The organism is Nocardioides flavus (ex Wang et al. 2016) (assembly GCF_014653115.1).
Lineage (GTDB): Bacteria > Actinomycetota > Actinomycetes > Propionibacteriales > Nocardioidaceae > Nocardioides > Nocardioides flavus.
On the sequence record NZ_BNAD01000008.1, the window covers coordinates 1 to 54174 of the forward strand.

The following is a 54174-nucleotide window of genomic DNA, read 5'->3' on the forward strand; positions in this document are numbered from 1 at the left end:
TCGCGTTCGGCTTCCACTCACCCCAACCCCTCATCGCGCTCGCGATGCTCAGCCGCGGCCCCTACAGACCAGCCCTCCCAAGCCGAGCATGACCCACACATCAGTCAGGAGAGCCGGTCAACCGGTGGTCGGTGAACTTCTCACCCGTTGCAAAGGGCAAGAAGTTCATGAACCACCGGTTGACCGGTGATCACGACGGGCGGCCGTCAGAGGGTGACGTCCTCCAGCATCTCGGTCACCAGCGCCGCGACCGGCGAACGCTCGGAGCGGTTGAGGGTCACGTGGGCGAAGAGCGGGTGGCCCTTGAGCTTCTCCACCACCGCGACGATGCCGTCGTGGCGGCCCACCCGGAGGTTGTCGCGCTGGGCGACGTCGTGGGTGAGCACGACCTTGGAGTTGGCGCCGATGCGCGAGAGGACCGTCAGGAGCACGTTGCGCTCCAGCGACTGCGCCTCGTCGACGATCACGAAGGAGTCGTGGAGCGAGCGGCCGCGGATGTGGGTGAGCGGCAGCACCTCGAGCATGCCGCGGTCCATCACCTCGTCGATGACGTCCTTGCCGGTCAGGGCACCGAGGGTGTCGAAGACCGCCTGGGCCCACGGCGACATCTTCTCGTTCTCCGAGCCGGGGAGGTAGCCGAGCTCCTGGCCGCCGACGGCGAAGAGGGGCCGGAAGACCACCACCTTCTTGTGCTGGCGGCGTTCCATCACGGCCTCGAGGCCCGCGCACAGCGCCATCGCCGACTTGCCGGTGCCGGCACGACCGCCGAGGGAGACGATGCCGACCTCGGGGTCGAGGAGCATCTCCAGCGCGACCCGCTGCTCCGCGGAGCGGCCGTGCACGCCGAAGGCGTCGCGGTCCCCGCGCACGAGGTGCACCCGCTTGTCCGCGCCGACCCGTCCCAGCGCCGTGCCGCGGTCGGAGATCAGGACGAGGCCGTTGTGGCACGGCAGGTCGCGAGCCTCGGCGAGGTCGACCACCCCGTCCTCGTAGAGCTCGTCGAGGTCGGAGGCAGGCACCTCCAGCTCGGTCATGCCCGTGTAGCCGGAGTCGCTGATCGCCTCCGCGCGGTACTCCTGGGCGTCGAGGCCGACCGCGGAGGCCTTGATCCGCAGCGGGAGGTCCTTGGAGACCAGGGTGACCGTGTGGCCCTCGTTGGCCAGGTTGCGGGCGACGGCGAGGATCCGCGTGTCGTTGTCGCCGAGGCGGAAGCCCGATGGCAGGGACTCGGCGTCGGTGTGGTTGAGCTCGACGCGCAGCGTGCCGCCCTCCGTGCCGATGCCCACCGGCTCGTCGAGGCGACCGTGGACGACGCGGAGGTCGTCGAGCGCGCGCAGCGCGGTGCGGGCGAAGTAGCCCAGCTCGGGGTGGTGCCGCTTGCCCTCGAGCTCGGTGATCACCACCACGGGCAGGACGACCTCGTGCTCGGCGAAGCGGGTCAGCGCACCCGGGTCGGCGAGGAGGACGCTGGTGTCCAGGACGTACGTGCGACGGGCGGTGCTGAGCGGAGCGGTGCTGGCCACGACTAACCCCTTGCTGCGGGTCGGCGCGCGCACTCCTCGCCCGGCCCGATGTCATTCAACGGACCGAGGAGCTCCCATCTGAGTGCTCAAGGCTGCCTCCCGGTTCAGCAGGCTTCCCCACCTGCCGATACGGGCGAACGTACGCCCGCCACCACGACGATCCGGGGCGACACGCCCGAACGCGAGGTGACGGCCGGGTGACGTCTGGCGAGGCGTCGGGGCGGACCGCTCAGCCGCCGAACCGGCGCTCGCGCTCGGCGTACGCCCGGATCGCGCGCAGGAAGTCGACCCGGCGGAAGTCGGGCCACAGGGCCTCGCAGAAGTAGAACTCCGAGTTGGCCGACTGCCACAGCAGGAAGCCGCCGAGTCGCTGCTCCCCCGACGTACGGATCACGAGGTCGGGGTCGGGCTGGCCCTTGGTGTAGAGGTGCTCGGCGATGTGCTCGACGTCGATGATGTCGGCCAGCTCCTCGAGCGAGGTGCCCCTGGCGGCGTGGTCGGCCAGCAGCGCGCGCACGGCGTCGGCGATCTCGCGGCGACCGCCGTAGCCGACCGCGACGTTGACCAGGATGCCGTCGATGTCGCGGGTGGCCTCCTCGGCGGCCTTGAGCCGCTCGGCCGTCCGGGTGGGCAACAGGTCGAGCGCGCCCACGGGGTGGATGCGCCAGCGGCCCGCCTCGGCGAGCGACTCCACGGCACCCTCGATGATCGCCAGCAGCCCGGTCAGCTGCTCGGGCGGCCGGTTGGTGAGGTTGTCGCTGGACAGCAGCCACAGGGTGACCACCTCGACGCCGACCTCCTCGCACCAGCCGAGGAGCGGGCGGATGTTGTCGGCGCCGGCCTGGTAGCCCTCGGCGGTGTTGAGCCCGACCGCCTTGGCCCAGCGGCGGTTGCCGTCGAGCATCACTCCCACGTGCTGGGGGATCTGGTCGTGGGGCAGGCGCTTCACCACCCGGGACTCGTAGGCCGGGTAGAGCACCCGTCGTACGGCGTCCTTCACGTTGACCATCGAACGATCGTAACGCCGGTGTGACCGGTCACTCGGTGTCGCCGACTGCGCGTCCCACACCCGTCCGGGTAATTTGGGCGACATGGAGAGCGGCTCGTGACCCCTCGCGACCGGGTCGAGCACGCCGTCGAGCGTGCCGGCGAGGTGATGGCCGACAAGATGGCGGAGGTCAAGCCGCACCTGCGCGGCTGGCTGCACGCCGGCACCGCGCCGCTGGCGCTCGCTGCCGGCATCGTGCTGGTGGCGCTCTCGCCGACCCCGTCCACCCGGATCGGCTCGGCGGCCTTCGCGCTGTCCGCTCTCCTGGTCTTCACCGTCTCCGCGATCTACCACCGCGGCACCTGGTCGCCGCGCACGTGGGCGTTCCTGCGGCGCTTCGACCACGCCAACATCTTCGTCCTGATCGCCGGCACCTACACGCCCTACGCGCTGCTCTTCCTCGACGGCACCGCGCGTACGACGCTCCTGCTCGTCGTGTGGGGCGCCGCCATCGCCGGCGTCTTCTTCCGCGTCTTCTGGACCGACGCGCCCCGCTGGCTCTACACCCCGATGTACATCGCCCTCGGCTGGGCGGCGGTGTTCTTCATCCCGCAGTTCATGGAGGGCGCCGACCGCTTCAGCAGCGGCGTCGCGGTCGCCACGCTCGTCCTCGTCGCGACCGGCGGCATCCTCTACACCCTCGGCGGCGTGGTCTACGGCCTCAAGCGACCCAACCCGTCGCCGCGGTGGTTCGGCTTCCACGAGGTCTTCCACTCGTTCACGGTGCTCGCCTTCGCCGCGCACTACGTCGGCGTCTCGCTCGCGACGTACTCCCTGCGCTGAGCCCGGCCCCCGGCGTCCCCGCCTCTCCCCCACCCCGCCTCTCCCCCACCCCGCCTCTCCCCCACCCCGCCTCTCCCCCACCCCGGTAGTCAGGGACGTTCTGGTAGGCGATCCGCCCGTTCTTCCGACCAGAACGTCCCTGACTACCCGGGCACGGCCGGGTGAGGTCGCTCACGACCGGAAACGATCGGCGGAGCCGGCGCGTCGTGCAGGGGAAGTCCTGTCCCCGACCCCCGCGACGAGATGCCTGACCCAGACACCGACACCGACCGCCAGCCGCTCCTCGACCTCAGCGTCCCGCAGCTGGTCGCCGGCGCCACCGCCGCCGCGACCTCGGCGGTCCTCATCAGCCGCCTCGACCTGCTCGGCACCGTCATCGGCGCCGCGTTCGCCAGCGTCGTCTCGGCGGTCGTGACGTCCGGCCTCATCGGCGGCTGGCACCGGGTCCGTACGGTCCCGAGCCGGTTCCCACGCAACGTGAACGGCATGGTGGTGACCGCCCTCGCCCTCGGCCTGGTCGTCCTCGCCGGTCAGGCGGGCGTCGAGCTCGTCACCCAGGACCTCCCGCGTGACACCTTCGCGGCGCGCTGGCTGGCGGAGGTGGGCCTCAGCCGAGGCTGAGCGCGGCGAAGAGGACCAGCGAGCCGACCACGACGACGGCCGCGAGCGCCCACGCCGCGAGCGACGACCGCCGGGCCAGCCGCTCGAGCAGGACGTACGTCGCGGCGATGAGCGCCAGCCCGACCGTGACGTGCAGCAGCACGGCCAGCATCACCCCCGCGATCGCCCCCGCGGTCCGCAGCCGGCCCCACAGCAGGCTCAGGGCCAGCGGGAGCACGACGGCGCCCGCGAAGCCGCCGGCCACCTCGGCCCACCACGGGCGCTCGCCCATCCACGGCACGTCGACCGCACCCGCCCAGGACCGGTCGAACAGGTCGCTGGTCGCGCTGTAGCCGAGGTAGACGATCGAGGCGATCGTCACCGCGGCCGCCACGCGGTAGGACCAGTGCCTCGCACGCGACCACGGCACCGACCGGCCGACGACGATCGTCGCGACGGTGACCGCCGTCCAGACGATCCACCGCCGCACCACTCCGGTGCCCGTGTCGGCCATCGCGTCGCGGAACACCCGGTCGGCCTCGACCCGGTCGACCACGAGCCCCTCGGTCGAGACGTACGAGGTGGGGTCGCCGCGGCCGGCCACCAGCGCGTCGTGCAGGAGCGCGGCGGGCAGGTGCGCCCCGGTCTTGGGCACCAGCCAGGTGAACAGGGCGGGCACGGACGTCAGGTCGGTGCGGAAGTCGGCGCGCGCGGGCACCAGGAGCTCGCCGAGGTGCCGGTCGAGGTAGGCCAGCCGGCGAGCCAGCGCGAACGTCTCCACGCCCTCCTCGGAGTGGCGCTCGAGCACGATGCGCGGGTCGGTCGCAGGGTCGGGCGGCTCGCCCGGCCCGTCCCCGGTCGGCAGCGTCCCTCCGTCGTAGAAGCGGCGCGGCTGCTGCACCACCTGGGTCATGTGCTCCCGAGCGTCCATGCCCACAGTCTGGCGCCGCGGTCCGACACCGCGCGAGCACGAGCCGCCGGATCCGTACGCTGGGCGCACCATGCGACTCCTCGTCACGTTCGTCGGCGGCCTCGGTCACCTGGCTCCGCTGCTCCCGCTGGCGCGTGCCGCCCGCGATGCCGGGCACGACGTCGCCCTCGCCGGCTCCGGAGGACTCGTGCCGCACATCGAGCAGGCCGGGTTCACCGCCTTCGCGACGAGCCCGCCGCCCCACCACGCCCAGGCGCCGGACCGCCAGCCGCGCACGCCGCTGGAGGTGATGGACGCCCACGCGGCCGAGGTCGAGTTCGCCGACAACTTCGCCGACCGCGGCGCGCGTCGGATGGCCGGCGCGGTCCCCGCGATCCTGCGCGACTTCCGCCCCGACCTGGTGCTGCGCGACGAGACCGACCTCGGCACGACGATCGCCGCGGAGCTCCACGGAACGCCGGTCGCGACGCACCTCGTGCTCGCCTCGGGCATGATCGTCCGACCCGACCTGGTGGCGCCGCGCCTCGACGTCGTCCGCGCCGAGCACGGCCTGCCAGCCGACCCGGACCTGACCCGCCTGACCTCGGGCCCCGTCCTGTCGGCGGCAGCGCCGTCGTTCCGCAGCCCGGACGCGCCGCTGCGCGTGACTGATCCCGTCCACTACCGGGCCGGGGCCACCCCGGTCACGCGCAAGCGCCCCGGGCGCACCTGCGTCTACGCGACCCTCGGGACCATCTTCAACAAGGGCTCCGGCGACCTCTTCGAGCGCCTCGCGAGCGGGCTGGGCGCACTCGACGCCGACGTGCTGCTGACGGTCGGTCGTGACGTCGACCCCGCGGACCTGGGCCCGGTGCCCGCGCGCGTACGGGTGGAGCGGTTCGTGCCGCACGAGGAGGCGGTGGCCGCGGCCGACGTCGTGGTCCACCACGGAGGATCGGGGAGCCTCATGGCGGCCCTGGCCCACGGCCTGCCCTCCGTGCTCCTGCCACTCGGTGCCGACCAGCCCCACAACGCGCGTCGCGCACACGAACTCGGCCTCGCCGCGACGCTCGACGCGGCGACGGCCACGCCGGCCGAGGTCGGCCGGGCGGTGGATCGCGCCCTGGCAGACGCATCCATGCGGTCCCGCTGCGAGGCGGTCGCGGCGGAGCTCCGCGCACTCCCGGACGCGGAGTCCGCCGTGGCCACCCTGTGCACCGCAGCGGCGTAGGCCCGCTCAGCCGCAGGCCCGCCTGGCGACCGTGTGGCCGATCAGGTAGGCGTCGTCCATGGCGTCGCGGAAGTGGATGCCACCCCAGATGCGTGACATGAACGCGTCCTGCTCGAGCGTGGCCAGGCTGGCGTACGTCCGGGGTGCCCCGGCGCCGTTCAGCGTCAGCGAGACGTCACCGAGGTGGCACCGCACCGTCTCGGCGAACGCCGCGGTCAGGGTCCCGTGTCCGCTCGGGTACTCCGGGTACGGCGGCACGGGCAGCACCGGCGTCCACCCGGGCACCGTCTCGGTCAGCGGATCCCCGTCGTCGGTGGTGAGGGCGGCGCTGGGTCGCCAGAAGCCCTCGACGAACTTGTGCCGCCACGTCTGCCGCACGCCCTCGGCGGTGGCACGGTCGAGGTCGGCGAACAGGTCCGTCACCTCGGCGAGACCGAGCGGCTGGGTGCGCAGGTGCGCGATCAGCGCGTTGCGGTAGAGCGCGAACGCCGGCACGTTGAAGAACGTCGCCGTCGCGGCCTTCTCCGCGTCGGCCATCGAGCGGCCGTCGTCGCGGACCTCGGCGAGGTCGGCGCGGTAGGCAGGGCTGCCGACCGGGTCGGGGCCGTCGACGACGACCGGGCGTCCGCCGTCGACCCGGTCGACGAAGCCGTACCAGGGCGTCGCCATGGGTCGCGCGTCGGTCCAGACGCCGACGCCCGGCTGCGCCTCGTAGACGATCGAGGCGTCGCCGCGACCGTCGTCGACCCGGGACTCGATGACCCCCTCGGCCGCCTCGGCACCGATCGCGGAGCCGCGCGCCTCGGCGGGACCGTCCGGCACCTGGGCCAGGCTGGCCTCGAGCCGAGTGGCCAGGGTGCCCGCCGAGCCGGGGAAGTACTCCACGAGCACGTCGTGCGCTGCTCGCGCGACGGCGGCGACCTCCGAGGAGCCCGCCGTCTTGAGGCTCTTGCGTGCCGCCCGGTCGACCGCCGTGCTCGCGAACGACAGGTACAGCCCCTGCGCCGGCGAGAAGGGGACGGTCGCCAGGGCGGTGCCCTGCCAGTCGAGTGCCACCTCGGCGGAGGTGGGCGTGTCGGCGACGGCACCGGGCACGCCCGGAGCGGCGACGAGCCCGGCGGCGACAGCCGCCGTGGTGAGTCCCGAGAGACAACGATGGATGCGATTCATGTGCCTGACTCCTCTGGTGTTGGTTGTGCCCGAGAGAAGGTCCCGAGAGGTGCCCGAGAGCGAGAGCTCGTGTGGTGGCCGGGGCCGCCTAGGGGGTGGGCAGCGCGACCGCGCCGCGGGTGTCGACCTCGACGCAGGTCCGCGTGGCGGGCGTGCAGCTCGTGAGGGTCCATGACCCTTCGGGGACGCGGCGGTTGACGAGCATGACCGCGACGTCGCCGTAGGCCCAGGAGAAGAAGGCGTAGGTGTCCTCCTCGAACGGCTTCCACGTCTCGCCCGAGCTGAGCTCGGTGAAGGCGACACCGTGCGTCCCGTCCGCGATCTCGGCCGTGAGCAGCCACGTCCCGTCGGGGCTCAGACGGCCGGGGTACTCGAGCGTGGCCCCGACGGTCCTCGTCCGTGCGGACCCCGCCCGGTCGTAGACGTACGTGCCGCGGCCCGCGTGCTCCTGGCCGCCCACCCAGACCGCGCTGCGGCTGCTCACGTCGACGAACGACACGCCCGACCCGGCCTCCGTGCCGGACGCGGGCCGCGGCTGCCACGGCACCTCGGACGTCCCGGTGACCAGGTCGCGTCGGGCGAGATCGTGTCCTTCCTGTCCCTCGTAGCGCCACACCACCTGGCTCGAGGACACGTGGACCCAGCCGTTCCCGTGCCCCACGTGCTCGGCGTACTCCGCCGACGGCGAGACAGCGACGGCCTCCTGGCTGCGGGAGACCACCTCGTCGCGCGCCGTGTCGTAGACGACGAGGTCCCGCCCGTCGAACCACACTGCGACGTCGCCCTCCGGGTCCCCGCCCGGACCGGCGACGGTGCTGCGGCCGATCACGTGCGGGGTGTCGTCCCAGGGGTGGAACCACACCTGGCCGGTACGCGCGTCGCGGTACACCGCTCCCGTCCTGACCAGGGCGAGCCGCCGGACGGCGAGGCCGCCGATGGCGTCCGCCTCGGGGTGGACCGACGTCTCCGCGACGACGTCGCCGCGGTGCAGGCCGTCGGCGTCCCACCACACCGGCGCCGCACGACCGAGGTCGACCTGCGCGGGAGTCGATCCCGGCGTGTTCGTCGCGGACCGGGGCGGCTGCCCCGCGGGATCGCCGCCGCAGCCTGTCATCGCGAGGCCCAGCACGACCCAGGCGACCAGTCGTCCACGCGTCATCGCCAGTCCTCCAGTCTCGTCCAGGTCGCTCCCGCGTCGTCCGAGATCGCCGCGACGCCCTCGCCGCTCGCGAGCACGCGCCCGCCCACGGTCCGGACGTCGGCGATGCCGATCGAGGACGGCGACCCCGGCGCCGAGAACACCTGCCGGAAGGCGTCGTCCGAAGGCGAGGCGCGCCACACCGTCGTCCCGCGCTCGCTGTCGACCGCCAGGAACGACCCGTCGGGTGCGCACCGCACCTTCCACCACTGGTCCGCGGTCGGCGCGGCGTACGACGTCGTCTGCCAGCTGTCGCCGCCGTCACTGCTCGTGTGGATGTCCACGCCGGCGCCGGGGGCGGCGACGGACCACAGCGCCATCACGTCGGGGGGACAGTCCAGGACGTAGTCGCCGAACTGGGCAGTGGCGAGGGTGCGCACCTCTCGCTCGCCGCCGCTGCCCCACCAGACCTCCAGCCTCCCGGTCCCTCCCACGGAGCGCGGCTCGGGGTTGGCGCCCCACGGCGTGACCCCGCGTCCCGGAGGCACGGCGGAGCCGTCCCAGGCATCCGGCCAGACGTACGCCGTGCCGGACTCGGGGTCGAGGGCGCACCAGGTCGACCGCCAGCCTCCGCCGACAGCGCACTGGAACCACAGGCGCTCGTCCCGGGCGGCCACCTCGCCGCGGACCCGGTCGACCCTCCGCACCACGCCGTCCGCGCCGACCAGCCACTCGTCGGTGTGGTTGACGTGGGAGAGGAGGAACAGGTCGTCGCGCGGGCTGAGGACCTGGTAGGCGTCCACCTGCAGTCGCGGGACCGGGACGTAGGTCGTGCTCCGGTAGGCGTCCGTGGTGGCCGCGACCCCGGTGCGCCCGTCGGCCGCCCAGATCGCCAGCCGGGTGTCGGGGTCCCCGGCCGCGATCCCGGTGGCGCTCGCCCTCGCACGCTGGTCGAGCACCACGTCCCGCACGGACACCACCTCCGGGCTCCAGGTCGGTTCCACGTCGTCGGTCGGGGTGGGGGCCGGCGTGCTGGTCGGCGTCGGCACGGGAAGGACGGGCTGCGGGGAGCTGTCGGGCCTGCCGTCCACCAGGAAGGCGCCGGTGGTGACGACGGCGAGCGTCACGGCGGCCGCGACCGCCGCCTGCGCACGACGGCGCCGGGCCCGCGCGCCGCGGTGCACGGCACCGAGGTCCACCTCGGGCGGTGAGAGCTCCGCCGTGAGCCCGCGCGCGGCGTCACCCAGGACCTGGTCGAGGCTCATGGCGTCGCCCCCTCGCTGGGAAGGACGGGTTCGCCGAGGACGTGCACGAGGCGGCGGTGGGCGGCATGGCTGTGGCTCTTCACGGTGCCGGGCGACACTCCGAGGGTCTCTGCGATCTGTGCCTCGGTCAGGTCCTCGTAGTAACGCAGCACCACGACCGCGCGCTGCCGTGGCGGCAGGGCCAGCACCGCCTGCCAGACCCGCTGGTGCTCCACGACCTCGTCGAGGTGACCGCCCCAGGCAGGATCGTGGTGCAGCACCATGGGGGTCTCCCGCGACGACTTCGTGCGCCACCACGACGCCGCCCGGTTCACCACGACCTTGCGGGCATAGGCGAGCGGCGAGGCCATCTGGTCGATGCGCGACCAGCGCTGGCAGATCCGCACCAGCGACTCCTGCAGGACGTCCTCGGCGCGCTGGTAGTCGCCGGTCATCAGGTAGGCGGTGCGGAACAGCGCGGCGCTGTGCGCACGCACGAAGTCGGCGAAGCGCTCCTCCTCGTCGGGTCGCATCTCGCCTCCCTCCGACCGACCGCTGTCCTTCTCCACTCCTTGAATGCACCTGCGCGCGAAGAGGGTTGGGTCGGCACGACGACCGGCTCCTCGATTCTCCGCCCGCCCGCCTGCACGAGCGCCCGGCCGGCACGGCAGAGCCGCCGAGGTCTAGACCTGCCGCCGACCACGGACGCCCTAGGGTGCGCCCATGACCACCGCGCGCACCGTGCCCGTCACCACGGAGATGGACGGTGACGAGCTCGACGCGCTGGACGCCTGGCACCTCGCGCGCGAGCACGGCCTGAAGAAGATCGCCGTGGAGTCGTTCGTGCGGTTCCGCTACGGCGACGGCTTCACCAACTCCCGCGCGCTCGCGCTGCAGGCCTGCCTCGCGGTCGTCCCGTTCCTGCTCGCGCTGACCGGGCTCGCCTCCGACATCGACGAGGAGCGTCCGGCCGCGGTCGTCGCGCACGTGGTCGACTCGCTCTCGCCCGGCTCCGGGAACGGCGACGCGCTCGCCTCGGCGGTCGGCGACTCCGACACCTCCGAGCTCGCCGGGGAGGTCGCGCTCGTCCTCGGCCTGGGCTTCGCGCTCGTCTCGATGACGACCGCCATGGCGCAGGTGGAGCGCGGCGCCAACCGCATCTACGGCATCCGCCGCGACCGCAAGGCGCTGCACAAGTACGGCCGCGCCGCAGTCCTGACGGCGGTGCTCGCGGTGCCTGTGGGCGTCGGCTTCGTGATGATCGTCGGCGGGCTCGCCCTCGGCGAGGCGATGGCCGAGAACTACGGCTGGTCCGACCGCTCGGTCCTCTGGTGGAACGTGCTGCGCTGGCCGCTCGGGCTGGGGCTGCTGGTGTTCGCCATCGCGGTGCTGCTCGACCACGCACCGCGGCGTCGCCAGCCCGCCCTGTCGTGGCTCGCTCTGGGCTCGGGCATCGCCGTCGTCCTCAACGCCGTCGCGACCGCCGGGCTGGCGGCGTACGTCTCGTTCAGCGGGTCCTTCGGCAGCGTGTACGGCCCGCTCGCCGGCGTCTTCGTCCTGCTGCTCTGGGCCCTGCTGTCGTCGATCGCGTTCTTCTACGGCACCGCGGTGTGCGCGCAGCTCGAGGCGCTGCGAGCCGGCGAGGTCTCTCCCGCGCTCGAGGACCCGGGGCGCCCCCACGCGCGCACCGTCGGCGACCAGGTCGCCCCGCGGTGATCCTCGCCGCCGCGCGGGTGGTGACCCCGGCACAGGTCCTCGAGCCGGGGTGGCTGCTGGTCGACGGCGACCGCGTCGTGGAGGTCGGCCACGGGCAGCCGCCGCGGCCCGCCGACACCGACCTCGGCGCCGCCACGGTGGTCCCGGGCTTCGTCGACCTCCACGTGCACGGCGGCGGCGGGGCGTCCTTCGACACCGGCACGGTGGAGGCGGCCGAGGTCGCGATCGCCACGCACCTCGCTCGCGGCACCACGTCGATGGCCGCGAGCCTCGTCACCGACTCCCCCGACAACACGGCCGCGGCCGTGCGGGGGCTGGCGCCGCTGGTCGGCGACGGCCGCCTCGCCGGCATCCACCTCGAAGGACCGTGGCTGAGCCCGCGACGCGCCGGCGCGCACCGGACGGACCTGCTGTCGCACCCCGACCCCGCCTCCGTCGAGGAGGTGCTGGCGGCCGGGGACCCTTCGACAGGCTCAGGACGGCGCGGCGCGGTGCGGATGGTCACGCTCGCCCCCGAGCTGCCGGGCGGGATCGATGCCGTGCGCCGGCTCGCCGACGCCGGGGTCCTGGTCGCGATCGGCCACACCGACGCGACGTACGACGAGGCCCGTGCAGCCATCGACGCCGGCGCGCGTCTCGGCACCCACCTCTTCAACGCGATGCGTCCGCTGCACCACCGCGACCCGGGCGCCGTGGGTGCCCTCCTCGACGCACCGGTCGACGTCGAGCTGGTCGCCGACGGCGTCCACCTGCACCCCGCCGTGCTCCGCACGGTCTTCGCGGCCAAGCCGGGCCGGTGCATCCTGGTGACCGACGCGACCGCTGCGGCCGGCGGCCCCGACGGCGAGCACCGCCTCGGGCCGATGGCGATCGTGGTCCGCGACGGCGTCGCCCGGCTCGCGGACGGCAGCCGGGACGGGGTGATCGCCGGGTCGACACTGACGATGGACGCGGCGGTCCGCTTCGCCGTACGCACCGCGGGGCTGCCGCTGCGCGACGTCGTGCACGCCGCCAGCACCGCACCCGCCGCGGCCTGGGGCCTGGCCGACGTCGGCGCGATCGAAGCGGGCCGCCGCGCCGACTTGGTCGTGCTCGACGACCACCTCGAGGTGGTCGGCGTGATGCGCGCCGGCGCCTGGGGGCGGCACTAGCCGTATCCGGTGGCCGGATGGCTCCCCGCCGATCGGCCGCCCCACCCAACCTGCTCGAGTCGGAGACCAACCGCGCGATGATCGAGCGGTCACGGCGCCTGATCGTCTGCGCCGACTCCAGCAAGTGGGGCGTCGTCGGCCTGAGCAGCATGGCGGGGTTGTCCGAGGCCGCGGTGCTCGTCACCGACTCCGGCCTGTCCGCCCACGCCAGTGGCGCGCTGGCCGACCACGTCGGCGAGCTGGTCGTCGTCGACCCGGTCGACGACGACGAGGACGAGCTCGGCCTGGCGGACGACGCATGAGTAGCGCCCCTGTCCACCTCACCCGGGGAGGCGTCAGCGTCGTGCTCGGCCGCGACGACCACGGCATCCCCGTCCTGCTGCACTGGGGCGCGGCCCTCGGCGACCTCGACGACGCCGGCCTCGACGCCCTGGCGACCGCCCGCCGGCCGGGCGCCTCGCGCTCGGCGTACGACGGCCCCCGCAGCACCGGGCTCGTGCCGGACGGCACTCGCGGCTACTCCGGCACTCCTGCGCTCGAGGGGCACCGCGTCGGCGGCGAGGCCACGGCCGCGGCCCCCAGCCTCGTCGACTGGGAGGTCCTCGCCGGGGACGCCGCGATCACCGCCAGGTCGGAGGACGTCGAGGCCGGGTGGTCGGTGGGAGTCCAGATCGGGCTCGACGACGGCGGCCTCCTGCACGCGCGTACGACGGTGAGCAACACCGCCGACGGCGACCTCCACCTCGCCTCGGTGCTCACCGCCCTGCCGGTGGGCTCGCACGCCACCGAGCTCCTCGACCTCACGGGCCGTTGGTGCAAGGAACGCTCGCCGCAGCGGCACCCGTGGGTGCAGGGCACGCACCGTCGCGACGCCCGCCACGGACGTACGGGCCACGACGCCACCCTGGTCATGGTCGCCGGCACACCGGGATTCGGCTTCGGCTCCGGCGAGCTGTGGGCGGTCCACACGGCGTGGAGCGGCAACCACACGCACTACGCCGAACGCACGCCCGAGGGGGAGGTCCTCCTCGGCGGCGGCGAGCTGCTCGCCCCCGGCGAGGTCGTGCTGGCGCCGGGCGAGACGTACGCGTCGCCGTGGCTGCTCGGCTCCTGGTCACCGGCGGGCCTCGACCCCATGAGCCACCGCTTCCACGCCCACCTGCGCTCGGTCACGCCGCGGGCGCGCGGCGAGCGCCCGGTCATCGCCAACTCGTGGGAGGCGGTCTATTTCGACCACTCCCTCGAGCGGATCGCCGAGCTGGCCGACGCCGCGGCCTCGGTCGGGGTCGAGCGCTTCGTCCTCGACGACGGGTGGTTCCTCGGCCGCCGCGACGACACCGCCGGCCTCGGCGACTGGACGGTCGACCCCGCCGTGTGGCCCCAGGGCCTGGGCCCGCTGGTGGACCACGTGCGCGGGTGCGGGATGGAGTTCGGACTGTGGGTCGAGCCCGAGATGGTCAACCTCGACTCCGAGACCGCCCGCGCACATCCTGAGCGGGTCCTCAGGGGCCGCTCCGCGATGCCACCCGAGTGGCGCCAGCAGCAGGTGCTCGACCTGCAGGACGAGGGAGCGTACGCCGACCTGCGCGCCGCACTCCTCGCGCTGCTCGACGAGCTGGACATCGCCTACCTCAAGTGGGACCACAACCGCGACCTCACCGACGCCACCCACGACGGTCGTCCGGCCGTGCACGGCCAGACGCTCGCGGCCTACCGGCTCCTCGACGAGCTGCGCGCGGCACACCCCGCCCTCGAGATCGAGTCCTGCTCGTCGGGGGGCGCCCGGGTGGACGCCGGGGTGCTGGCACGCACCGACCGGATCTGGCCCAGCGACACCATCGACCCCCTCGAGCGGCAGCACCTCCAGCGCTGGACCTCGCTGCTCGTCCCGCCGGAGCTGATGGGCTCGCACGTCGGCGGCGCCACCGCCCACACGACCGGTCGCACGCACACCCTGCGCTACCGCGCCGCCACCGCGCTGCTCCACTGGTTCGGCATCGAGTGGGACGTCTCGCGCCTCGACGAGGCGACCCTCGCCGAGCTGCGCGAGTGGATCGCCCTGCACAAGCGCGTCCGCCCGCTGATCGGCACCGGCACGCTCGTCCACCCCGACCACCCCGACCCGGCGGTGATGGTCACCGGCGTCGTCGCGGCCGACCGCTCGGAGGCGTGGTACGTCGTGGCGACGGTGGCCGCGACCGCGACCCAGCACCCCGCTCCCCTGCGCCTGACCGGGCTGGACCCCGAGCGCCGCTACCGGGTCACCGAGGAGATGCCGCGCGGGCCGGGGGGCGCCGACCTCACCGGGGCCTGGTCCGTGCACGGCACCGAGCCCACCGGGCGGGTCCTCGCCGCCGCGGGGGTGGCACTGCCGGTCCTCGACCCGGAGGAGGCGCGAGTGCTGCGGCTGGTGGCCGTGGGCTGAGGCCTACGCGGAGGCCTACGCTGAGTCCATGGACGCACGTGCGTGGGACGAGAGGTACGCCGCCAGCGACCTGGTGTGGTCGCGCGAGCCCAACCAGTTCGTGGCCGCCGAGCTCGCCGACCTGCCACCGGGCCGGGCCGTCGACCTCGCCGCCGGCGAGGGACGCAACGCGATCTGGCTCGCCGAGCGCGGGTGGTCGGCCACCGCGGTCGACTTCTCGCAGGTCGCGCTCGACAAGGGCGCGCGCCTGGCCGGGGACCTCTCGCTCGCGGGTGACGTGACGTGGGTCCGCGCCGACGCCACGACCTGGCAGCCCCCGGCGCCGGTCGACCTCGTCGTGGTGGCCTACCTCCAGGTGCCCGCGGAGGACCGCCGCCGCGCCGTGCGAGGCGCGGTCACCATGCTGCGCCCGGGCGGCACGCTGCTGCTCGTGGCCCACGACTCGACCAACCTCGCCGAGGGCACCGGAGGTCCGCAGGACCCGGCCGTGCTGATGACGGCCGACGACGTGCTCGGGGACCTCGAGGGGATGGACGTCGAGGTGTTGCGCGCGGAGCGCGTCGCGCGGGAGGTCGCCACGCAGGACCCGCACGGCGGCGCGGAGAGCCGTACGGCCTGGGACTGCCTCGTCCGCCTGGTGAGGGTCGCCTAGCTGTAGCGCTCGTCGGAGTCGGTCGTCGGGGCCGACCGGTCCACCGGCTCGTCGCCGTAGACGCCGGCGTCCTTGGCGGCCTGCGCCTTGCGCAGCTGCTTGACGAGGCTGAACGCGATCACGACCACCGCGAGGATCATGAAGATCCAGATCGCGAAGCCCAGCGGCCCGGCCTTCACCTGGGTGGGCTCGGGGGTCGGGTCTTGGACCAGGACGATCAGCAGGTCGAGCATGCCCCCATCATCCCACTCGCTCCTCAGGGCGCGGGCGTCGGGATCCCGGCGAACAGGTCGTCCTCGGGCAGCGAGCTCTCGACGTGGGAGTGGACGAGCTCGTAGTCCTCGGTGGGCCAGGTCTTCTGCTGGATCTCACGCGGGATCGCGAACCACATCCCGTCGGGGTCGATCTGCGTCGCGTGCGCCAGCAGCGCCTGGTCGCGGACGCCGAAGTACTCCCCGCACGGGACCCGGGTGGTGATCCGGTCGTCCCACTCCGGCTCGCGCTCCCAGGTGGCCAGGCGCTCGGTGTAGGGCGACTCCAGGTCGTGGGCCAGCATCGCCTCGTGCAGGGCGTTGGTCTTCGCCCAGCTCCAGCCGTGGTGGTAGTAGAGCTTGAGCGGCTGCCACGGCTCCCCCGCGTCGGGGAACCGCTCGGGGTCGCCGGCCGCGTGGTAGGCCGCGACGGAGACCTCGTGGCAGCGGATGTGGTCGGGGTGCGGGTAGCCCCCGCGCTCGTCGTACGTCGTGAGCACGTGCGGGCGGAAGCTGCGGATGAGGGCCACCAGCCGCTCGGTCGCCTCCTCCAGCGGGACCAGCGCGAAGCAGCCTTCGGGCAGCGGCGGCTTGGGGTCGCCCTCGGGCCAGCCGGAGTCGACGAAGCCGAGCCAGTCCTGCCGGATGCCGAGGATGTCGCGGGCGCGGTGCATCTCCTCGCGGCGGATCTCGGAGATGTTCTCCCAGACCTCCGGGCGGTCCATCTTGGCGTTGAGCACCGACCCGCGCTCGCCGCCGGTGCAGGTCGCGACGTGCACGTCGACGCCCTCCGCGACGTACTTCGCGGTCGACGCGGCGCCCTTGCTCGACTCGTCGTCGGGGTGGGCGTGCACGTGCATCAGGCGGAAGCCGGCGCGGGGCTTGTCCGTACGCCGGGCTGCGGGGGGCTGGGCCATGGTCCGCAGTCTAGGAGGCGGCACTTACGCTGGGTGCGTGACCACCGACCTCACCGACCGCTACGGCGCGCCCGCGCGCTGGCAGCGCCCGGTCGCCATCGGTGTCGCCGCCCTCCTGGCCGTCGTCGGCCTCACCTGGCTGGCGTGGACGGCGTGGTTCCACAGCACCCCGGGGGCGTCCTCGGAGGTCATCACCTACGAGGTGGTCAGCGACTACGAGATCCGCGCGCGCGTCGACGTACGCCTCGAGGACGGCGTGCAGGACGCCAGCTGCCGCGTACGGGCGCTCGCGGAGGACAAGACCGCCGTCGGGGAGCTCGCGTTCACCCCGGTCGCCGGGAGCAACGAGGTGGTCGTGCGCACCGAGCGACGCGCCACCACGGTCGAGAAGCTCGGCTGCACCGCCGAGGGCCAGCCACGCCCCCGCTGATCGGACCACCTGCGCTTTTCGCCGGGTCTTGCTAACCTGACAGTTCTGCCCGTCCGGGTGCGCAGGCCGACGTCCGTCGCCGCGCCGACTCCGATCGGACGGAAGACGAACCATCGACCCGATACGGGTGCGCTGAGGCACACCCGCATCCCAGTACCACGTGAGCAGGAGTAGTGACATGACCGACCAGGGCACCATCTGGCTGACCCAGGAGGCCTACGACAAGCTGCAGGCCGAGCTCGACGACCTCCGGGGCCCCAAGCGCCAGGAGATCATCGAGAAGATCGCCGCGGCGCGCGACGAGGGCGACCTCAAGGAGAACAGCGGCTACCACGCGGCCAAGGACGAGCAGGGCCAGCAGGAGGCTCGCGTCCGCCAGCTCGAGGACATGCTGCGCCGTGCCGAGGTCGGCGAGACGCCTCCCGACGACGGCGTGGTCGAGCCCGGCATGGTCGTCACCGTCGACTTCGGTGACGGCGACGAGGAGAAGTTCCTCCTCGGCGCCCGCGAGAACCTGTCCGACGGCGACACCCTCGACGTCTACTCCCCCGAGTCGGCGATGGGCGCCGCGATCAACGGCAAGTCCAAGGGCGACCAGGTCACCTACACCGCGCCCAACGGCAAGGAGCTGAGCGTCGTCATCGTCGACGCCGAGCCCTACAAGGCCTGAGCCTCACCGCCTCACGCGTCCGCAGGAGCGGTGAGTGAGACAGGATCTGCGACCGCGGAACCTGTCTCACTCACCGCTCCGCGGCATTTCGGCGTAGGAGCGGTGCATGGCGCAGGTTCGGGGCGTCCAGAACATGTGTCACTCACCGCCCAGACAAGACGGCGTACGCCTCGCTCAGCAGTCGACCCGGTAGCCCCGCTCGCGCAGCCGATCCAGCAGGTGCTCGGCGTGGGCCTCGCCGCGCGTCTCGAGCTGGATGCGCACCTCGACCTCGTTGAGGGTGAGCGACGGCGAGATCCGCTCGTGGGCGACCTCGAGCACGTTGGCGCCCTCGGCGCCGATCTCGGAGAGCAGCGACGCGAGCCCGCCGGGGAGGTCGGGGATGCAGACGCGGAGGTAGAGGTAGCGACCGGCGGCGGCGAGGCCGTGGCGGATGACCTTGCTCAGCAGGAGCGGGTCGATGTTGCCGCCGGAGAGCACGGCGACGGCCGGGGTCTCGAAGCCGGCCGGGTTGTCGAGCATGGCCGCCACCGCGGCGGCGCCGGCGGGCTCGACGACCTGCTTGGCCCGCTCGATCAGCGCGAGGAGCGCCCGCGAGAGCGACTCCTCCGAGACGGTGATGATCTCGTCGACGTGGTCGCGCACCGCGGCGAAGGTGATGTCGCCCGGCCGGCCGACCGCGATCCCGTCAGCCATCGTGCTCATCGACTCCAGCGGCACGGGGTGCCCCGCGGCCAGCGAGCCGGGGTACGCCGCCGCGCCCTCGGCCTGCACGCCCACCACGCGTACGTCGGGGCGCAGCGCCTTGACCGCGATCGCCACCCCCGCCAGCAGCCCGCCTCCGCCGGTGGGCACCAGCACCGTCCGCAGGTCGGGCGCCTGCTCGAGGACCTCGAGGCCCAGCGTGCCCTGGCCCGCGACGATGTCGACGTGGTCGAAGGGGTGGATGAGGACCGCGCCGGTCTGCTCGGAGAACTCCCGGGCGGCGGCGAGCGAGTCCTCGAGGTAGCGGCCGTGGAAGACGACGTCGGCGCCGTAGCCCCGGGTCGCCTTCTCCTTGGGGATGGGCGCTCCCTCCGGCATGAAGACGGTGGAGGCGATCCCGAGCGTCGAGGCGGCGAGCGCCACGCCCTGCGCGTGGTTGCCCGCGGATGCCGCGACGACGCCCTTGGCACGCTCCTCGGGGGAGAGCCGGGCGATGCGGACGTAGGCGCCGCGCGACTTGAACGAGCCGGTGCGCTGGAGGTTCTCGCACTTGAGCGAGACCGGGCCGCCGACCAGGGCGGAGAGCCAGCGCGACTCCTCCATGGGCGTGGTGACCGTGACGCCCTCGAGCATCTCGCGGGCGGCGAGGATGTCGGCCAGGGAGCACTCCTGGGTCATGACGGGTCCTTCCCGTGGTCGTCGTGGTGGTCGTCGTCGGGCGCCCCGGGGCCGGCGAGCGGGCTGTCGTCGGGCGGCAGCTCGTCGGCCTCGGTCGGCGGCGGTCCGATGTCGTCGGCGAGGGCGTCGTCGTGGTCCTCCTCGCCGATCGCGGTGTAGGACGCGAGGTGCTGGGCGACGGCGTTGCCCGCGGCCGCGAGGGGGACGGCGATGAGCGCACCGGCGATCCCGGCGACGAGCACGCCGCAGCCGATCGCGACGATCACGCCGAGGGGGTGCAGCGAGACGAAGCGGCCCATCAGGAAGGGTTGGAGGACGTGGCCCTCGATCTGCTGCACGAGGACCACGCCGCCGAGCATCAGCAGGGCGGTCCACGGCCCCTGGTCGACCAGCGCCACGAGGATCGCGACGGACCCGGCGATCGTCGCCCCGATCATCGGGACGAAGGCACCGAGGAAGACCAGGACCCCGATCGCGACGACGAAGGGGACCCCGAGGAACCAGGCGACGAGCATGATGCCGATCGCGTCGGCCAGCGCGACCAGGACGGTGGCCCGGACGAACTGGGTGAGCGAGACCCACGCCACCCGGCCCGACGCGTCGACCCGCTCACGGGCGGCCCGCGGCGCGATCCGGACCAGCCAGGCCCAGATCCGCTGGCCGTCGGCGAGGAAGAAGTAGGTCGAGAACAGCACGATGAAGAAGCCGGCGACCACGTGGCCGACGGCCGTGCCGACCTCGGTGACGCGGGTGACCATCCCGTCGGCGCCGGTGCTGTCGGAGATCGCGGCCTGCACCCCCTCGAGGTAGCCGTCGAGCTGGGACTCGGACACGTTGAGGGGGCCGGTGCGCAGCCAGTCGCGGACCTGGTCGAGCCCGGTCACGACGGAGTCGGCGAGGTCGCTGGCACCCTGCGCCACCTGCTGGCCGACGAAGGTGAGCAGCAGCGCGACGGTGCCGATCCCCAGGACCATCACCACGCCGGTCGACGGCCCACGGGGCAGGCCGATGCGACGCAGCGTGTGGACCATCGGGCTGGCGAGCGCGGCGATGAGCAGCGAGATGGCCAGCGGGAGGGTGATCACGGCGAAGAAGCGGAGCAGCCACAGCAGGCCCAGGCCGGCGACGGCGATCACGGCCAGGCGCCACGACCACGCGGCCGCCAGGTCCAGGCCCCACGGCACCTGGGCACGGCTGAAGTTGGAGGGCCCGGTCGTGACGACCGGCTCGGCCCGGCGCTCGGCCCGCAGCTGCGACCACTGCGCGACGAACCGCTCGGCGAGCCGGTCCTCGTCCTCGCCGCGCCCGAGGGCCTGGAAGAGTCGCCGGCGCCTCGACTCCTCGTCGGCCGCGGTCCCGGGCACGTCCTGCCCGCGCGTGTGCTGGTCGCTCACGTGGTCACGCTACCGATCGCCACGGGAGCCGGGCGGGACCAGGCGGCGCACCAGCCGGTGCGCCGCGACGGGGTGCTCGTCGGTGAGGAGTCCGGCGGCGGCCAGGACGTAGTCGTGGTCCACGACGACAGCCGGGTCGCGAGGCAGCTGCCACCCGCCCTCGAAGGCGTCACCGGTCGCCGGCGCCAGGACCCGGCGTACGGCGTCCGGCCCGCCGTGGCGCAGCACCCCACCCGAGCCGACCAGCAGGTCGACTTCCCGGAGGTCCTTCCCGCTGCGCTCGACCACGCGCCCCTCGGGACTGACGACCACCTTGCTGCGACCGGCGTGACGCTCGAGGGCGATCCGGCAGGCGGCGGCGGCGATGGCGAGGTCCGCCTCGCGCTCGGCCGCGGGGTCGGGGCAGGCGTCGGGGAGGAGGTCGGGGGCCGTACGGCGGCGTACGGCCGCGTCGTGGAGGTCGTCGAGCCCGGCGGCCTCGACCGTCGACAGCGCCGACCAGCGCATGCCGAGGTCGCCTTCGACGGTGCGGGTGACGGGGGTGGTGGCGACGACCTCGCGGGCCAGTCCCTGCCCATCGACGGACGCCGTCTCGGGGTCGAGCTCGACGACGCTGTGCACGTCGGTGGTGGCACCGCCGACGTCGACCACGACGACGTCCCCGGCGCCCGGGTGCTCGTCGTCGAGGCCGCGCGCGAGCAGCTCGACGCCGGTGAGCACCACGTCGGGGGTGGCGCCGCGCACCATCGCGGTGAAGGTGCGGCCGCGGGCGTCGGCACGGCTGCTGAGGTGCTTGCCGCCGATGACGTGGCTGAGGAAGATCTCGCGGATCGCGCGCCGTGCGCAGTCGGGTGCGAGGACCCCGATGCGCGGGACGACGTTGTCGGCGAGGACGTGCGGCGTCCCGGAGGCGGTCAGGAGGTCGGCCACCAGGGGCTGCGACTCGACGTTGCCGGCCACGACCACGGGCCCCGTCCACGGCACGCGGGACAGGAACGTGGCGTCACCCTCGAGCACCTCCGCGTTGCCGCCGTCGGTGCCGCCGACGAGCAGCACCACGTCGGGCGCGGCCTCCCGCAACGCGGCGAGCTTGTCGGTGTCGAGGCCGCCGTGCAGCACGAGCACGACCTTCCCGCCGCTGGAGAGCGCGACCCGACGCCCCGCCTCGGCCGTCACCAGCTCCTCGTTGCCCACGACCGCGATCCGCAGGCCCCCACCGGCGCTCGAGCAGGCCAGCACGTCGGCGTCGCTGGCGCGGGGGTCCTGCTCGGCGAGTGCGGCCACGCAGGCGTCGTACCCGTCGAGGACGTCACCATCCCCACGCTCGTCCGGGAGGGTGGTCGGGTGGCTGGCCGTCGCGAGGAGGGCCCCGGAGCCGAGGTCGACGAGCGCCGCCTTGGTGAAGGTCGACCCGAAGTCGACGCAGACGACGCAGTCGGTGCTCACACCACCACCGAGATGCCGGCGGCGACGATCACGACGAGCACCGCGGCCGCCATGAGGTGCACGGTGGTGCCGGCCGGCAGGTCACGACCGTCCCGGATCGCACTGTCGGCCTGCCGGTAGCGCAGCCACCCGCCACCGGCCGCGACGACCGCGGAGCCGAGGAGCAGGAGGCCGAGGACCTTCTGCGCGACCGACGGCTCGAGCAGGTGGAAGACCGCCAGTGCCGCCGCGACGAGACCGATGGCCGTGCGCTCGTAGGCCAGGAAGGTGCGCTCGTTGGCCAGCGAGAACCGGATGTCCGGCACCTCGGGTGCGTCCACGCGTCAGCCCAGCGCCCGGTCGAGGTCCGCGACGAGGTCGTCGATGCTCTCGATGCCGACGCTGAGCCGGATCAGGTCGGCGGGCACCTCCAGGTCGGTGCCGGCGACGCTGGCGTGGGTCATCCGCCCGGGGTGCTCGATCAGCGACTCGACGCCGCCGAGGGACTCGCCGAGGGTGAAGACGTCGGCGCGCTCGCACACCGCGAGCGCCTGCTGCTCGCCGCCCGTCACGCGGAACGAGATCATCCCGCCGAAGCGCCGCATCTGCCGCGCCGCCACCTCGTGGCCGGGGTGGGCGGCGAGTCCGGGATAGATCACCTCGGCGACCCGCGGGTCGCCGTCGAGGAACGCCACCAGGCGCTCTGCGTTGTCGCAGTGGCGGTCCATGCGTACGCCCAGTGTCTTGAGGCCGCGGTGGGTCAAGAACGCGTCGAACGGCCCGGCCACAGCGCCCATGGCGTTCTGGTGGAAGCCGATCCTCTCGGCGAGGTCGAGGTCACGCACGACGACTGCTCCCCCGACGACGTCGCTGTGCCCGCCGACGTACTTGGTCGTCGAGTGGACCACGACGTCGGCGCCGAGCGTGAGCGGCTGCTGGAGGTAGGGCGAGGCGAAGGTGTTGTCGACGACGAGCAGCGCGCCGGCGTCGTGCGCCACGGCCGCCAGCGCCTTGATGTCGCCGATCGTGAGCATCGGGTTGGTCGGCGTCTCGACCCAGACCAGCTTCGTCCGGCCCGGCTCGATGGCGGCGGCCACGGCGTCGCTGTCGGCGACCGGGGCGGGGCTGTGGTCGAGGCCCCAGACCTTGGCGACCTTGTCGAAGAGGCGGAACGTGCCGCCGTAGGCGTCGTCGGGGATGACGACATGGTCGCCGGGGCGGGTCAACGCCCGGATGATGGTGTCCTCCGCGGCCAGGCCGGAGGCGAAGGCGAAGCCCCGCTCGCCCTCCTCGACCGCGGCCAGCGCGCCCTCGAGCGCCGTACGGGTGGGGTTGGCGGAGCGGCTGTACTCGTAGCCCCCGCGCAGGCCGCCGACGCCGTCCTGCTTGTAGGTGCTGCTGGCGTAGATGGGCGGGTTGACCGCCCCGGTCATCGCGTCGGGCTCGTAGCCCGCGTGGATCGCACGCGTCTCGAACCCGGACTTGAAGGCGTGTTCCTGGGTCACACGGCGAGGGTAGTCCCCTGAGGCGCTGCCCTGGACAGCGGAACGGCCGCCGCGGCCCGGTGCGGCGGTCGTCCCTGGGTCGAGTCCTACCTGCGGCGTCAGCCGACGGAGCCGACCTTCACCGCAGTGATGGCGTAGTTGGGCCAGTTCCCGCTGGCCGAGCTCGCGGAGCACACCAGGCTCGCCTGACCGGGCGCCGCGAGGGTGCCCACGCCCGCCACGACGAAGAACCCTCGGTCGGCCTCCGAGGCCGTCCCCACGCTCAGCGTCTTCTTTGCGGGGTTGTCGATCGTCACCGCACCCAGGTCGAGCCAGCAGATGGTGTCGACGACGACGGCGTCGTTGTTGTTGGCCAGCGCCTTCCCCGTGACGGCATAGCTGCCTGCGGGCAGGTTCAGGCTGGCCAGCACCACCGGCTCGTCCGGAACTGCGGCCCACCCAATGGTGTCGGACGAGGAGAAGCCGAAGGCGTGACTCGGGCCAGCCGGTCCCTGCGGTCCGGCCGGGCCGGCCGGGCCGGCGGGACCTGTTGCGCCTGCAGGGAGCTGGCCCGCCTTGAAGTCGACGCTCTTGAGCGTGCCGTTCTTGACGTCCTTGCTCTTCACCGACGAGTTGACGATCTGCTTCGACCCGACCGAGTTCTTCGGGATGGCGACGGCGGCGTAGCTCGTGCCCCCGAGGGCGACGATGAGCGCGAGCGTCGACGCTACGTTGGCATAGCTGCCTCTGCGGAACATGTGGTGGCGCCTCTCTCTAGGATCCCGAGCGGGACCGGTGCTCCAGAGGCTCCACCTGCGTGGCCTCGCGGTCATCGGTAGTAGTACGACGTCTAGCCCAGTTGAAGATGCGACGGGTTTGCCCGGCGCGCGACAATGGAGCCATGTTCGGATTCGGCAAGCCCACGACCCTCCCCACCGCCGACCAGGCACTCCCGGGACGCTCCCAGCAGCCGTGGACCCTGGGCCGGCACGTGGTGCTCGACGCGCCGGTCGTCACCGACGAGGTCCCCGCCGGCCACGAGGTCGCGGTCCTCGGCCTCGGCTGCTTCTGGGGTGCGGAGGAGATCTACTGGCAGGTCCCCGGCGTCTGGTCCACCTCCGTCGGCTACGCCGGAGGAAGCACGCCGCACCCGACGTACGAGGAGGTCTGCAGCGGGCGCACCGGCCACACCGAGGCCGTCCGGGTCGTCTTCGACCCCTCCGTCGTGTCCTACGCCGACCTGGTCAAGAAGTTCTTCGAGATCCACGACCCGACGCAGGGGATGCGCCAGGGCAACGACGTCGGCACCCAGTACCGCTCGGCGATCTACTGGACGACGCCCGAGCAGGAGCAGACCGCCCGCGAGCTGACCAAGGCGTACGGCGAGGAGCTCGCGCGCCGCGGCCTCGGCGAGATCACCACCGAGATCCGCCCGGCGAGCGAGACGCCCTACTACTACGCCGAGGACGCCCACCAGCAGTACCTGGCGAAGAACCCGTTCGGCTACCGCTGCCACGCCAACACGGGCGTGAAGTTCCCCGAGATGGCCTGAGCGCCGTCAGTCGCCGACGTCGTGGCCCTGCTCGAGCAGGGCCAGCACCGCGCGCGCGGCGGCGTCGGCGGCGCCCACGTCGACGTGCTCCTGCTCGGAGCGCCCCGTACGCACGCGGACGACGTGCCCGCCGGAGCGTGCGGTGAGGCTCACGAAGCGCGGCCCGAGGAGCTCGAGCAGCTGCTCGAGGCGCGGCAGCCACACCGCCTCGTGCTCCTCGATCGCGTCCAGCGCCCACTCGGTCGTGCCGTTGAAGGCGAGCAGGCGACCAGCAGGGAGGTCGCGCACCTCGACGACCATGTCACTGACGGTGAAGACCGTGTCGTCGAGCTCGCGGTCGGGAACCCAGAACCGGTCGCCGTTGCCGGGCGTCCACCCGAGCCCGGCCTCGTGCAGGCGGTGGGCGAGGTCGAGGGAGATCACCTGCCCAGTGTCGCGCGGGCACGGTGATCCTGGGCGGGTGTCGATATGGGGGCCTCTCGTCCGTCACAGTGGTGACGGGCCGCACGGGGCGGCCCACACGGAGGAGCTCCCATGACGCGTCATGCCATCTACTTCATGCAGCAGTGGGTCGGGGACCACCCGCCCGAGTGGTACCAGACCCGGGTGGAACCGTCCCGCGCGGTGGTCCGCGAGATGCAGGAGGCGGGCGTCCTCGTCTTCGCCGGCGGCCTGGAGGAGGACCTCGCCGACGCGTTCCACGCCGACGGCACCAGCGGGACGATGGTGGTCAGCGATGGCCCCTACACGGAGACCACGGAGTACCTCGGAGGGATCACGATCATCGAGGTGGAGACGATCGAGGAGGCCCGGGAGTGGGCCGCGAGGGTCGCGGAAGGGTGCGGCTGGCCCCAGGAGGTCAGGGTGGTCAAGTGACCCCCCGGGGCAGACGCTCTACTGCGCGACCCACTCGGTGAAGCTGCGCGGCTCGCCGAGCCAGTCGCGACGGGTGTTGCCGCCGTCGGGACGGGAGCCGGCGACCTTGACGGCGACCCGGACCTCGTCCGGCGAGCCGAGGGCCTCGCGGGCGATCCGCATCCGGACGTGATCGCGGTCGTAGTCGATCCGCATGACGTACGAACCGTCGACCGGCGTGCCCTCCCTCGTGCCGGCGAAGCCCTCGATCGCGAGCAGCTGGTAGTCGGTGCCCATGAAGTAGCCGCCGGCGAACACGTACTCCGGTCCCGGGTCGGAGGGGTCGGTGTCGAGGAAGACCGACCCGGACGCCCCGGTGCGGAACGACGGCCGCAGGTCGGTGTGGGTCGTGGTGACGACGATGCTGCGGGCCTTGTGCTCGACCTGCACCGACCGGAGGTCGACGCCGTGGGCGAGGTCCTTGGGGTCCTTGACGCCGATGCCGTCCGCGTGGGCTGGGGCGAGCTGGGCCAGGGTGAGGATGGCGGCGGCCGTGAGTGTGGCGGCGCCGAGGAAGGTGCTGCGCATGGTGCTGTTTCCGTTTCTCGTACGTGCGCCCCGCGAGCCGGGGTGCACGGTGAGGACGCGTCCGCGCCGCCCGGGGTTGCATCCGATCCCACCTGCGTCTGACATGATCCGCCTTGCGCAGCAGGACCCGACCGAGGCGAGGAGTCGCGTGGCCGCCCCATCGCAGTACCGAAACACCGCCGCCGCCTGGCTGGTGCACGCCTACACGGCGTCCGGGGTCGTCCTCGCCTTCCTGATGTTCGTCGCCATCGTCGAGGGCGACACCGTCCGGGCGCTCTGGCTGTTCCTCATCTCCATGGTCGTCGACGGCACCGACGGGATGCTCGCGCGCTGGGTCCAGGTCAAGCGCCACGTCCCGTCGTTCGACGGCGCGCTCCTGGACAACATCGTCGACTACATCACCTATGCCTTCATGCCGATGCTCCTGCTGTGGAGCGCGGGCTACCTCGGTGAGGGGACGTCGGCGACGGTGCTGGCGGTGATCCCGCTGCTCGCCTCGGCCTACCAGTTCTGCCGGGTCGACGCGAAGACCGAGGACCACCTGTTCCTCGGCTTCCCCAGCTACTGGAACATCGCCGCGTTCTACGTCGTCGTGCTCGACCTGTCGACCACGGCCGTCGCCGTCGTGCTGCTGGTGTGCGCGGTGCTCGTCTTCGTGCCGGTCGGCTACGTCTACCCGTCGCGCACCACCACGCTGCAGTCGACCACCCTCGTCCTGACCTGCCTCTGGCTGGTCGGCTACGGAGTCCTGGTCGCCCAGCTGCCCGACCCCAGCCCGGTGTGGCTGGCCATCACCGTGGCCTACGTCGTCTACTACGTCGCGCTCAGCCTCTACCTGACGACCCGCCGGACCCGTACGGCTCCCGCCCCTGCCTGACTACCGGCCGACCTGCAGCCGTACGTCGACCGCGTCGCCGACCTCCACGCCCTCGGCACGGCGCACGACGACCTTCAGCGGCAGGAACCAGGTGTCCTCGCGGGGGAACATCGCGGTGGTGAACTCGGTGCCGCCGACCCACGCGCGCACCGGGACGACACCCCAGTAGACGACGTCGGCCTTCACCTCGTCGACGAGGTCCGCTGCGTCGGGTGGGAGCGGCACGAAGACGTAGGGCGCGGGGCCGCGCCACTCCACCGCCTCGCCGCTGAACTCGAGCTCCACGCGGTCCAGCAAACCAGAGGCGGGCGGGGGCCGCAGCCCCTCGCCCGCCTGCCCCGTCGCCCCCCTGTTGAGCGACGGCCCTCCCCCAGGAGGACTGGTTCAGCCTGGCAGCGACGCTCCCGTCACCCCAGGGCCGCGACTGCCGCCACGACGTCGACGAGCCCGTGGCCCTTGTCGTACGACGTGGTCCCACCGTCACCGGCCTCGTAGCCGGCGCCGTCGGTGAACTTGTGCGCCGAGACCTTGAGCGCCCGCTCGATCTCGGCGGGGGTGGCGGCGGGGTCGGCCTGGAACAGCTGCGCGACGATGCCGGCGACGTGCGGGGCCGCCATCGAGGTGCCACTGATCGTGTTGAAGGTGCCGATGTCGAGCGCACCGGGGCCGTTGCGGAAGTCGAGCCCGGTCGAGCAGATCGCCAGGTAGAGGCGGCACGACGACGTGATGTTCTCGCCCGGGGCGGAGATGTCCGGCCAGGTCGAGGCGTCGGACGCGAGGCCGCGCGAGCTGTAGTCGGAGACCACGCCGTCACGCGTGCCGGTGTCCTGGTCGTAGTAGGACGCGACCGAGAGGATGCCCCCGGTGGGGTCCTGGCCGGGCGGGTTGGTCAGGCTCTCCGAACCGTCGCCGCCGTCGTTGCCGGCGGCCCAGACCGTGACCACGCCCTCGGCGGCGAGCGCGCGCTGGAGTTTCACGGTGGCCGACTCGGGGTCGAACTCACCGCCGCCGGAGGGCCCGTACGAGTTGTTGGTGACCTTGATCGGCGGGCAGGTCGACGCGGGGACGGCCGGGCCGCACGGCGCCTCGTGGTTCTCCAGCACCCAGTTGAGCACGGAGTCGGCGCCGAGGATCACGATGCCGGCACCGGTGGAGATCGACACGAGCTTGGCGCCGGGGGCGGCGCCCTGGAGCTCCCCGCCGTCGGTCAGCGTGGTCGGACGGCCGGCGACGATGCCGCTGACGTGCGTGCCGTGGCCGCCGACGGACAGGGTGTCGGTGTCGACGGAGCCGGGGACCCGCTGGACCGAGCAGGTCTCGGTCAGCGGCTCGCACAGCGCCTTGAGGTTGGCGACGACGGCGCTCGAGCCGTCGGCCTCGCGGAAGTAGGGGTGGGTCGGGTCGACACCGGAGTCGATCACGGCGACGCTGACGCCCCGGCCGGTGAGCGGCGAGCCGTCGGCACCCGTGAGCGTCGCGGCAGCCTCGGCGCCGCGCGTGGCGGTGTTGGAGGTCTCCTGGAAGAACTCGATCGGCTGCTCGCCTCCCTCGACGTACGTCACGCCGGGCGCACTGCGTACGGCCTGGACCTGACTCTTCGTCGCGTGGGCGATCACCACGCCGATGGACTCGAACTCACCGGCCTCCTGCATGCCCGTCGCCGCGACGGCCTCGCGGGCAGCGGCGATCGAGGTGCCGTGCACCAACACCGTGGTCCGGCCGGTCAGACCCGGGAGCTGGCCGGCCAGGAAGTCGGAGACGTCGGCCTGCTCTGTCGAGGCGGCGGCGGTGGCCGTGCCGCCGACCGCGAAGGTCGCCGAGGCCGCCAGGACGCTGGCCGCGCAGGCGAGCAGTGGTGTGAGACGCGAGGTGGAGCGCACGTGTTCCTCCCGAGGGGTCGAGGTCATCGCCCCCCTCAACGAGCCACCGTGCGCCAGGTCACGCCCGGGGTCCGCGCGGTCGCTCCGAGGTCCTCCCCGTGCGCACCGGAGGAGGGTCGTTGTGCGGGTAGGGACAATGGGCACCATGACCGAGCTCCCACGCAAGGCCGCCGCCCGTACGGCCCGCCTCGCCGCCCTCCCCCTCGGGTACGCCGGGCGCCAGGCCCTGGGCTTCGGCAGGCGGCTGGGTGGGGCGCCCGCCGAGGCGGTGCTCACCGACGTCCAGCAGCGCACCGCCGAGCAGCTCTTCCGCACCCTCGGGGAGCTCAAGGGCGGCGCGATGAAGTTCGGCCAGGTCCTCAGCGTGCTGGAGTCCGCGCTGCCGGAAGAGGTGGCCGCCCCCTACCGCGAGCAGCTCACGGCACTGCAGGACTCCGCTCCCCCGATGCCGACCGCGACGGTGCGCGAGCAGCTGACGACCCACCTCGGCGCCGACTGGCGCGACCGGCTCGTGTGGCTCGACGGGGCGCCCACCGCCGCGGCGTCCATCGGCCAGGTCCACCGCGGTCGCTGGCGTGACCACCTCGACGAGCAGGGGGACGACCACGCCACCGAGCGCGACGTCGCGGTCAAGGTGCAGTACCCCGGCGCCGGCGACGCACTCATGGCCGACCTCCGGCAGATCTCCCGCCTCGCCCGCGGGGTCGCGCCCGTCTTCCCCGGCCTCGACATCAAGCCGCTCGTCGCCGAGCTCCAGGCGCGTGCGGCCGACGAGCTCGACTACCACCTCGAGGCGGAGGCGCAGTCGGCGTACGCCGAGGCCTTCGCCGACCATCCCGACATCGTGGTCCCCGGGGTCGTCGCGGTGGGCAACGAGGTTCTCGTGACCGAGTGGATGGACTCGCCGTACTCGCTGGCGCACGTCATCCGCGAGGGCACCCAGGAGGAGCGCGACCACTACGGCGAGCTGTTCGTGCGGTTCCTCTTCGAGGGCCCGGCGCGCACCGGCATGCTGCACGCCGACCCGCACCCCGGGAACTTCCGCGTCCTGCCGGCCGCCGACGGCGGCCCGGGGAAGCTGGGCGTCCTCGACTTCGGCGCCGTGGCCCGGCTCGAGGAGGGCGGGATGCCGGTCGCCACGGGTCGCCTGATGCGGATCGCGCTGGACAACGACGACGAGTCGCTGGTCGCCGGCCTGCGGGCCGAGGGCTTCATCAAGGACCGGATCGAGGTGGACCCGCGACAGGTCCTCGAGTACCTCGCGCCCTTCATCGAGCCTGCGGCGCAGGAGCGCTTCACCTTCACCCGGGAGTGGATGCGTGAGCAGTTCGAGCGGGTCAACGACCCTCGCTCGGAGTCCTTCACCCTCGCGATGAAGCTCAACCTGCCGACGTCCTACCTGCTGATCCACCGCACCTGGATCGGCGCGATCGGCCTGCTGAGCCAGCTCAACACCACCGCGCCCTTCCGCGCGATCCTCGAGGAGTCGCTGCCGGGGTTCGCCGAGGCCTGACCCCGGGTAGTCCAGTGGCCAGGTGCTGTCCGGCTCCGGTAGTCCAGTGGCGACCTGCTGTCCAGACCGTCCCCCGACGACCGTTCGTCACTGGACTACCGGACCGACGGTTCGTCACTGGACTACCCGGACCGACGGTTCGTCACTGGACTACCGCGGGCCGGCCCGCCAGGCGGTGCGCGAGCAGCACGACGGTCGCGGCGAGCAGGGCCACCGCAGCCATCAGCGGCCACAGCATCCCGGGCGCGGCGGCGTACACCGCGGTCCCGACCGGTGCCGCGAGCAGCGTGCCGCTGGTCGCGGCGCCGGCCGGCGGGTGAACCGGACCGGCCGGTGACACGATGGCGCCATGGACGCAGCAGCAGCCCTCGCCCGCTGGCACGCCGTGGTCGAGAGCCGGGACCCGGCCGGGCTACCCGGACTGATCGCCGAGGACGCGGTCTTCCGCAGCCCGGCGGTGCACACGCCGCAGGTCGGCCGGGACACCGTCGTCGGCTACCTCACCGCCGCGTTCATCGTCCTCGGCCCGCACCTGGCCTACGAGCGGGAGTGGCTCGGCGAGGACTCGGCGGTGCTGCAGTTCCGCACCGAGGTCGGCGGCCTCGACGTGTCCGGGATCGACATGATCACGTGGGACGACGACGGGCAGATCGTCGACTTCACCGTGATGGTGCGCCCGGCCAAGGCGCTCCAGGCCGTCATCGAGCACATGGGCGCCGAGCTGCTGCGGATGCTCGAGGCGGCGGGTTCACCGCCTCCTGCCTGACTTCCGACGCCTGCTGCGCCGACTCGTAGTGGCGGCACATCGCACTCCCACGACCTCCCCGCCTGCAGACTGCCGCCACCCACGACGGGGCTCGGGGCGACGGTGGCGGCACATTGCCGCTCCGCGCGGCGAGGACCTGCAATGTGCCGCCACCTCCACGGGCGCGGCGGCGGGCTCCTAGACCCAGAACCCCCGCCCACCGCCGTACAGGTCCCCGAAGTGGTCGCGGTAGGACGACGCCGGGCCGCGCGAGTCGAGGTAGGACCCGACGACCGCGGCGCCGAGGTCGTCGAGCTCCGGGCTGACCATCCGGCCGTCGACCCGTCGAGCCATCGAGTCGATGAAGCGGGCCAGCCCGGGGTCCTCGCCGAGGCGGAAGAACGTCGTCTGCGCGCCCAGCCGGGCGGCCGCGTCGAGCTCGCGCACGGAGTGGGCGATGGTCAGCGGGTGCGGCGGGTAGGAGAACCAGACGTCGCCGTCGGGCTCGAGGTGCGCGGTCGGCTCGCCGTCGGTCACGACGAGCAGCACCGGCTGGGCGTTGGGGTGCTTGCGGAAGAACCGGTTGGCGAGCAGCAGGCCGTGGTGCAGGTTGGTGCCCTTGTCCCAGCGGGCGTCGAGCGCGGTCAGCTGCTCGATCTCCATCACCTGCGCGTGCCGGCCGAACGCGATCAGCTGGAGCTCGTCCCCGCGGAAGCGTGAGCGGACGAGCTGGTGCAGGGCGAGGGCGGTGCGCTTCATCGGCACCCACCGCCCGTCCATCGCCATCGAGAACGACGTGTCGACCAGCAGCGCCACGGCCGCCTGGGTGCGGGCCTCGGTCTCGACGACCTCGATGTCGTCGACCTGGATCCGGAGTCTCGACACGCCCGCTCGTCCCTCGCCGCCTGCTCGACCACCGAGAGCCTGGGGGTCGCGCAGCACCGCGTTGGTGATCGTGCGCGGCACGTCCCACGGCTCGGTGTCGCCGAACTCCCAGCGCCGGCTGGAGCCGGTCGGCTCGCCGGCCAGGCCCGTCGTACGGGTCTCCCTCGCGCCGCTGCGGCCGCTCATCCGGTCCGCGACGTCGCGCAGCAGCGCCTTGCCGAGCTGGCGCATCGCCTTGGGCGAGAGCCGCAGCTCACCGTCGGACCCGCGCTTGAGGTAGCCGCTGTCGCGCAGGGCGCGCTCGAGCTCCTGGAGGGTCTTCGCCGCCACCGCCGCGTCGGGGCCGAGCTGACGGGACAGGGCGTCGAGGTCGACGTCGTCCATCCGGGCGCCGTGGTGCGACTGGGCGAGCTGGTCGGCGAGGGCGTCGAGCTGGGCGAGGTCCTGCAGCGCGCCCGTGCCGTCGCCGAGGCCCATCCCCTGCTCCCCCTCGAAGCTCTCCGAGCCCGACCAGTCCTCGCCGGGGCGCAGCGCCTGGAGGTTGGCGTCCATCCGCGCCAGCTGCTCCATCAGCTGCGGTGAGCCGAACGCCTGCTGCGAGAGCTCCATCAGCTCCTGGCGCTGCTCGGGCGTCATCGAGTTCAGCATCCGCTGCGCGGCAGCCGCGCGCTGGGCCAGGGAGTCGAGCAGCTCGTCCATGTCCCGGGGGTTCTCGGGGAAGAAGTCGCCGTGCTTGTCCATGAAGTCGCGGAACTCCTCGTCCGTGACCCCGCCGGCGGCGTGCTTCTCGAGCAGGTCGTTGAGGTCCGACAGCATCTCCTGCACGGCCTGGCGGTCCTCGTCGGTGGCGCCCTCGAGTGCCTGCTTCATGCCGGCGAAGCGCTGGTCGAGCAGCTCGCGGCCGAGCAGGTCCTTGATCTGCTCGTACGCCTCGCGCGCCTCGCCGGACTGCCAGTCGTAGTCCGACAGCTCGCTGACCGCCGCAGCCGTGGAGCCCGGCAGGTTGGCGAGCTGCATCTCCCGGAACGCCCGGTCGCCGTCGTCCATCGTGATGTCGCGAGCCAGCTGGCCGCGCTCGGCGAGCACGGCCTGGTCGAGCAGCTCCTTGACCTCGCGCATCGTGCCGTCGAGGTCGTTGCGCTGCAGGATCTCGCGGCGCCGCTCGGCGACACGGCGGGCGAGCTCGTCGAGTCCGGCCTGGTCGGTCCCACCGCGACGCAGGAACTCGCGCATCGCGCGCTCGGGCGAGTAGCCGGCCATCACGTCCTGGCCGATGGCGTCGAGCGCCTCGGCGAGGTCGACCGGCGGCGCGAGCGGGTCGCCCCCGTCGTACCTGCGGAACCGGCTCACCGCGCACCCGCCAGCGTCTTGCGCAGCCAGATGTCGTCGGGCCACTCGCGGTCGGTGACCCGCTCGACCTCACGGAAGCCGCGTGCGCGGTAGAAGTCGAAGGCCTGGTCGTTGCCGTCGACGACCTCGAGCCAGAGCTCCTCGCCCTCGACCATCGCCTCCACCTCGGCGAGCAGCCGGCTGCCGATGCCGTGGCCGTGGTGGTCTGGGTGGACGTAGAGCTTCCACATCACCTCACGGTCGCCAATGACGTGCGGGAAGTCGCGGTGCGAGCGCGAGAGCCGGCCGAACGCCGCCATCCCCACGACCCGGCCCTCGTGCTGGGCGACGAGGTGGGCGTTGACCGCGAGGGAGGCCTCGAAGCGCTCGGGCACCCACCACTCGTCGAGCATCCGCTGGGCGTACGCCGCGTCGATGGGGCCGTAGGTCGGTGGCACGACAGCCTCCCCGAGCGCCCGGAACGCCGGGATGTCGGCGGTGGTGCCGACGCGTACGGTGATCACGCCGGCCGTGGCGGAGTCAGCCATAGAAGGTCTCGCCGCCGTCGGTGTCCTTGCCGATCCTGCGGGCCAGGTAGAGCCCCTCCAGCGCCAGCTCGATCGCGGCCGCCCGCTCGCCGTCGTTGGTGGCGCCGAGGCGCTCGCACACCGCGTCGTAGAGGTCGGACTCGCCCAGGACAGGCAGCCCCGCGAGGAAGTCGCGGGCGCCGACGCGGGCACCGGTCCCGACCATCGCGCCTTCCTCGATGGCCTCGACCAGCAGGCGCAGGTCGATGCCCGCGAGGTGGGCGCGCACGGTCTCGGCGACGGCCGTGCGGAGCAGGTGGGTGAGGATCTCGGCCTCCCGGCCCTCCTCGCCGGTCTCGAACTCGATCTTGCCGCCCAGCACGTCGACGGCGGTCTCGAGGTCGACGACGCGGGCGACGGCCTCGTCCTCGCCCTGCGTGGTCGCGCGGTGCAGCGCGGCGGCCGCGATGGTCTCGGCCCCGGCGATCGCGAAGCGGGCGCTCACACCGGAGCGCTGGTCGACCGACTGCGAGTCGCGCAGGTGGCGGGTGAAGCGGGCGAGCACCTCGAGCAGGTAGGCCGGGACCTCGGCCACGAGGTCGGCCTCCTGCTCGATGACGGCGATCTCCTCGTGCACCTCACGCGGGTAGTGGGTGCGGATCTCGGCGCCGAAGCGGTCCTTGAGCGGGGTGATGATGCGCCCGCGGTTGGTGTAGTCCTCCGGGTTGGCGCTGGCGACGACGAGCACGTCGAGGGGCAGGCGCAGGATGTAGCCGCGGATCTGGATGTCGCGCTCCTCCATCACGTTGAGCATCGCGACCTGGATCCGCTCGGCGAGGTCGGGCAGCTCGTTGATCGCGACGATGCCGCGGTGGCTGCGCGGGATCAGGCCGAAGTGGATGGTCTCCGGGTCGCCGAGGTGGCGCCCCTCGGCCACCTTCATCGGGTCGACGTCGCCGATCAGGTCGGCGACCGACGTGTCGGGCGTCGCCAGCTTCTCGGCGTACCTCTCGTCGCGGTGGCGCCAGGAGATGCGCAGGTCGTCGCCGTACGTCGCTGCCGCCTGCTGCGACGTCACCGTGATCGGCTCGTAGGGGTGCTCGCCCAGCTCGGACCCCGAGATCACCGGGGTCCACTCGTCGAGCAGCCCGACCAGCGAGCGCAGCAACCGGGTCTTGCCCTGGCCGCGCTCGCCCAGCAGCACGATGTCGTGCCCGGCGAGCAGCGCCCGCTCCACCTGGGGGACGACGGTCTCGGAGAAGCCGTGGAGGCCAGGCCAGGGGTCGTCGCCGGCCGCGAGCCGCGCGAGCAGGTTGTCGCGCAGCTCCCGGCGCAGCGACTTGCGCTCGTGGCCGCTCGCGCGGAGCTCGCCGAGGGTGCTGGCGGCGGGGTGCTGGCTGGGCTGCGAGGTCTGCGGCTGGGTCACGTCCTCCACGCTAGACCCGCCGGTCAACGTCGGGGCCCGACGACGGCTCGGACCAGCGACTCCCGTCCCTGCCGCGTCGGGACCTTCGACCCTCCCTCGACCAGCGGGTCCGAGCGACGCTGGAGGTCACGATCCAGGAGGCCCCCATGCACACCACCCACGACCTGTCCCGGGAGGACTGCGCCCGCCTGCTCGTCGCCGGCGTCGCAGGCCGGGTCGCCGTCGCCACTCCCACCGGACCGCACATCATCCCGGTCAACTACGGCGTCGACGGAGAGTCCATCCTGATCCGCACCACTGCCTACAGCCTGCTCGGGACGTACGGCCGCGACGCGCAGCTGTGCTTCGAGGTCGACCAGTTCGACTACGAGCTCAAGCGCGGGTGGAGCGTCGTCGTGCGCGGTCGGGGCACCTTCGTCGACGACCCCGACGAGCTCGCCGAGATCGCCCGGTCCTGGCAGCCCCGTCCCTGGGCGACCGGCCAGCGCAACCTCGTGGTCCGCATCCCGTGGACCGAGGTCAGCGGCCGCCAGCTGGGCGGCAACTGGGACCCGTGGCAGCACCTCCCCGTACGCCGGCTCGCGTAGGTCCGGCGGCCAAGGCGGGTTAGCCTCCATGCCTCATGGCCCCTGACCCGAAGGACCGCACCGTGCCCGACCGGCCCGAGATCGTGTGCATCTGCGGCTCCATGCGGTTCGCCGACGAGATGCTCGCGGCGAACCGCGACCTGACCCTCGCCGGCGCCATCGTCGTCGCCCCGGGCCTCCTGGCCCCCACCGGCGAGCGCGGCGCGGCCGCGGAGCCCACCGACGAGCAGAAGGCCGCCCTGGGCGAGCTCCACCTGCGCAGGATCGACCTCGCCGACCGGGTCCTGGTGGTCAACCCCGGCGGCTACGTCGGGGAGTCCACCAGACGGGAGATCGCCTACGCCCGCGCCGCCGGCACCCCGGTCTCCTTCACCGACCCGGCCTGAGGAGCCGGGCCGCTCTCGCGCAACACGTCCCGGCCGGGTCTCCACGGAGTCGGCCCGGACGGGACAAGATGTGCGGGTGACGCACACTCCCTCCGCCGACCTCGGCGCCGACGCCCGCTCGCTGCTGGAGGCGGTCACCGCCATCTCCAGCGACCTCGACCTGGCGAGCGTGCTCACCCGCATCGTCGAGGCCGCCACCGCCCTGACCGGCGCCAGGTACGGGGCGCTGGGGGTGCTGGGCAGCGACGGTGAGCTGGTCGAGTTCATCACGATCGGGATCGACGACCGGACCCGCGCCCTCATCGGCGACCTGCCCCGCGGGCGCGGGATCCTGGGTGTGATCATCGACGACCCGTCCGGCCTGCGGCTGACCGACCTCAGCGCCCACCCCTCGTCGGTCGGCTTCCCGGCCAACCACCCGCCGATGACGTCGTTCCTCGGCATGCCGGTGCGGATCCGCGGCACCGTCTTCGGCAACCTCTACCTCACGGAGAAGACCGGCGGCGGCCCGTTCACCGACGCCGACGAGAGCCTGGTCGAGGAGCTCGCCCGCACCGCCGGCTACGTCATCAGCAACGCACGCTCGTTCGCGCTCAGCGAGCGGCGCCGGCAGTGGCTGGAGGCGTCCGCCGAGCTCGCTGAGCTGCTCCAGCCCCCGGTCGACCTCGACGCCGTGCTCCCCGAGATCGTCTCCACGGCGCGCCAGGTCTCGCGTGCGCGGGCCGTCGCGCTCTGGTCGTCGCTGGGGCCCGAGCACGACACGGTCAGCGTCGCACCGGACGCCGACGACGCGTGGGTGGCCGACGTGCTCTCCGACGCCCGCGCCACCGTCGAGCCCGGCACCAGCGCCTCGGCGGTCACCACCTCGGAGGCCGGCGTACCCCTCGTGGTGGTGCCGCTGCGCTCGCACCTCGCGCCGGTCACCGCGCTCGTCGCGGTCTCGCACCCCGGCGCCGGCCTGCTCGACGTGCAGGAGCGCGACCTGTTCGCCGGCTTCGCCGACCAGGTCGCGCTGTCCCTCGACCGGACGCAGGCGCTCTCGGACCGTCAGGAGCTCGCACTCATCTCCGACCGCGAGCGGATCGCGCGCGACCTGCACGACATCGTCATCCAGCGGCTCTTCGCCACCGGACTGCAGCTGCAGGGCGTCGCCGCGATGACCGGCGGCGGCGCCGTCGCCGAGCGGCTCGACAAGTCGGTCGCCGAGCTCGACGACACCATCAAGGCGATCCGGGGCACGATCTTCGAGCTCCAGGACCGGCGCGGCGACTCGCTGCGGGCCGCGGTCCGCAAGCTGGTCAAGGAGTACGTCCCGGTGCTGGGGTTCACCCCGGCCGTGCGCACGACCGGGCCGGTCGACACGGCCGTCCCCCCGGGGCTCGGGGCCCAGCTGCTCGCGGTGCTGCGCGAGGCGGTCTCCAACGTCGCGCGGCACGCGCTGGCCGACAGCGCCGAGGTCGACGTGGTCGTCTCCGAGGACCTGCTCGAGCTGCGGGTCGCCGACGACGGGGTCGGCCTGCCCGACGAGGTGTCCGAGAGCGGCCTGCGCAACGCCCGCCGGCGGGCGGACGACCTGGGCGGGTCGCTCGAGGTCGCGACCGCGGGCGAGCGCGGCACCGTCCTGCTCTGGCGCGTGCCGCTGCGCTGAGCAATCGGTGCGCCGGCACGCCAGAGGACCCGGCGCCGGGGGAGGCGCCGGGTCCGGTGAGGGACTGGTGTCACCTCAGGACGGGGTACTTCTGCACCAGGTCCGTGCGGTTCCACCAGTGACCCAGCCCCCACGTGGTGCCGGCCGCGCCGAGGGCGAGGACAGCCATCACGATCACGCCGACGAGGTGGTCGTCGACGACCGGGTTGTTCTCCAGGGGGAGCACTGCGGCGTACATGAAGGCGTACATCAGGGCGCCGGCGGCGGTGCCGATCCGCATGCCCACCCCGAGCAGGAGGGTGACGCCGATGCCGAGCAGGCCGATCATGAACAGCCAGTCCACCCAGGCCTGTCCGGCCATGGAGTTGAACATCCCCTGGAGGGGGTTGTCCGCGGGGACGCCGAAGGTCAGGAATCCCTCGGTGGGGCTGCCGCCGTTGAGCCACGCGGCGTCCTGGGCCATGAAGTCGATCCCCGTGCGGGATCCGTCCTCGGCGAACTGGGCGCCCGTCCCGAAGCCGAGTGCGAAGGTCTTGTCGAGGAAGGCCCAGAGGAAGGTGATTCCGAAGGCGATCCGCAGGACGGCGAGCGCGCGGGCCAGTCCGTGGTTGCGGACTTCCTCGGTCTCGGAGGTGGTGACGCCTTCGGTGCTGATGTGGTGCTGGCGGTGGATGACGTTCATCGTCATCTCCTCCTCTGGTGGTGGGTTTCCGGGTCACCACCAGAGTCGCTTCTCCCGGCTTCGGGCAGCAGGGTCGCCGGTCACCACGTCGCCGGGACCTAGGTCCCCAGCGCCGAGGGACTGTCAGCGAGGGTCTCAGCGAGGGAGGTCGCCGAGCAGCTTGGAGGCCAGCACGGCCGCCTGAGTACGCCGCTCGAGGCCGAGCTTGGCGAGGATGCTCGAGACGTAGTTCTTGACCGTCTTCTCGGCGAGGAACATCTGCTCGGCGATCTGCCGGTTGGTCAGTCCCTCGGCGATGTGGCCGAGCAGCACGCGCTCCTGGTCGGTCAGCGAGGCCAGCTCGTCGGGCGTGCCGGGGCCGTTGCGGATCCGCTCGAGCACCGTCGCGGTCATCGCCGGGTCGATGAGCGACTTACCGGACGCCACGTGGCGGATCGCGGCGACCAGGTCGGAGCTGCGGATCTCCTTGAGCACGTAGCCGGCGGCGCCGGCCATGATCGCGGCGAACAACGCCTCGTCGTCGTCGTAGGAGGTGAGGATCAGCGCGTTGATGCCGGGGTCGACGGCCCGCACGGCGCGGCACACCTCGATCCCGGAGCCGTCCGGCAGGCGCGCGTCGAGCACCGCCACGTCCGGGCGCATGGCCGGGATGCGGGCCGTGGCCTCGGTGGCGGTGGCGGACTCCCCCACCACGACGATGTCCTCCTGCTGCTCGAGGAGGAACTTGAGTCCTTCGCGGACCACGTCGTGGTCGTCGAGGAGGTAGACGCGGATCGGGTCGGCCATGGGCACATTCCACCAGACCGCGCGCGGGTCCGCTGCCCCCTCGCCGGTGATCAGCCCAGGTCGAGGTACATCACGTGGAGCCCGACCCGGCCCCGGCTCGGGCTCTCGAAGGCGCGGGGCACCGTGCCGATGATCTCGAAGCCCAGGTCCTGCCAGAGGCGTACGGCGGCGGCGTTGGTCTCGACCACGGCGTTGAACTGGATGCCCGCGAAGCCGTGGTCGCGGTGCCACGCGACCACGTGCTCGCCCAGCAGCCGGCCGACGCCACGACCGCGGGCGTCGGCGGAGACCATGAACGAGGCGGTGCCGACGTGGGCGCCCCGACCGGGACGGTTGGGGCCCATCTTCGCCGACCCGAGGACCCGACCCTGCTCCTCCAGCACGACGGTCTCACCGGGTGGCTGCTCCATCCACCAGTCGCGCGCCTGCTCCGAGGTCGCGCCCAGCGGGTAGGCGTACGTCTCGCCCACCTCCACGATATCGCGCCAGAACGGCCAGATGGCGGGCCAGTCGTCCGAGGTCGCGGTCCTGATGATCATCTCGTCCTCCTCCGTGGTCCACCGGTCTGGAGCAGTCTCCCGCCCGACGTCCGGCGGGCGCACACTGGGAGGACCCGGCACCAGGGAGGCGCACATGTCGCTCACGCACCGCACGGTCTCGATGATGCTCCCGGTCACCGACGTGGACCGCGCCCGCACGTTCTACTCCGAGTCCCTCGGGCTCGACTACACCGGCACCAACGACGAGGGCAGCGCGCTCTACGCGCTGGACGGCGGCTCGACGCTCGTCCTGCTGCCCCGCCCCGACAGCCTCCCCTCCGCGAGCACCGCGATGAGCTTCGAGGTCGACGACATCGCCGCCGAGATCGGCGAGCTCGAGGACCGGGGCGTCGTCTTCGAGGACTACGACCTGCCCGAGCTCCGCACCGTCGACCACGTCTGCGTGCTCGGCTCCGAGAAGGCCGCGTGGTTCAAGGACCCCTCCGGCAACGTGCTCTGCCTGCACGAGCAGACCTGAGGAGGCCTCAGACGTCCGTCGCGCCGTCGATCGACTGGCGGATCAGGTCGGCGTGGCCGGCGTGGCGGGCGTACTCCTCGACCATGTGGACCAGCACCCAGCGGATCGACGCCGTCTCCCCCTTCCCCGGCGGCCGGGGAAGGGCGACGGGCCGCCCGAGGTCGGGGTCCGCGGTCAGCATCGCGTCGAGGCACTCGTCGGAGCGCTCGATGGCGGCGACGAGCAGGCCGTCGAGCTCGCCGTGGGACCGGCCGGCGGCGCTGTGCCAGTCCCAGTCGGGGTCGTCGTCCCACGGCGCGGTGTCCCACGGCGCGGCCGGCTCGTGAGCCGCGAGGTTGTAGGAGAACCAGTAGTCCTCCACGAACGCGAGGTGCGCGAGCATCCCGCCGAGCGTGAGGTCGCTGGGCGCCAAGGGCTGGTCGAGCTGCTCGTCGGTGAGGCCCGACGCCTGCAGCCGGATCGTCGCCCGGTAGTGGTCGAGGAACGAGCGGAGCATGCCGACCTCGTCGTTGCGGAAGGTCGTCGCGGGCCGCTCGATCGTCATGCCCACGACGCTAGTGCGTGGACGCGCGGACAGAACATCCGACATCCGACCACGGCCGCGCTTCGGTGGATCATGCGACCGGGGTTGTGTCCGCGCGTCTACGCGATCGCTGCGTCAGAGGGTCGGGCCCTCGCCGCGCAGCTTGTCGACCTCGGCCATCGCGTCGCGCAGCTGGCCGAGCCACTCGTCGGCGTGCTCCCCGACCAGCCGCACCGACCACGCCAGCGCGTCGGAGCGGGACCGCGCGACACCCGCGTCGACGAGGGTGTCGAGGACCCGGCGCTCGGGCTGTCGCAGCCGGGTCATCACCGGGGCGGCGACGTGGGTGAACAACGCCTCGGTGTCGCCGAGCCGCGCCCCCCACGACACCTTGCGGCCGTAGCGCGCCTGCGCCTCGAGCGCGACCTCGATGCGCGCGTCCCGGGTCTCGGAGCGGAACCGGCCGATGCGCCCCTCGGCCTCGCTCCCGCTGACGTCGTCGGCGGCGAGCGTGCCCACCACCAGGATCTCCTCGCGGTCGACGGTCACGTCGACGGCGCTGAACCATGCCTCGGGCAACCGCCCGCGGAACCACTCGGACGCATCGCTCGCGTCCGGCAGGTCGGCGACCTGCCACCCGCCGCGGCGTCCGCGGCGACCTTCGTCTGTTGTCATGCTTACATGATTACACCGCTACACAAACGCTGTCGATAGGCTCGCGCCCGTGCTGACCACCTCCTGCCCCTGCGGCACCGGCGAGACGTACGACGCCTGCTGCGGCCCGCTGCTGGCCAGCGTCGCGCAGGCCTCGTCCCCGGAGCAGCTGATGCGCTCGCGCTACACCGCCTTCGTCCTCGGCGACGCCGATCACCTCTTCCGCACCTGGCACCCGCGCACGCGCCCCGACGACGTCCGCCCCGACCCGGCCACCCGGTGGACGGGGCTCGAGGTCATCGCCGCCGAGGGCGACACGGTCGAGTTCGTGGCGTCGTGGGAGGGCGGCTCGATGCACGAGGTCAGCCGCTTCGAGCAGCGCGCCGGGCGGTGGTGCTACGTCGACGGCGCGGTCACCTGACGTCGACCCAGCGCTCGCCGACCGGCTCGAGGACGCCGTGGCCGGCGGTGGCGGCCGCGACGACCTCGCTGAGCCGGTCGACCTCCTCGGCCGCCGCCGCGAGCAGCAGCCGCACCCGGGCGTCGTACGCGACGTCGAGGACGCGGGCGCCGCGCGCCCTCAGCTCGCCCTCCACGCGTCCGGCGTCCGCGTGGCCGAGGTCGAGCGCGAGCTCGGTCAGCAGCGAACGTCGCAGGGTGCCGGCCCCGGCCAGCGCCGCCCGGACCGCGTCACCGTAGGCCCGCACCAGGCCGCCCGCGCCCAGCAGCGTCCCGCCGAACCACCGGCTGACCACGGCCGCGACGTCGCTGACCCCGGCCCCCTTGAGCACCTCGAGCATCGGCGCGCCCGCGGTGCCGGCGGGCTCGCCGTCGTCGGAGGACCGCTGGAGCGAGCCGTCGGGACCCAGCACGAAGGCCGAGCAGTGGTGCCGGGCGTCCCAGTGCTCGCGCCGCACCGCCGCGACCAGCTCGCGGGCGGCCTCCTCGGTCCCGACCCGACGCAGGGTGCACACGAAGCGGGAGCCGCGGTCCTCGACCTCGCCGCTCCCGTCCCGGGCGACGGTGAGATAGCTGGTCACGTCGACCGGTCGGGCGCGGCCGGCCGGTCGGGCTCGCGCTCGGCGGGTCCGGGCTCCCACCGCACGACGACCTTCTCGAAGCCCTTGTGCCGCTGCATCCGGGCATACAGCGCGTACGCCTCGCGGTCGGCGTCCGTCAGCACCACGTTGTCGGTGAAGGGCGTCAGCAGCGCCCGCGGCCACAGCCGCCGGGCGAGCACGACGTTGACCTCGGTGGCGAGCACGGCCATCACCGCGCCGATCCAGAGGAAGCCGATCAGGCCGAGGACCAGGCCGAAGGTCTTCGTCATCGACGAGGTGTTGACCAGCACCCGGTCGACGTAGGCGGCGCCACCGATCTGCAGCAGCTGCCACAGGACGGCGAGGGTGAACCCGCCCGGGGCGGCGCGCCGGAACGAACGCTGGTTGGTGGCGGCGAAGCGGAAGAGGTAGGTGAGGCCGGTGCCGACCACCAGGACCGTCACCAGCGGCAGCAGGGCCCTGATCCCCCCGCCGATGACCTCGGTGAAGACGTCGGTGGTGCTGGCGACGGTGGACACGATGGTGACCCCGAGCAGCGACAGTCCGGCCGTCAGGAGCAGGAGCAGCGTCTTGACGCGGGCGTAGAACGGGTTGGGGCGGCTGTTGCGCGGCACGGACCACGCGACGTGCTGGGTGTTCTGCAGTGCCTGTCCGAGCCCCAGGGTGCCGTAGAGCGCGGCGAGCGCACCGACGACGACGCCGGCGACCGAGCCCTGCAGACCCTCCGGTCGACCGATCTCGTCGCCGATGATCGGGAACTGCGAGAGCGCGGAGTCGAGGATCTGCTCCTGCCACTGCGGCTCGCCGCGCAGGAACAGTCCCAGGATCGACGTGCCGAGCAGCATCAGCGGGAAGATCGCGATGAAGGCGTAGTAGGCCAGCGCCGCGGCGAGGTAAGGGCCCTGGTCGTCGAAGTACTTGTAGACGACCGCGATGGGGAAGCCGAGCACCGGGTGGCGGCGCTGGAACGCGTCGACTCTCCCCACGGCTCCCACGAGGGGAGGGTACCGGTCACCACCAGCCGAGCAGGTCGCCTCCGATGCGCACCACGAAGCCGCTCACGACGACCAGGAAGAACGCGCGGACGAAGCGGGCACCGCGCGCCATCGCGAGCCGTGCGCCGAGGTAGCCGCCGGCGATGTTGGCCGCCGCCATCGGCAGCGCCAGCTGCCAGAGCACGGCACCCTGCGGGACGAAGACGACCAGCGCAGCGAGGTTGGTGGCCCAGTTGGCGAGCTTGGCCTTGGCCGAGGCCTCGAGGAAGTTGTAGCCCAGCAGTCCCACCAGGGCGAACACGAGGAACGATCCGGTCCCGGGGCCGATCGCCCCGTCGTAGAAGCCGATCGTCATGCCGGTGAGGGCGACGACGGTGAGGTGCTGCCCGCCGCGGAAGCGCAGGCGGGTCAGCTCACCTACGCTCGGCCTGGCCACGACGTACCCCCCGACGAGCACCAGCACGACGAGGATGACGGGGTCGAAGGCACTGCGCGGCAGCAGCGAGGCCACGAGTGCGCCTCCGGCCGACCCGAGGGCCGCCGCGAGCATCAGCGGCAGGAAGGTCCGTGGGTCGGGGCGGATCCGCCTGACGTACGTCGCGGCGCTGATGGAGGTGCCGCAGAACGACGCCAGCTTGTTGGTCGCCGCGATCTGCACGACCGACGCGCCGGGCAGGCCGACCAGCAGCGCGGGCAGCTGCACCAGCCCTCCGCCGCCGACGACCGCGTCGACGAAGCCGGCGACCAGCGCCGCGAGGACGAGGAAGGCGACGACCTCGAGCGAAAGGTCCATCACGGGCGCGAGATCAGCTGGGCGTCGTGTCCCGGCTGAACTCCTGCACCACGACGGCGTCGTAGCCCTCGGGCATCGTCGCGCTCAGCCCCGGGCAGACGAACTGCTGCGACTGGTCCTCGACCATCGTCGCCGCCGAGCAGCTGACCGTGGCCAGGGGCGAGCCGTCCGCGGAGAACACCATCTCGAAGAGTGCCGCACGCTCCTCCTCGGAGCGGTTGGTGATCGTCCCCTTGACCTCGGGCGTGGTCACCTCCTCGACGCCGGCGGACCGCTTGATCGGGTTGATCTCCCAGCCGTCCTCGACCGTGAAGGAGTTCCACGAGAACGCCTCGCCGACCTCGACCTCGACGGGCGCGGTGTCGGTGTTGAGGTCGTCCCCGCAGGCGCTGAGCGCGCCGGTGAGCAGGCCGATGCCGACGAGGGCCGCGCAGGCCCGGGCGGCGCGCCTCACGACGCGGCCACGAAGGTGAGGAGGTCCTGGCGGGTGAGGACCCCGATGGGCTTGCCGTCCTCGTGGACCAGCACTGCGTCGGCCTTCTCCAGCAGCGTCACCGCGTCGGCGGTCGGCTCGGTGGAGCCGATCGTCGGCAGCGCCGGGGACATGTGGTCCTCCACCGGGTCGTTCAGCTTGGCGGCGCCGGCGTACAGCGCGTCGAGCAGGGTCGACACCGACACGGAGCCGGCCACCTCCGCGGCGACGATCGGGGGCTCGGCCCGGACGACCGGCATCTGGCTCACGCCGTACTCCTGGAAGATGTGGACGGCCTCGGCGATGGTCTCGCCGGGGTGGGTGTGGACGAGGTCGGGCAGCTGGCCGGACTTGCCACGCAGCACCTCCCCCACGGTGCGCTGGTCGCCCGGCGCGCCGGTGGCGAAGCCGTACTGGGCGAGCCAGTCGTCGTTGAAGATCTTGGTCAGGTAGCCCCGGCCCGAGTCGGGCAGCAGCACCACGATGACCGCGGACTCGCCCTCCGGCGTGCCCGCGAGCTCCTGCGCCACCTGTCGTGCCGCCCAGGCCGCCATGCCGCAGGAGCCGCCCACGAGGAGCGCCTCCTCACGGGCCAGGCGCCGCGTGAAGGCGAACGAGTCGGCGTCGGACACCTCGATCACCCGGTCGGCCACACCGCGGTCGTAGGTCTCGGGCCAGAAGTCCTCACCCACGCCCTCGACGAGGTAGGGGCGGCCGGTGCCGCCGGAGTAGACCGAGCCGGCGGGGTCGGCGCCGATGACCTGGACCTCGCGCCCCTCCTTGGCCGCCTGCTCCTTGAGGTAGCGGCCGACACCGCTGATCGTGCCGCCGGTGCCCATGCCGCACACGAAGTGCGTGATCTTCCCGTCGGTCTGCTCCCAGATCTCCGGGCCGGTCGTCTCGTAGTGCGATCGCGGGTTGTGCGGGTTGGAGTACTGGTCAGGCTTCCAGGCGCCCGGCTGCGAGGCGAGCCGGTCGCTGACGTTGTAGTAGGAGTCGGGGTGCTCCGGCGCGACCGCGGTCGGGCACACCACGACCTCGGCGCCGTACGCCTTGAGCACGTTGCGCTTGTCCTCGCTGACCTTGTCGGGGCACACGAAGACGCACTTGTAGCCCTTCTGCTGGGCCACCATCGCCAGGCCGACGCCGGTGTTGCCGGAGGTGGGCTCGACGATCGTGCCGCCGGGCTGGAGGGCTCCCGAGGCCTCGGCCGCCTCGATCATCCGGGTCGCGATGCGGTCCTTCACCGAGCCACCGGGGTTGAGGTACTCGACCTTCGCCAGCACCAGCGGACCAGCCGCCCCCTCCGGGAGGTCGAGGGTACGGCCCAGCCGGACCAACGGGGTGTTGCCGATCAGGTCGAGAATCGAGTTCGCGTACTGCACGCGGCCAATCTAGCCGTCTACTGCTGCGTAACATGCAACGCCGCCTGAGTACGCTCGGGGCGTGGGGGCAACTGGAGCAGCACGCAAGCTGGCATCGGCCGCGGCCCTGGGCGGGGGCGGCCTGTCCGTGCTCGGCGCCGGCCTGTACGGGGTGCTGGTGGCCGAGGCCCGGTTCGCCAGGAAGGTCATCGGCGTCATCGGCGACGGTCGTCCGCCCGACGCGACCGGCTGGTACGGCCGCGGGCGCCCCGGGCCCGCCGTCCGCATCGCGCTGCTCGGTGACTCGAGCGCCGCGGGCTACGGCGTGGACCGCGTCGAGGACACCACCGGCGCCCACCTGGCCACCGGCGTGGCCGCCCAGGCCGACCGCCGGGTGCACCTGCGCTCCTTCGCGGTGGTCGGCGCGCAGTCGAGCGCGCTGGCCGACCAGGTCGACGCCGCCCTCGCCACCCACCCGGACGTCGCGGTCGTGCTCATCGGCGCCAACGACGTCACCCACACCGTGCTGCCCTCCGCGTCGGTGCGCCACCTCGCCGAGGGCGTGCGGCGCCTGCGCGAGGCGGGCGTGGCGGTCGTGGTCGGCACCTGCCCGGACCTCGGGACGGTCCGGCCGATCCCGCCGCCGCTCAAGCAGGTCGCCCGCGAGTGGTCGCGCCGGCTCGCCGCAGCACAGACGATCACCGTGGTGGAGAACGGCGGCCGCTCGGTCTCCCTCGGCGACATCCTCGGCCCCGAGTTCGACGCCGCCCCCGCGGTGCTGTTCGGTCCCGACCGGTTCCACCCGTCCGCCGACGGGTACAAGCAGCTCGCCTCGGTGCTCGTGCCGTCCTGCCTCGCGGCGCTCGACCTGCTGCCCGAGGACGAGGCGCTGCCCGAGCCCCGACGCCGCGAGGGCATCCTGCCGGTGGCGGCCGCCGCCGTGCGCGCGGTCCGTACGCCCGGCACCGAGGTCGACGGCACCGAGGTCGGTGGCAACCAGCGCGGCCTGCGCGGCCGCTGGGTCGAGCTGCGCCACCGCCGGCGCCGCCCCTCCACCGACGCCGAGTCGCCCGACCAGCACGAGGACGAGCACCCGCTCGACTCCGCCCCCGACACCTGAGGACCGGACACGGCACCGGCCCGCCCGAGCTGAGCTCGGACGGGCCGGTGGTGGTTCAGGTGATCGGCAGGATCACTCGCTGCGCAGGATCGCCAGGAGGCGGAGCAGGTTGGTGTAGATCCAGACCAGGCTGACGGTCAGGCCGAACGCCGCCCGCCACGACTCGCGCTCCGGGAGGCCGGCGGCGACGCCGTTCTCCACGAAGTCGAAGTCGAGGATCAGCATCAGGATGCCGAGCACGAGGCCGGCGAGGGCGAAGACGAAGCCGAGGCCGCCCATGCCGTAGAGACCGGTGTTGACGCCGAAGAAGCTCAGCACCAGCGACAGCAGGCCCAGGCCCACCATGCCGAACATGGCGGCGACGACACCGCGGCGGAACTTGTCGCCGACCTTGATGTCGAGGACCTTGTAGGCCGCCAGCGTGCCGGCGAACGCACCGAACGTGCCGATGACCGCGCTGGTCACGACGCCGTCGAACTGGGCCTCGAAGACCTTGCTCACCGCGCCGAGGGCCACGCCCTCGAAGGCGGCGAAGGCCAGGACCAGCGCCGGGCTGATCACGCGCTTGAACGAGTTGACCAGCGACAGCAGGAACGCGCCACCGGCACCGAGGCCCGCCAGCATCAGGGCACGGGACGCGGCCTCCTGGGCCTGGGTGTCCGTGCCGCTGAAGTCACCGATCCACCACCAGGTGATGATCGCGGTGACGAAGACGAGCCCGACCGACATGGCGGTCTTCTGGATGACCGAGTCCACGGTCATCCGGCCCTGGTCCACCTGTCCCGGCGTGCCGGTGCCCCACTGGGACGGGTCGGTCCCGGTGTCGCCGTAGCCGGGGTAACCGGCACCACCGGCGGGGTAGGTCTGGTTGCCGTAGGCGTTCGACGAGGCGCGGTTGAACTCCTCGGAACGGGCGAAAACGGGATTGTTGCTCTTCATGGTCTCTCCTTGGAGGCCGCCCCCGGAGGTTCCGGGGGGTCGGCGCCGTCGCGGTGACGGCGCCCGTGTGCGTCTCCCCCACTCTAGCCGGGGGAACACCTGTTCAAACGTGTGCGGGGCGGGCGCTGTTCCCGTCACAGCAACTTCTCAGGATGAGTGGTGCCCCGGCTGGGGTTCGAACCCAGACTGTGCGGTTTTTAAGACCGCTTCCTCTACCGGTTGGGATACCGGGGCGTGCGACCGGCCGACGGACCGGCCGGGTCAGAGGTACGTCTTGCGAGCGTAGACGGCGTGCGCGCCGGCCGCCCGGTCGAGGAACAGCAGTCCGTCGCAGTGGTCGATCTCGTGCTGCAGCGCCCGCGCCTCGAAGGCCTCCGCCTCGAGCTCGACCTCCTCGCCGGTGCCGGGCAGCTGGCCGCGCACGACGATCCGGCTGGGGCGCTTGACGTCCCCGGTGAAGTCCGGGACGGACATGCAGCCCTCGCGGGCCTTCTCGTTGCGGCTGCCGGAGACGACCTCGGCGTTGCACAGCACGAACGTGCCGTGGTGCTCGCGCGTCTTGGGGTGCTCGGAGACGTCGACGCAGAAGACCTTGGCGCCGACGCCGACCTGCGGCGCCGCGAGGCCCACGCACCCCGGTGAGACCCGCATGGTGGCGACGAGGTCGGCGGCGAGGCGTACGACGTCGGGCGAGGTCGGGTCGACCACGTCGCCGACCGCGGACAGCACGGCGGCGGGGGCCCGTACGACCTCGCGCAGCTCACCGGGCACGTCGAGCTCGGCCTCGGTCCAGTCCCGGACCCGGGGGTTGGTGGTCACGGCGCGGCTCAGAGCTCGTCGGTCTCGGCGGCGCGCAGGGTCACGTCGATCCCGAGGTCGCCGGCCACGCCCACCAGGTCGCGCTCGAGCGCGGAGACGTCGGCGCCGGCAGGGAGGTCCACCTCGGCGACCAGGAGGTAGAGGTCGCCGGCCAGCCGCGTCGTGAGATCGGTGATGTTGCCCCCGACCCCGGCGATGACGGCGACGACGGCCGAGACGATGCCGGGACGGTCACCGCCGTGGACCGACAGGATCCACGACGTGCCGCTCGCCGGGGCGACGGCCTCGGCCGGCACCTCGCGGACCGTGACGGTCAGGCTGCCGTCAGCCGTCAGCGGTGCGAGCGCGGCCTCGATGTCGACGTCCGGGACCACTCCCTCGCAGACCAGCATCATCGCGAAGTGCCCGCGCAGCAGGGTCATCGTGGAGTCCTCGAGGTTGAGCCCGAGGCCCGCGAGCCTGCCGGTGGTCTCGGCGATGATGCCGGGACGGTCGTGGCCGAGGACGGTGATGGCGTGGAGGGTCACGCGGGCAAGTCTGTCAGCGCCCGCGCCCGCTCGAAGACGGCGTCCGTCATCTCGGCGGTGAGCCGCCGGGTGTAGGTGTTGTGGGGCGAGGGGTGGTAGCACCCGATGAGGGTCACGTCGCCGAGCCCGACCTCGACGCCGTGGCCGAACTTCGGCCGCCTCGTCGGCACCGTCGCACCTGCGGCGGCCAGCGACCTCAGGGCGCCGTCCCAGCCGAAGGAGCCGAGGGCCACGACGGCGCGCACCGTCGGGAGCAGGGCCAGCTCCGCGGCGATCCAGGGCGCGCAGGTGTCGCGCTCGTCGGCCGTGGGCTTGTTCTCCGGCGGGGCGCAGCGCACGGTGGCGACCATCCGGGCGTCCACCAGCTGCTGCCCGTCACCGGCGTGCTCGCTGGTGGGCTGGACGGCCCAGCCGGTGCGGTGCAGGCTCGCGAAGAGCCAGTCGGCGCTGGGGTCGCCGGTGAAGATGCGGCCGGTGCGGTTGCCGCCGTTGGCGGCCGGCGCGAGACCGACGATCAGCAGCGACGGGTCGGCGGCACCCCACCCCGGGATCGGCCGTCCCCAGTAGGGCTGGTCGGCGAAGGACGCGCGCTTGCCGACCGCGACGTCCTCGCGCCACGTCACCAACCGCGGGCAGGCCGCGCACACGCTGACGCGCGCCCCCAGCTCGTCGAGGGCGACGCCGTCGGCGAGGCGGCGTACGTCGCGGGCGTCGCGCGCCACCGGCGTGTCCGCGGCGGCCGGGTCGTCGGGCCAGCCGCTGCCGGGCTCGACGGGGCTGGCGAACTCGCCGCCCACGAGCGGGTGCGGGAGCCAGGTGGGCGCGGAGGGCTCGGTCGGCCGGGTCATCCGCCGCTGCGCCGTCGGCCGATGGCGGCTGCCATGCCGTGCAGGATGTCGGCCTCGGACACCACGTGCTCGGGCACCGGCACGCGGGCCAGGACCCTGCTCCAGATCAGCGCGCCCGCATCGATCACGTCGGCGCGGCCGGGGTGCATGTAGGGCAGCGCGCGCCGCTCGGCGACGGTCATCGCGACGAGGCCGTCGATGAAGGCCGAGGTGGCGTCGTTGGCCAGGACGGCCCCGTCGAACGCCTCGCGGTCGTAGGCGCCGAGCGCGAGCACACCGCAGGCGAGGGTCTTGATCGTGCCGGAGGTGCCGATGACGGTGCGGGTGCGGGTGAGGTCGATGCCGGCGGCGCCCAGACCGGCGTCGAGGTGCGCGTCGATGTCGGCGACGCACGCCGCGACCTCGGCCGTCGACGGCGGGTCGCTGTGGACGTGCCGTTCGTGGAGGCGTACGGAACCGATGTCGACCGACACCGCCTGCAGGGTCTCGCCCTCGCCCAGCACGAGCTCGGTGGAGCCGCCGCCGATGTCGACCACCAGCACCGGCTCGGGCGGCATCGGGTCCTGCGCCGCGATCGCGCCGGCGTGCACCAGCGCCGCCTCCTCGTCGCCCGACAGCACCTCGGGCTCGATGCCCAGCCGGCGTCGTACGCCCTCGCGGAACACCTCGGCGTTGCGCGCGTCGCGGGTGGCGGACGTGGCGCAGAAGCGGACCCGCGCCGGCGGCACACCGTGGCGGCGGATGGTCTCGGCGAACTCGTCGATCGCCGAGAACGTGCGCTGGAGCGCCTCGTCGGCGAGCTCGCCGGTGCTGTCGACGCCCTGGCCGAGCCGCACGACCCGCGAGTCGCGCAGCACGACGTCGAGGCGTCCGTCGTCGGTCGGCCGGGCGATGAGGACCTTGATCGAGTTGGTCCCGCAGTCGATGGCGGCGACGGTGCTCCGGAGGGCAGCGCTCATGGGAGCCTCAGTCCGCGTCCGGCCGCTCGACGCACGGCCCCGACTCCCACCACGGGCCGAGCAGGTCGAGCACCTCGTCGCCGAGCGGGTTGACCCCGCGGCCCATCGCGAGCGACTGGGCGGCGAGGACGTGGAGGCACTTCACCCGGTCGGGCATCCCCCCGGCGGTGATGCCCTCGATCTCGGGGACGTCGAGCCCGGCCCGCTCCCCCACCTCGGCGCGGACCTCGAGGTAGCGCTCGTGGGCGGCGCGGTAGTCCGCGGCGAGCTCCTCGTCGGTGCCGAGCCGGGCCTGCATCTCCTTCATGAGGCCCGAGCCCTCGAGGGTGCCGATGCGCGACGCCGCACGCGGGCAGGTGAGGTAGAAGGTCGTCGGGAACGGCGTGCCGTTGGGCAGGCGCGGCTCCGTCGTCACCACGTCGGGGTTGCCGCAGGGGCAGCGGTGCCCGACGGAGTCGATGCCGCGCGGCCGGCGCCCGAGCTGGGCGTGGATGGCGGCCTCGTCGGCCGGGTCGATCGTGTGATCACCGGTGTGATCGTCCTTGCGGTTGCTCACTGCTGCGTTCCGTCGATCATCTCTGCGGGTTCCTCGTCGGGCGGGGGCGGGTTGCCGGCGAGCTCCATCGACTCCCAGGCGGCGGTCCACCATGCCTTGGGCATCGTCTTGATGACCTCGTCGGGGTCGTTGAGGGTGGCCTGGGCCTCCAGCGGCCGGCCGTCGACGCCGATGACCTCGAAGCCCTGCTCGCCCGGCATCAGGTAGCCGAACCGCTCACGCGCCTGCGCCTTGACGTAGGCCGGGTCGTCCCAGCGCTTCTTCTCCCGCTCGAGGTCGGTGATGCTGGCCTCGCGCTCGGCGATCTGCGCCTTGAGGTCGCCGATGTGGGAGCGCTGCTGGAGGTAGGCGCGCAGCGAGGAGGCGTACGACACCGTCAGCACGGCCAGCACCAGCACGAGGACGGCGGCCCGGCCGGTGAAGCGCGGCCGGCGCGCGGCGTTGCGCGGAGCGGTGCGTGGCGCGTGGGTGCGAGCCGCGACGCCCGTCGGGTCGGCGCGGGGGGCAGGCGTACGCGTCCCGCCCGCCCGCGGCCGTGTGCCGCGGGCGCCGGGGTGCGTGCTGTGGCCCTGCCTCGGTCCGCGCGGTCCGCCGGGCCCGCCACGGGGCGTACGGCGCTGGGAAGGCATGCGGACCAGTCTGCCTGCTTCAGCCGGAGAAACGCGGGAAGGCACCCCGCCCGGCGTAGCGAGCCGCGTCACCCAGCTCGTCCTCGATGCGGAGCAGCTGGTTGTACTTCGCGACGCGGTCCGAGCGGGCCGGCGCGCCGGTCTTGATCTGGCCGCAGTTGGTGGCGACGGCGAGGTCGGCGATGGTGGTGTCCTCGGTCTCGCCGGACCGGTGGCTCATCATGTTGCGGAAGCCGGCACGGTGGGCGAGGTCGACGGCGTCGAGGGTCTCGGTGAGGGAGCCGATCTGGTTGACCTTGACCAGCATCGCGTTGGCCTGGCCGCCGTCGATGCCACGCTGCAGGCGCTCGACGTTGGTGACGAAGAGGTCGTCGCCGACGATCTGGGTCCTGTCGCCGAGGGCCTCGGTCATGGCCTTCCAGCCGGCCCAGTCCTCCTCGTCGAGCGGATCCTCGATCGAGACGATCGGGTAGGAGGAGACGAGGTCGGCGTAGTAGGCGACCATGTCGTCGGTCTTCTGCTTCTTGCCCTCGAAGGTGTAGGAGCCCTTCGCGTGGAACTCGGTCGCCGCGACGTCCATCGCGAGCGCGATGTCCTTGCCGAGCTTGAAGCCGGCGGACTTGACGGCCTCGGCGATCAGGTCGAGCGCGGCGCGGTTGCTCTCGAGGTCCGGGGCGAAGCCGCCCTCGTCGCCGAGGCCGGTGGAGAGGCCCTTCTTCTTCAGCACCGACTTGAGCGCGTGGTAGACCTCGGCGCCGTGCTGGAGCGCCTCGCGGAAGGTCGGCGCGCCGATCGGGGCGATCATGAACTCCTGCACGTCGACGTTGGAGTCGGCGTGCGCGCCGCCGTTGAGGATGTTCATCATCGGCACGGGCAGGACGTGTGCGTTGGGGCCGCCGACGTAGCGGAAGAGCGGGAGGCCCGCGGACTCCGCGGCCGCCTTGGCGGTGGCGAGGGAGACGCCGAGGATGGCGTTGGCGCCGAGCTTGGCCTTGTTGGCCGTGCCGTCGAGGTCGAGCATCGCCTGGTCGAGCAGGCGCTGGTCGTCGGCATCGAGGCCCACGACCACCCCGGCGATGGTCTCGAT

Annotated in this window: 62 protein-coding genes and 1 tRNA gene (1 of these 63 only partly in view); 21 read left to right on the top strand and 42 right to left on the bottom strand. The window is 72.9% G+C overall.

The genetic code is table 11. The features are described 5' to 3' along the window. Positions 1 to 206: 206 nt before the first annotated feature. Positions 207 to 1523 (bottom strand): PhoH family protein, encoded by a 1317-nt coding sequence (locus tag IE200_RS13550; protein ID WP_191280022.1) that lies wholly within the window; start codon positions 1521 to 1523, stop codon positions 207 to 209. A gap of 229 nt (positions 1524 to 1752) precedes the next feature. After that, a complete protein-coding gene (locus IE200_RS13555) occupies positions 1753 to 2532 on the bottom strand; it encodes an isoprenyl transferase (protein ID WP_191280023.1) in 780 nt (259 codons plus the stop codon). Positions 2533 to 2628: 96 nt separating this feature from the next. On the opposite strand from IE200_RS13555, the gene trhA reads away from it, so the two are divergent. Continuing rightward, the gene (gene trhA / locus IE200_RS13560) at positions 2629 to 3354 is read left to right on the top strand and encodes a PAQR family membrane homeostasis protein TrhA (RefSeq protein ID WP_308433010.1); all 726 of its coding nucleotides are present in this window, start codon (positions 2629 to 2631) and stop codon (positions 3352 to 3354) included. 243 nt (positions 3355 to 3597) lie between these two features. Then, positions 3598 to 3975, top strand: a complete 378-nt coding sequence (locus tag IE200_RS13565) for a hypothetical protein (RefSeq protein WP_191280024.1) — start codon at positions 3598 to 3600, stop codon at positions 3973 to 3975. Here the strand turns inward: IE200_RS13565 and IE200_RS13570 are convergent. Next, complete coding sequence (locus IE200_RS13570) at positions 3962 to 4885, bottom strand: DUF1353 domain-containing protein (RefSeq protein ID WP_191280025.1); 924 nt, start codon at positions 4883 to 4885, stop codon at positions 3962 to 3964. The two genes, IE200_RS13565 and IE200_RS13570, sit on opposite strands and share 14 nt — an antisense overlap. Before the next feature lie 70 nt (positions 4886 to 4955). On the opposite strand from IE200_RS13570, the gene IE200_RS13575 reads away from it, so the two are divergent. Next, positions 4956 to 6095: a glycosyltransferase gene (locus IE200_RS13575; RefSeq protein WP_191280026.1), complete on the top strand. Its 1140-nt coding sequence runs from the start codon at positions 4956 to 4958 to the stop codon at positions 6093 to 6095. 6 nt (positions 6096 to 6101) lie between these two features. On the opposite strand, the gene IE200_RS13580 is transcribed toward IE200_RS13575, so the two are convergent. From IE200_RS13580 to IE200_RS13595, 4 genes are all read right to left on the bottom strand, one after another. Further along, positions 6102 to 7265 carry a phosphatase PAP2 family protein gene (locus tag IE200_RS13580; protein ID WP_191280027.1) on the bottom strand — a complete coding sequence of 388 codons (1164 nt, stop codon included), beginning with the start codon at positions 7263 to 7265 and terminating at the stop codon, positions 6102 to 6104. A gap of 88 nt (positions 7266 to 7353) precedes the next feature. After that, positions 7354 to 8424: a hypothetical protein gene (locus tag IE200_RS13585; RefSeq protein ID WP_191280028.1), complete on the bottom strand. Its 1071-nt coding sequence runs from the start codon at positions 8422 to 8424 to the stop codon at positions 7354 to 7356. After that, complete coding sequence (locus IE200_RS13590) at positions 8421 to 9668, bottom strand: hypothetical protein (RefSeq protein ID WP_191280029.1); 1248 nt, start codon at positions 9666 to 9668, stop codon at positions 8421 to 8423. Before IE200_RS13590 ends, IE200_RS13585 begins: the two co-directional genes overlap by 4 nt. Then, a complete protein-coding gene (locus IE200_RS13595) occupies positions 9665 to 10180 on the bottom strand; it encodes a SigE family RNA polymerase sigma factor (RefSeq protein WP_191280030.1) in 516 nt (171 codons plus the stop codon). The genes IE200_RS13590 and IE200_RS13595 overlap by 4 nt, the downstream gene beginning before the upstream one ends. 190 nt (positions 10181 to 10370) lie before the next feature. Between IE200_RS13595 and IE200_RS13600 the strand changes: the two genes are divergently transcribed. Genes IE200_RS13600 through IE200_RS13620 form a run of 5 tightly spaced genes read left to right on the top strand, consistent with a single transcriptional unit; the run spans position 10371 to position 15591 of the window. Next, entirely contained in the window at positions 10371 to 11363 is a 993-nt protein-coding gene (locus tag IE200_RS13600) for a YihY/virulence factor BrkB family protein (protein ID WP_191280031.1), read from the top strand. Beyond that, positions 11360 to 12514: an N-acetylglucosamine-6-phosphate deacetylase gene (gene nagA, locus IE200_RS13605; RefSeq protein WP_191280032.1), complete on the top strand. Its 1155-nt coding sequence runs from the start codon at positions 11360 to 11362 to the stop codon at positions 12512 to 12514. The genes IE200_RS13600 and nagA overlap by 4 nt, the downstream gene beginning before the upstream one ends. Before the next feature lie 17 nt (positions 12515 to 12531). Continuing rightward, positions 12532 to 12816 carry a DeoR/GlpR transcriptional regulator gene (locus IE200_RS13610; protein ID WP_191280033.1) on the top strand — a complete coding sequence of 95 codons (285 nt, stop codon included), beginning with the start codon at positions 12532 to 12534 and terminating at the stop codon, positions 12814 to 12816. After that, the gene (locus IE200_RS13615) at positions 12813 to 14939 is read left to right on the top strand and encodes an alpha-galactosidase (RefSeq protein WP_191280034.1); all 2127 of its coding nucleotides are present in this window, start codon (positions 12813 to 12815) and stop codon (positions 14937 to 14939) included. Before IE200_RS13610 ends, IE200_RS13615 begins: the two co-directional genes overlap by 4 nt. Positions 14940 to 14967: 28 nt before the next feature. After that, positions 14968 to 15591 (top strand): SAM-dependent methyltransferase, encoded by a 624-nt coding sequence (locus IE200_RS13620; RefSeq protein ID WP_191280035.1) that lies wholly within the window; start codon positions 14968 to 14970, stop codon positions 15589 to 15591. Here IE200_RS13620 and IE200_RS13625 read toward each other — a convergent pair. Both IE200_RS13625 and mca read right to left on the bottom strand, forming a co-directional pair. Beyond that, positions 15588 to 15824 (bottom strand): hypothetical protein, encoded by a 237-nt coding sequence (locus tag IE200_RS13625; RefSeq protein WP_191280036.1) that lies wholly within the window; start codon positions 15822 to 15824, stop codon positions 15588 to 15590. The genes IE200_RS13620 and IE200_RS13625 overlap by 4 nt on opposite strands. Before the next feature lie 23 nt (positions 15825 to 15847). After that, complete coding sequence (gene mca / locus IE200_RS13630) at positions 15848 to 16759, bottom strand: mycothiol conjugate amidase Mca (RefSeq protein ID WP_191280037.1); 912 nt, start codon at positions 16757 to 16759, stop codon at positions 15848 to 15850. Between the two features lie 37 nt (positions 16760 to 16796). Here mca and IE200_RS13635 point away from each other — a divergent pair, with 37 nt between their 5' ends. Continuing rightward, a complete protein-coding gene (locus tag IE200_RS13635; protein ID WP_191280038.1) occupies positions 16797 to 17189 on the top strand; it encodes a DUF4307 domain-containing protein in 393 nt (130 codons plus the stop codon). A 178-nt stretch (positions 17190 to 17367) separates the two neighbouring features. Next, complete coding sequence (greA, locus tag IE200_RS13640; protein ID WP_191280039.1) at positions 17368 to 17859, top strand: transcription elongation factor GreA; 492 nt, start codon at positions 17368 to 17370, stop codon at positions 17857 to 17859. A 174-nt stretch (positions 17860 to 18033) separates the two neighbouring features. On the opposite strand, the gene ilvA is transcribed toward greA, so the two are convergent. From ilvA to IE200_RS13670, 6 genes are all read right to left on the bottom strand, one after another. Further along, complete coding sequence (gene ilvA / locus IE200_RS13645) at positions 18034 to 19242, bottom strand: threonine ammonia-lyase (RefSeq protein WP_191280040.1); 1209 nt, start codon at positions 19240 to 19242, stop codon at positions 18034 to 18036. After that, the gene (locus IE200_RS13650; RefSeq protein ID WP_191280041.1) at positions 19239 to 20636 is read right to left on the bottom strand and encodes an AI-2E family transporter; all 1398 of its coding nucleotides are present in this window, start codon (positions 20634 to 20636) and stop codon (positions 19239 to 19241) included. The genes ilvA and IE200_RS13650 overlap by 4 nt, the downstream gene beginning before the upstream one ends. A 9-nt stretch (positions 20637 to 20645) precedes the next feature. After that, positions 20646 to 22082, bottom strand: a complete 1437-nt coding sequence (locus IE200_RS13655; protein ID WP_191280042.1) for a glutamate mutase L — start codon at positions 22080 to 22082, stop codon at positions 20646 to 20648. Then, the gene (locus IE200_RS13660) at positions 22079 to 22402 is read right to left on the bottom strand and encodes a YidH family protein (protein WP_191280043.1); all 324 of its coding nucleotides are present in this window, start codon (positions 22400 to 22402) and stop codon (positions 22079 to 22081) included. The genes IE200_RS13655 and IE200_RS13660 overlap by 4 nt, the downstream gene beginning before the upstream one ends. Positions 22403 to 22405: 3 nt before the next feature. After that, positions 22406 to 23566: a cystathionine gamma-synthase gene (locus tag IE200_RS13665; RefSeq protein ID WP_191280044.1), complete on the bottom strand. Its 1161-nt coding sequence runs from the start codon at positions 23564 to 23566 to the stop codon at positions 22406 to 22408. A 98-nt stretch (positions 23567 to 23664) separates the two neighbouring features. Next, positions 23665 to 24303 carry a hypothetical protein gene (locus IE200_RS13670; RefSeq protein WP_191280045.1) on the bottom strand — a complete coding sequence of 213 codons (639 nt, stop codon included), beginning with the start codon at positions 24301 to 24303 and terminating at the stop codon, positions 23665 to 23667. 143 nt (positions 24304 to 24446) lie between these two features. Between IE200_RS13670 and msrA the strand changes: the two genes are divergently transcribed. Continuing rightward, positions 24447 to 25097 (top strand): peptide-methionine (S)-S-oxide reductase MsrA, encoded by a 651-nt coding sequence (gene msrA / locus IE200_RS13675; protein ID WP_191280046.1) that lies wholly within the window; start codon positions 24447 to 24449, stop codon positions 25095 to 25097. Between the two features lie 6 nt (positions 25098 to 25103). On the opposite strand, the gene IE200_RS13680 is transcribed toward msrA, so the two are convergent. Beyond that, positions 25104 to 25520 carry a pilus assembly protein CpaE gene (locus tag IE200_RS13680; RefSeq protein ID WP_191280047.1) on the bottom strand — a complete coding sequence of 139 codons (417 nt, stop codon included), beginning with the start codon at positions 25518 to 25520 and terminating at the stop codon, positions 25104 to 25106. A 111-nt stretch (positions 25521 to 25631) separates the two neighbouring features. On the opposite strand from IE200_RS13680, the gene IE200_RS13685 reads away from it, so the two are divergent. Further along, the gene (locus tag IE200_RS13685) at positions 25632 to 25973 is read left to right on the top strand and encodes a YciI family protein (RefSeq protein WP_191280048.1); all 342 of its coding nucleotides are present in this window, start codon (positions 25632 to 25634) and stop codon (positions 25971 to 25973) included. An 18-nt stretch (positions 25974 to 25991) separates the two neighbouring features. On the opposite strand, the gene IE200_RS13690 is transcribed toward IE200_RS13685, so the two are convergent. Then, positions 25992 to 26540: a hypothetical protein gene (locus IE200_RS13690; RefSeq protein WP_191280049.1), complete on the bottom strand. Its 549-nt coding sequence runs from the start codon at positions 26538 to 26540 to the stop codon at positions 25992 to 25994. Positions 26541 to 26688: 148 nt separating this feature from the next. Here IE200_RS13690 and IE200_RS13695 point away from each other — a divergent pair, with 148 nt between their 5' ends. Further along, positions 26689 to 27417: a CDP-alcohol phosphatidyltransferase family protein gene (locus tag IE200_RS13695; protein WP_229856535.1), complete on the top strand. Its 729-nt coding sequence runs from the start codon at positions 26689 to 26691 to the stop codon at positions 27415 to 27417. Here the strand turns inward: IE200_RS13695 and IE200_RS13700 are convergent, their stop codons facing one another. Both IE200_RS13700 and IE200_RS13705 read right to left on the bottom strand, forming a co-directional pair. Further along, entirely contained in the window at positions 27418 to 27702 is a 285-nt protein-coding gene (locus IE200_RS13700; protein WP_191280051.1) for a DUF1905 domain-containing protein, read from the bottom strand. It lies immediately after the preceding gene. Positions 27703 to 27824: 122 nt separating this feature from the next. Beyond that, positions 27825 to 29297, bottom strand: a complete 1473-nt coding sequence (locus IE200_RS13705; RefSeq protein ID WP_229856538.1) for a S8 family serine peptidase — start codon at positions 29295 to 29297, stop codon at positions 27825 to 27827. A gap of 145 nt (positions 29298 to 29442) precedes the next feature. On the opposite strand from IE200_RS13705, the gene IE200_RS13710 reads away from it, so the two are divergent. Then, on the top strand, positions 29443 to 30810 hold the full coding sequence (locus IE200_RS13710) for an ABC1 kinase family protein (RefSeq protein WP_191280052.1): 1368 nt from the start codon (positions 29443 to 29445) through the stop codon (positions 30808 to 30810). 142 nt (positions 30811 to 30952) lie between these two features. Here IE200_RS13710 and IE200_RS13715 read toward each other — a convergent pair whose 3' ends face one another. Next, a complete protein-coding gene (locus IE200_RS13715; protein WP_191280053.1) occupies positions 30953 to 31150 on the bottom strand; it encodes a hypothetical protein in 198 nt (65 codons plus the stop codon). A 9-nt stretch (positions 31151 to 31159) separates the two neighbouring features. Here IE200_RS13715 and IE200_RS13720 point away from each other — a divergent pair, with 9 nt between their 5' ends. Then, positions 31160 to 31576: a nuclear transport factor 2 family protein gene (locus IE200_RS13720; protein ID WP_191280054.1), complete on the top strand. Its 417-nt coding sequence runs from the start codon at positions 31160 to 31162 to the stop codon at positions 31574 to 31576. A gap of 177 nt (positions 31577 to 31753) precedes the next feature. Here IE200_RS13720 and IE200_RS13725 read toward each other — a convergent pair whose 3' ends face one another. The 3 genes from IE200_RS13725 to IE200_RS13735 are packed head-to-tail and all read right to left on the bottom strand — an operon-like array spanning position 31754 to position 35722. Beyond that, entirely contained in the window at positions 31754 to 33790 is a 2037-nt protein-coding gene (locus tag IE200_RS13725) for a VWA domain-containing protein (protein WP_191280055.1), read from the bottom strand. Continuing rightward, positions 33787 to 34317: a GNAT family N-acetyltransferase gene (locus IE200_RS13730; RefSeq protein ID WP_191280056.1), complete on the bottom strand. Its 531-nt coding sequence runs from the start codon at positions 34315 to 34317 to the stop codon at positions 33787 to 33789. The genes IE200_RS13725 and IE200_RS13730 overlap by 4 nt, the downstream gene beginning before the upstream one ends. Then, on the bottom strand, positions 34310 to 35722 hold the full coding sequence (locus tag IE200_RS13735) for a MoxR family ATPase (RefSeq protein ID WP_191280057.1): 1413 nt from the start codon (positions 35720 to 35722) through the stop codon (positions 34310 to 34312). The genes IE200_RS13730 and IE200_RS13735 overlap by 8 nt, the downstream gene beginning before the upstream one ends. A 146-nt stretch (positions 35723 to 35868) precedes the next feature. Between IE200_RS13735 and IE200_RS13740 the strand changes: the two genes are divergently transcribed. From IE200_RS13740 to IE200_RS13750, 3 genes are all read left to right on the top strand, one after another. After that, a complete protein-coding gene (locus IE200_RS13740) occupies positions 35869 to 36309 on the top strand; it encodes a pyridoxamine 5'-phosphate oxidase family protein (RefSeq protein ID WP_191280058.1) in 441 nt (146 codons plus the stop codon). Positions 36310 to 36344: 35 nt separating this feature from the next. Then, positions 36345 to 36695, top strand: coding sequence for a hypothetical protein (locus tag IE200_RS13745; protein ID WP_229856540.1), 351 nt, complete (start codon positions 36345 to 36347; stop codon positions 36693 to 36695). A gap of 76 nt (positions 36696 to 36771) precedes the next feature. After that, positions 36772 to 38343, top strand: coding sequence for a GAF domain-containing sensor histidine kinase (locus IE200_RS13750; protein ID WP_191280059.1), 1572 nt, complete (start codon positions 36772 to 36774; stop codon positions 38341 to 38343). Between the two features lie 70 nt (positions 38344 to 38413). Here the strand turns inward: IE200_RS13750 and IE200_RS13755 are convergent, their stop codons facing one another. From IE200_RS13755 to IE200_RS13765, 3 genes are all read right to left on the bottom strand, one after another. Beyond that, complete coding sequence (locus tag IE200_RS13755; RefSeq protein WP_191280060.1) at positions 38414 to 39025, bottom strand: hypothetical protein; 612 nt, start codon at positions 39023 to 39025, stop codon at positions 38414 to 38416. A gap of 135 nt (positions 39026 to 39160) precedes the next feature. Further along, entirely contained in the window at positions 39161 to 39811 is a 651-nt protein-coding gene (locus tag IE200_RS13760) for a response regulator (protein WP_191280061.1), read from the bottom strand. A gap of 50 nt (positions 39812 to 39861) precedes the next feature. Then, the gene (locus IE200_RS13765) at positions 39862 to 40350 is read right to left on the bottom strand and encodes a GNAT family N-acetyltransferase (RefSeq protein ID WP_191280062.1); all 489 of its coding nucleotides are present in this window, start codon (positions 40348 to 40350) and stop codon (positions 39862 to 39864) included. Positions 40351 to 40444: 94 nt separating this feature from the next. On the opposite strand from IE200_RS13765, the gene IE200_RS13770 reads away from it, so the two are divergent. Further along, positions 40445 to 40828: a VOC family protein gene (locus IE200_RS13770; protein ID WP_191280063.1), complete on the top strand. Its 384-nt coding sequence runs from the start codon at positions 40445 to 40447 to the stop codon at positions 40826 to 40828. Between the two features lie 7 nt (positions 40829 to 40835). Here IE200_RS13770 and IE200_RS13775 read toward each other — a convergent pair whose 3' ends face one another. Beyond that, entirely contained in the window at positions 40836 to 41372 is a 537-nt protein-coding gene (locus tag IE200_RS13775; protein WP_191280064.1) for a DinB family protein, read from the bottom strand. A 114-nt stretch (positions 41373 to 41486) separates the two neighbouring features. Continuing rightward, complete coding sequence (locus IE200_RS13780; RefSeq protein ID WP_191280065.1) at positions 41487 to 42026, bottom strand: hypothetical protein; 540 nt, start codon at positions 42024 to 42026, stop codon at positions 41487 to 41489. Between the two features lie 52 nt (positions 42027 to 42078). Between IE200_RS13780 and IE200_RS13785 the strand changes: the two genes are divergently transcribed. Next, positions 42079 to 42426 (top strand): YchJ family protein, encoded by a 348-nt coding sequence (locus IE200_RS13785; protein WP_229856561.1) that lies wholly within the window; start codon positions 42079 to 42081, stop codon positions 42424 to 42426. Here IE200_RS13785 and IE200_RS13790 read toward each other — a convergent pair. Genes IE200_RS13790 through IE200_RS13810 form a run of 5 tightly spaced genes read right to left on the bottom strand, consistent with a single transcriptional unit; the run spans position 42419 to position 46711 of the window. Next, positions 42419 to 43045: a YigZ family protein gene (locus IE200_RS13790; protein WP_191280067.1), complete on the bottom strand. Its 627-nt coding sequence runs from the start codon at positions 43043 to 43045 to the stop codon at positions 42419 to 42421. The genes IE200_RS13785 and IE200_RS13790 overlap by 8 nt on opposite strands. After that, positions 43042 to 44061: a YihY/virulence factor BrkB family protein gene (locus tag IE200_RS13795; RefSeq protein ID WP_191280068.1), complete on the bottom strand. Its 1020-nt coding sequence runs from the start codon at positions 44059 to 44061 to the stop codon at positions 43042 to 43044. The genes IE200_RS13790 and IE200_RS13795 overlap by 4 nt, the downstream gene beginning before the upstream one ends. 16 nt (positions 44062 to 44077) lie before the next feature. Continuing rightward, entirely contained in the window at positions 44078 to 44854 is a 777-nt protein-coding gene (locus IE200_RS13800; protein WP_191280152.1) for a sulfite exporter TauE/SafE family protein, read from the bottom strand. 13 nt (positions 44855 to 44867) lie between these two features. Next, the gene (locus IE200_RS13805; RefSeq protein WP_191280069.1) at positions 44868 to 45308 is read right to left on the bottom strand and encodes a hypothetical protein; all 441 of its coding nucleotides are present in this window, start codon (positions 45306 to 45308) and stop codon (positions 44868 to 44870) included. Next, positions 45305 to 46711, bottom strand: coding sequence for a cystathionine beta-synthase (locus tag IE200_RS13810; protein WP_191280070.1), 1407 nt, complete (start codon positions 46709 to 46711; stop codon positions 45305 to 45307). The genes IE200_RS13805 and IE200_RS13810 overlap by 4 nt, the downstream gene beginning before the upstream one ends. A gap of 61 nt (positions 46712 to 46772) precedes the next feature. Between IE200_RS13810 and IE200_RS13815 the strand changes: the two genes are divergently transcribed. Further along, a complete protein-coding gene (locus IE200_RS13815; protein WP_191280071.1) occupies positions 46773 to 47810 on the top strand; it encodes an SGNH/GDSL hydrolase family protein in 1038 nt (345 codons plus the stop codon). Between the two features lie 72 nt (positions 47811 to 47882). Here IE200_RS13815 and IE200_RS13820 read toward each other — a convergent pair whose 3' ends face one another. From IE200_RS13820 to eno, 9 genes are all read right to left on the bottom strand, one after another. Next, on the bottom strand, positions 47883 to 48749 hold the full coding sequence (locus tag IE200_RS13820) for a Bax inhibitor-1/YccA family protein (protein WP_191280072.1): 867 nt from the start codon (positions 48747 to 48749) through the stop codon (positions 47883 to 47885). A gap of 157 nt (positions 48750 to 48906) precedes the next feature. Continuing rightward, positions 48907 to 48983: transfer RNA gene (locus tag IE200_RS13825), tRNA-Leu, on the bottom strand. A 27-nt stretch (positions 48984 to 49010) separates the two neighbouring features. Beyond that, on the bottom strand, positions 49011 to 49568 hold the full coding sequence (def, locus tag IE200_RS13830) for a peptide deformylase (RefSeq protein ID WP_191280073.1): 558 nt from the start codon (positions 49566 to 49568) through the stop codon (positions 49011 to 49013). An 8-nt stretch (positions 49569 to 49576) separates the two neighbouring features. Then, positions 49577 to 50095 carry a glycine cleavage system protein R gene (locus IE200_RS13835; protein WP_191280074.1) on the bottom strand — a complete coding sequence of 173 codons (519 nt, stop codon included), beginning with the start codon at positions 50093 to 50095 and terminating at the stop codon, positions 49577 to 49579. After that, on the bottom strand, positions 50092 to 50943 hold the full coding sequence (locus IE200_RS13840; protein ID WP_191280075.1) for a uracil-DNA glycosylase: 852 nt from the start codon (positions 50941 to 50943) through the stop codon (positions 50092 to 50094). The genes IE200_RS13835 and IE200_RS13840 overlap by 4 nt, the downstream gene beginning before the upstream one ends. Continuing rightward, positions 50940 to 51902 (bottom strand): Ppx/GppA phosphatase family protein, encoded by a 963-nt coding sequence (locus tag IE200_RS13845; RefSeq protein WP_191280076.1) that lies wholly within the window; start codon positions 51900 to 51902, stop codon positions 50940 to 50942. Before IE200_RS13845 ends, IE200_RS13840 begins: the two co-directional genes overlap by 4 nt. 7 nt (positions 51903 to 51909) lie before the next feature. Beyond that, positions 51910 to 52419, bottom strand: a complete 510-nt coding sequence (locus IE200_RS13850) for a DUF501 domain-containing protein (RefSeq protein WP_229856562.1) — start codon at positions 52417 to 52419, stop codon at positions 51910 to 51912. 35 nt (positions 52420 to 52454) lie between these two features. Beyond that, positions 52455 to 53087 (bottom strand): FtsB family cell division protein, encoded by a 633-nt coding sequence (locus IE200_RS13855; RefSeq protein ID WP_191280078.1) that lies wholly within the window; start codon positions 53085 to 53087, stop codon positions 52455 to 52457. A gap of 19 nt (positions 53088 to 53106) precedes the next feature. Then, on the bottom strand, positions 53107 to 54174 hold the 3' portion of the coding sequence (gene eno, locus IE200_RS13860) for a phosphopyruvate hydratase (protein ID WP_191280079.1). The gene runs 210 nt beyond the window's last position; the window shows 1068 of its 1278 coding nt (coding positions 211-1278); the start codon falls outside the window, past its right edge; it ends in the stop codon at positions 53107 to 53109.

Bases quoted from the DNA above. Each gene is read 5' to 3' on its own strand.
- IE200_RS13760 (WP_191280061.1), bottom strand. From the start codon at position 39,811: ATGGCCGACCCGATCCGCGTCTACCTCCTCGACGACCACGACGTGGTC.
- IE200_RS13565 (WP_191280024.1), top strand. From the start codon at position 3,598: ATGCCTGACCCAGACACCGACACCGACCGCCAGCCGCTCCTCGACCTC.
- IE200_RS13710 (WP_191280052.1), top strand. From the start codon at position 29,443: ATGACCGAGCTCCCACGCAAGGCCGCCGCCCGTACGGCCCGCCTCGCC.
- IE200_RS13625 (WP_191280036.1), bottom strand. From the start codon at position 15,824: ATGCTCGACCTGCTGATCGTCCTGGTCCAAGACCCGACCCCCGAGCCC.
- IE200_RS13620 (WP_191280035.1), top strand. From the start codon at position 14,968: ATGGACGCACGTGCGTGGGACGAGAGGTACGCCGCCAGCGACCTGGTG.
- IE200_RS13580 (WP_191280027.1), bottom strand. From the start codon at position 7,265: ATGAATCGCATCCATCGTTGTCTCTCGGGACTCACCACGGCGGCTGTC.
- IE200_RS13610 (WP_191280033.1), top strand. From the start codon at position 12,532: ATGGCTCCCCGCCGATCGGCCGCCCCACCCAACCTGCTCGAGTCGGAG.
- mca (WP_191280037.1), bottom strand. From the start codon at position 16,759: ATGGCCCAGCCCCCCGCAGCCCGGCGTACGGACAAGCCCCGCGCCGGC.
- IE200_RS13820 (WP_191280072.1), bottom strand. From the start codon at position 48,749: ATGAAGAGCAACAATCCCGTTTTCGCCCGTTCCGAGGAGTTCAACCGC.
- IE200_RS13770 (WP_191280063.1), top strand. From the start codon at position 40,445: ATGTCGCTCACGCACCGCACGGTCTCGATGATGCTCCCGGTCACCGAC.
- IE200_RS13615 (WP_191280034.1), top strand. From the start codon at position 12,813: ATGAGTAGCGCCCCTGTCCACCTCACCCGGGGAGGCGTCAGCGTCGTG.
- IE200_RS13730 (WP_191280056.1), bottom strand. From the start codon at position 34,317: ATGGCTGACTCCGCCACGGCCGGCGTGATCACCGTACGCGTCGGCACC.
- IE200_RS13585 (WP_191280028.1), bottom strand. From the start codon at position 8,424: ATGACGCGTGGACGACTGGTCGCCTGGGTCGTGCTGGGCCTCGCGATG.
- IE200_RS13595 (WP_191280030.1), bottom strand. From the start codon at position 10,180: ATGCGACCCGACGAGGAGGAGCGCTTCGCCGACTTCGTGCGTGCGCAC.
- msrA (WP_191280046.1), top strand. From the start codon at position 24,447: ATGTTCGGATTCGGCAAGCCCACGACCCTCCCCACCGCCGACCAGGCA.
- IE200_RS13745 (WP_229856540.1), top strand. From the start codon at position 36,345: ATGGCCCCTGACCCGAAGGACCGCACCGTGCCCGACCGGCCCGAGATC.
- IE200_RS13755 (WP_191280060.1), bottom strand. From the start codon at position 39,025: ATGAACGTCATCCACCGCCAGCACCACATCAGCACCGAAGGCGTCACC.
- IE200_RS13740 (WP_191280058.1), top strand. From the start codon at position 35,869: ATGCACACCACCCACGACCTGTCCCGGGAGGACTGCGCCCGCCTGCTC.
- IE200_RS13600 (WP_191280031.1), top strand. From the start codon at position 10,371: ATGACCACCGCGCGCACCGTGCCCGTCACCACGGAGATGGACGGTGAC.
- greA (WP_191280039.1), top strand. From the start codon at position 17,368: ATGACCGACCAGGGCACCATCTGGCTGACCCAGGAGGCCTACGACAAG.
- IE200_RS13840 (WP_191280075.1), bottom strand. From the start codon at position 50,943: ATGACCCGGCCGACCGAGCCCTCCGCGCCCACCTGGCTCCCGCACCCG.
- IE200_RS13800 (WP_191280152.1), bottom strand. From the start codon at position 44,854: ATGGACCTTTCGCTCGAGGTCGTCGCCTTCCTCGTCCTCGCGGCGCTG.
- IE200_RS13690 (WP_191280049.1), bottom strand. From the start codon at position 26,540: ATGCGCAGCACCTTCCTCGGCGCCGCCACACTCACGGCCGCCGCCATC.
- IE200_RS13590 (WP_191280029.1), bottom strand. From the start codon at position 9,668: ATGAGCCTCGACCAGGTCCTGGGTGACGCCGCGCGCGGGCTCACGGCG.
- IE200_RS13855 (WP_191280078.1), bottom strand. From the start codon at position 53,087: ATGCCTTCCCAGCGCCGTACGCCCCGTGGCGGGCCCGGCGGACCGCGC.
- IE200_RS13780 (WP_191280065.1), bottom strand. From the start codon at position 42,026: ATGACAACAGACGAAGGTCGCCGCGGACGCCGCGGCGGGTGGCAGGTC.
- IE200_RS13570 (WP_191280025.1), bottom strand. From the start codon at position 4,885: ATGGACGCTCGGGAGCACATGACCCAGGTGGTGCAGCAGCCGCGCCGC.
- IE200_RS13775 (WP_191280064.1), bottom strand. From the start codon at position 41,372: ATGACGATCGAGCGGCCCGCGACGACCTTCCGCAACGACGAGGTCGGC.
- IE200_RS13670 (WP_191280045.1), bottom strand. From the start codon at position 24,303: ATGTTCCGCAGAGGCAGCTATGCCAACGTAGCGTCGACGCTCGCGCTC.
- IE200_RS13555 (WP_191280023.1), bottom strand. From the start codon at position 2,532: ATGGTCAACGTGAAGGACGCCGTACGACGGGTGCTCTACCCGGCCTAC.
- IE200_RS13685 (WP_191280048.1), top strand. From the start codon at position 25,632: ATGACGCGTCATGCCATCTACTTCATGCAGCAGTGGGTCGGGGACCAC.
- ilvA (WP_191280040.1), bottom strand. From the start codon at position 19,242: ATGACCCAGGAGTGCTCCCTGGCCGACATCCTCGCCGCCCGCGAGATG.
- IE200_RS13845 (WP_191280076.1), bottom strand. From the start codon at position 51,902: ATGAGCGCTGCCCTCCGGAGCACCGTCGCCGCCATCGACTGCGGGACC.
- IE200_RS13575 (WP_191280026.1), top strand. From the start codon at position 4,956: ATGCGACTCCTCGTCACGTTCGTCGGCGGCCTCGGTCACCTGGCTCCG.
- IE200_RS13720 (WP_191280054.1), top strand. From the start codon at position 31,160: ATGGACGCAGCAGCAGCCCTCGCCCGCTGGCACGCCGTGGTCGAGAGC.
- IE200_RS13765 (WP_191280062.1), bottom strand. From the start codon at position 40,350: ATGATCATCAGGACCGCGACCTCGGACGACTGGCCCGCCATCTGGCCG.